53 protein-coding genes and 1 pseudogene (2 of these 54 cut by a window edge) are annotated in these 57424 nt (G+C 60.0%); 24 read left to right on the top strand and 30 right to left on the bottom strand.

The window, feature by feature from the left end; genetic code table 11:
* The 10 genes from ACMXYJ_RS31485 to ACMXYJ_RS31530 all read left to right on the top strand — a co-directional run.
* On the top strand, positions 1–2135 hold the 3' portion of the coding sequence (locus tag ACMXYJ_RS31485; RefSeq protein ID WP_415758258.1) for a primosomal protein N'. 85 nt of this gene lie to the left of the window's left edge; the window shows 2135 of its 2220 coding nt (coding positions 86–2220); its start codon lies beyond the left edge, outside the window; its stop codon occupies positions 2133–2135.
* A gap of 183 nt (positions 2136–2318) precedes the next feature.
* Positions 2319–4055, top strand: a complete 1737-nt coding sequence (gene argS / locus ACMXYJ_RS31490) for an arginine--tRNA ligase (RefSeq protein ID WP_415758259.1) — start codon at positions 2319–2321, stop codon at positions 4053–4055.
* Position 4056: 1 nt separating this feature from the next.
* Positions 4057–4761 (top strand): SPOR domain-containing protein, encoded by a 705-nt coding sequence (locus ACMXYJ_RS31495; RefSeq protein ID WP_109627561.1) that lies wholly within the window; start codon positions 4057–4059, stop codon positions 4759–4761.
* Between the two features lie 231 nt (positions 4762–4992).
* Positions 4993–5523, top strand: a complete 531-nt coding sequence (hslV, locus tag ACMXYJ_RS31500; protein ID WP_007899242.1) for an ATP-dependent protease subunit HslV — start codon at positions 4993–4995, stop codon at positions 5521–5523.
* Positions 5524–5578: 55 nt separating this feature from the next.
* Positions 5579–6919, top strand: a complete 1341-nt coding sequence (gene hslU / locus ACMXYJ_RS31505) for an ATP-dependent protease ATPase subunit HslU (protein ID WP_415758260.1) — start codon at positions 5579–5581, stop codon at positions 6917–6919.
* A gap of 128 nt (positions 6920–7047) precedes the next feature.
* Entirely contained in the window at positions 7048–7425 is a 378-nt protein-coding gene (locus ACMXYJ_RS31510) for a gamma-butyrobetaine hydroxylase-like domain-containing protein (protein WP_008149540.1), read from the top strand.
* A gap of 257 nt (positions 7426–7682) precedes the next feature.
* Entirely contained in the window at positions 7683–9362 is a 1680-nt protein-coding gene (gene phaC, locus ACMXYJ_RS31515; protein ID WP_415758261.1) for a class II poly(R)-hydroxyalkanoic acid synthase, read from the top strand.
* Positions 9363–9500: 138 nt separating this feature from the next.
* The gene (phaZ, locus tag ACMXYJ_RS31520; RefSeq protein WP_415758262.1) at positions 9501–10355 is read left to right on the top strand and encodes a poly(3-hydroxyalkanoate) depolymerase; all 855 of its coding nucleotides are present in this window, start codon (positions 9501–9503) and stop codon (positions 10353–10355) included.
* Between the two features lie 114 nt (positions 10356–10469).
* Positions 10470–12152, top strand: a complete 1683-nt coding sequence (gene phaC, locus ACMXYJ_RS31525; protein ID WP_415758263.1) for a class II poly(R)-hydroxyalkanoic acid synthase — start codon at positions 10470–10472, stop codon at positions 12150–12152.
* A 59-nt stretch (positions 12153–12211) separates the two neighbouring features.
* Complete coding sequence (locus ACMXYJ_RS31530; protein ID WP_415758264.1) at positions 12212–12832, top strand: TetR/AcrR family transcriptional regulator; 621 nt, start codon at positions 12212–12214, stop codon at positions 12830–12832.
* Positions 12833–12926: 94 nt separating this feature from the next.
* Here the strand turns inward: ACMXYJ_RS31530 and ACMXYJ_RS31535 are convergent, their stop codons facing one another.
* The 3 genes from ACMXYJ_RS31535 to ACMXYJ_RS31545 all read right to left on the bottom strand — a co-directional run bounded on the left by ACMXYJ_RS31535 (position 12927) and on the right by ACMXYJ_RS31545 (position 14727).
* Positions 12927–13769, bottom strand: a complete 843-nt coding sequence (locus ACMXYJ_RS31535) for a phasin family protein (protein ID WP_415758265.1) — start codon at positions 13767–13769, stop codon at positions 12927–12929.
* 10 nt (positions 13770–13779) lie between these two features.
* A complete protein-coding gene (locus ACMXYJ_RS31540) occupies positions 13780–14202 on the bottom strand; it encodes a phasin family protein (RefSeq protein ID WP_415758266.1) in 423 nt (140 codons plus the stop codon).
* A 249-nt stretch (positions 14203–14451) separates the two neighbouring features.
* Positions 14452–14727, bottom strand: coding sequence for a polyhydroxyalkanoic acid system family protein (locus ACMXYJ_RS31545; protein WP_415758267.1), 276 nt, complete (start codon positions 14725–14727; stop codon positions 14452–14454).
* Positions 14728–14882: 155 nt separating this feature from the next.
* Between ACMXYJ_RS31545 and ubiE the strand changes: the two genes are divergently transcribed.
* The 11 genes and pseudogenes from ubiE to ACMXYJ_RS31600 all read left to right on the top strand — a co-directional run bounded on the left by ubiE (position 14883) and on the right by ACMXYJ_RS31600 (position 23247).
* Positions 14883–15653, top strand: a complete 771-nt coding sequence (gene ubiE, locus ACMXYJ_RS31550) for a bifunctional demethylmenaquinone methyltransferase/2-methoxy-6-polyprenyl-1,4-benzoquinol methylase UbiE (protein WP_007948968.1) — start codon at positions 14883–14885, stop codon at positions 15651–15653.
* Positions 15653–16276 (top strand): ubiquinone biosynthesis accessory factor UbiJ, encoded by a 624-nt coding sequence (locus tag ACMXYJ_RS31555; protein WP_415758268.1) that lies wholly within the window; start codon positions 15653–15655, stop codon positions 16274–16276. Before ubiE ends, ACMXYJ_RS31555 begins: the two co-directional genes overlap by 1 nt.
* Complete coding sequence (gene ubiB / locus ACMXYJ_RS31560) at positions 16273–17877, top strand: ubiquinone biosynthesis regulatory protein kinase UbiB (protein WP_415758269.1); 1605 nt, start codon at positions 16273–16275, stop codon at positions 17875–17877. The genes ACMXYJ_RS31555 and ubiB overlap by 4 nt, the downstream gene beginning before the upstream one ends.
* 80 nt (positions 17878–17957) lie before the next feature.
* Positions 17958–18359, top strand: a complete 402-nt coding sequence (gene hisI, locus ACMXYJ_RS31565) for a phosphoribosyl-AMP cyclohydrolase (RefSeq protein ID WP_259498502.1) — start codon at positions 17958–17960, stop codon at positions 18357–18359.
* Complete coding sequence (locus tag ACMXYJ_RS31570) at positions 18352–18684, top strand: phosphoribosyl-ATP diphosphatase (protein ID WP_007899279.1); 333 nt, start codon at positions 18352–18354, stop codon at positions 18682–18684. The genes hisI and ACMXYJ_RS31570 overlap by 8 nt, the downstream gene beginning before the upstream one ends.
* A gap of 25 nt (positions 18685–18709) precedes the next feature.
* Positions 18710–18979 carry a twin-arginine translocase TatA/TatE family subunit gene (locus ACMXYJ_RS31575; protein WP_046045601.1) on the top strand — a complete coding sequence of 90 codons (270 nt, stop codon included), beginning with the start codon at positions 18710–18712 and terminating at the stop codon, positions 18977–18979.
* 10 nt (positions 18980–18989) lie between these two features.
* Positions 18990–19451: a Sec-independent protein translocase protein TatB gene (gene tatB, locus ACMXYJ_RS31580; protein ID WP_415758270.1), complete on the top strand. Its 462-nt coding sequence runs from the start codon at positions 18990–18992 to the stop codon at positions 19449–19451.
* A gap of 256 nt (positions 19452–19707) precedes the next feature.
* The gene (gene tatC / locus ACMXYJ_RS31585; protein ID WP_415758271.1) at positions 19708–20508 is read left to right on the top strand and encodes a twin-arginine translocase subunit TatC; all 801 of its coding nucleotides are present in this window, start codon (positions 19708–19710) and stop codon (positions 20506–20508) included.
* Positions 20505–21212, top strand: coding sequence for a 16S rRNA (uracil(1498)-N(3))-methyltransferase (locus tag ACMXYJ_RS31590; protein WP_415758272.1), 708 nt, complete (start codon positions 20505–20507; stop codon positions 21210–21212). Before tatC ends, ACMXYJ_RS31590 begins: the two co-directional genes overlap by 4 nt.
* A gap of 247 nt (positions 21213–21459) precedes the next feature.
* Positions 21460–22341: pseudogene (locus tag ACMXYJ_RS31595) on the top strand (methyl-accepting chemotaxis protein); the annotation flags it as partial.
* 201 nt (positions 22342–22542) lie between these two features.
* Positions 22543–23247 carry a methyl-accepting chemotaxis protein gene (locus ACMXYJ_RS31600; protein WP_415760834.1) on the top strand — a complete coding sequence of 235 codons (705 nt, stop codon included), beginning with the start codon at positions 22543–22545 and terminating at the stop codon, positions 23245–23247.
* A 129-nt stretch (positions 23248–23376) separates the two neighbouring features.
* Here ACMXYJ_RS31600 and ACMXYJ_RS31605 read toward each other — a convergent pair whose 3' ends face one another.
* The 22 genes from ACMXYJ_RS31605 to hutC all read right to left on the bottom strand — a co-directional run bounded on the left by ACMXYJ_RS31605 (position 23377) and on the right by hutC (position 50729).
* Positions 23377–24111 (bottom strand): amino acid ABC transporter ATP-binding protein, encoded by a 735-nt coding sequence (locus ACMXYJ_RS31605; RefSeq protein ID WP_150656742.1) that lies wholly within the window; start codon positions 24109–24111, stop codon positions 23377–23379.
* Positions 24104–25063 (bottom strand): amino acid ABC transporter permease, encoded by a 960-nt coding sequence (locus ACMXYJ_RS31610; protein ID WP_415758273.1) that lies wholly within the window; start codon positions 25061–25063, stop codon positions 24104–24106. Before ACMXYJ_RS31610 ends, ACMXYJ_RS31605 begins: the two co-directional genes overlap by 8 nt.
* Before the next feature lie 161 nt (positions 25064–25224).
* On the bottom strand, positions 25225–26022 hold the full coding sequence (locus ACMXYJ_RS31615; protein ID WP_415758274.1) for a transporter substrate-binding domain-containing protein: 798 nt from the start codon (positions 26020–26022) through the stop codon (positions 25225–25227).
* A gap of 204 nt (positions 26023–26226) precedes the next feature.
* Positions 26227–27558 (bottom strand): IS4 family transposase, encoded by a 1332-nt coding sequence (locus tag ACMXYJ_RS31620; RefSeq protein ID WP_415758275.1) that lies wholly within the window; start codon positions 27556–27558, stop codon positions 26227–26229.
* Between the two features lie 101 nt (positions 27559–27659).
* Complete coding sequence (mdoH, locus tag ACMXYJ_RS31625) at positions 27660–30230, bottom strand: glucans biosynthesis glucosyltransferase MdoH (RefSeq protein WP_415758276.1); 2571 nt, start codon at positions 30228–30230, stop codon at positions 27660–27662.
* Entirely contained in the window at positions 30223–32073 is a 1851-nt protein-coding gene (locus ACMXYJ_RS31630; protein ID WP_415758277.1) for a glucan biosynthesis protein G, read from the bottom strand. The genes mdoH and ACMXYJ_RS31630 overlap by 8 nt, the downstream gene beginning before the upstream one ends.
* Before the next feature lie 321 nt (positions 32074–32394).
* The gene (gene dtd, locus ACMXYJ_RS31635) at positions 32395–32832 is read right to left on the bottom strand and encodes a D-aminoacyl-tRNA deacylase (RefSeq protein ID WP_415758278.1); all 438 of its coding nucleotides are present in this window, start codon (positions 32830–32832) and stop codon (positions 32395–32397) included.
* A complete protein-coding gene (gene pip, locus ACMXYJ_RS31640; RefSeq protein ID WP_415758279.1) occupies positions 32829–33800 on the bottom strand; it encodes a prolyl aminopeptidase in 972 nt (323 codons plus the stop codon). The genes dtd and pip overlap by 4 nt, the downstream gene beginning before the upstream one ends.
* A 113-nt stretch (positions 33801–33913) precedes the next feature.
* Positions 33914–34834, bottom strand: a complete 921-nt coding sequence (locus tag ACMXYJ_RS31645) for an alpha/beta hydrolase (RefSeq protein WP_415758280.1) — start codon at positions 34832–34834, stop codon at positions 33914–33916.
* Complete coding sequence (locus ACMXYJ_RS31650; RefSeq protein ID WP_415758281.1) at positions 34834–35781, bottom strand: choline ABC transporter substrate-binding protein; 948 nt, start codon at positions 35779–35781, stop codon at positions 34834–34836. Before ACMXYJ_RS31650 ends, ACMXYJ_RS31645 begins: the two co-directional genes overlap by 1 nt.
* A 232-nt stretch (positions 35782–36013) precedes the next feature.
* Positions 36014–36817 carry an N-formylglutamate deformylase gene (gene hutG / locus ACMXYJ_RS31655; RefSeq protein ID WP_415758282.1) on the bottom strand — a complete coding sequence of 268 codons (804 nt, stop codon included), beginning with the start codon at positions 36815–36817 and terminating at the stop codon, positions 36014–36016.
* Between the two features lie 10 nt (positions 36818–36827).
* Positions 36828–38033: an imidazolonepropionase gene (hutI, locus tag ACMXYJ_RS31660; RefSeq protein ID WP_415758283.1), complete on the bottom strand. Its 1206-nt coding sequence runs from the start codon at positions 38031–38033 to the stop codon at positions 36828–36830.
* Between the two features lie 17 nt (positions 38034–38050).
* Positions 38051–39460: an amino acid permease gene (locus ACMXYJ_RS31665; RefSeq protein ID WP_415758284.1), complete on the bottom strand. Its 1410-nt coding sequence runs from the start codon at positions 39458–39460 to the stop codon at positions 38051–38053.
* Between the two features lie 125 nt (positions 39461–39585).
* Positions 39586–41118: a histidine ammonia-lyase gene (gene hutH / locus ACMXYJ_RS31670; protein WP_415758285.1), complete on the bottom strand. Its 1533-nt coding sequence runs from the start codon at positions 41116–41118 to the stop codon at positions 39586–39588.
* A gap of 114 nt (positions 41119–41232) precedes the next feature.
* Positions 41233–42756, bottom strand: coding sequence for a histidine ammonia-lyase (gene hutH / locus ACMXYJ_RS31675; RefSeq protein WP_415758286.1), 1524 nt, complete (start codon positions 42754–42756; stop codon positions 41233–41235).
* A 141-nt stretch (positions 42757–42897) separates the two neighbouring features.
* Entirely contained in the window at positions 42898–43728 is an 831-nt protein-coding gene (locus tag ACMXYJ_RS31680) for a quaternary amine ABC transporter ATP-binding protein (protein ID WP_415758287.1), read from the bottom strand.
* Positions 43725–44576 carry an ABC transporter permease gene (locus tag ACMXYJ_RS31685; RefSeq protein ID WP_415758288.1) on the bottom strand — a complete coding sequence of 284 codons (852 nt, stop codon included), beginning with the start codon at positions 44574–44576 and terminating at the stop codon, positions 43725–43727. Before ACMXYJ_RS31685 ends, ACMXYJ_RS31680 begins: the two co-directional genes overlap by 4 nt.
* A gap of 70 nt (positions 44577–44646) precedes the next feature.
* On the bottom strand, positions 44647–45615 hold the full coding sequence (locus ACMXYJ_RS31690; RefSeq protein WP_415758289.1) for an ABC transporter substrate-binding protein: 969 nt from the start codon (positions 45613–45615) through the stop codon (positions 44647–44649).
* Between the two features lie 69 nt (positions 45616–45684).
* Positions 45685–47157, bottom strand: coding sequence for a purine-cytosine permease family protein (locus ACMXYJ_RS31695; RefSeq protein ID WP_415758290.1), 1473 nt, complete (start codon positions 47155–47157; stop codon positions 45685–45687).
* Positions 47158–47319: 162 nt separating this feature from the next.
* Positions 47320–48987: a urocanate hydratase gene (gene hutU / locus ACMXYJ_RS31700; protein ID WP_415760835.1), complete on the bottom strand. Its 1668-nt coding sequence runs from the start codon at positions 48985–48987 to the stop codon at positions 47320–47322.
* Between the two features lie 452 nt (positions 48988–49439).
* Complete coding sequence (locus tag ACMXYJ_RS31705) at positions 49440–50009, bottom strand: HutD/Ves family protein (RefSeq protein WP_415758291.1); 570 nt, start codon at positions 50007–50009, stop codon at positions 49440–49442.
* A gap of 9 nt (positions 50010–50018) precedes the next feature.
* Positions 50019–50729 (bottom strand): histidine utilization repressor, encoded by a 711-nt coding sequence (hutC, locus tag ACMXYJ_RS31710; protein WP_177326944.1) that lies wholly within the window; start codon positions 50727–50729, stop codon positions 50019–50021.
* A gap of 146 nt (positions 50730–50875) precedes the next feature.
* On the opposite strand from hutC, the gene ACMXYJ_RS31715 reads away from it, so the two are divergent.
* Positions 50876–52240 (top strand): formimidoylglutamate deiminase, encoded by a 1365-nt coding sequence (locus ACMXYJ_RS31715; protein ID WP_415758292.1) that lies wholly within the window; start codon positions 50876–50878, stop codon positions 52238–52240.
* A 93-nt stretch (positions 52241–52333) separates the two neighbouring features.
* Here the strand turns inward: ACMXYJ_RS31715 and ACMXYJ_RS31720 are convergent, their stop codons facing one another.
* The gene (locus ACMXYJ_RS31720) at positions 52334–52903 is read right to left on the bottom strand and encodes a lipocalin family protein (protein ID WP_415758293.1); all 570 of its coding nucleotides are present in this window, start codon (positions 52901–52903) and stop codon (positions 52334–52336) included.
* Between the two features lie 31 nt (positions 52904–52934).
* Positions 52935–53189, bottom strand: a complete 255-nt coding sequence (locus tag ACMXYJ_RS31725; protein ID WP_046052167.1) for a lipoprotein — start codon at positions 53187–53189, stop codon at positions 52935–52937.
* A 30-nt stretch (positions 53190–53219) separates the two neighbouring features.
* Between ACMXYJ_RS31725 and ACMXYJ_RS31730 the strand changes: the two genes are divergently transcribed.
* Both ACMXYJ_RS31730 and ACMXYJ_RS31735 read left to right on the top strand, forming a co-directional pair.
* On the top strand, positions 53220–53372 hold the full coding sequence (locus tag ACMXYJ_RS31730) for a hypothetical protein (protein WP_415758294.1): 153 nt from the start codon (positions 53220–53222) through the stop codon (positions 53370–53372).
* A gap of 100 nt (positions 53373–53472) precedes the next feature.
* Positions 53473–55365, top strand: a complete 1893-nt coding sequence (locus ACMXYJ_RS31735; protein WP_415758295.1) for a methyl-accepting chemotaxis protein — start codon at positions 53473–53475, stop codon at positions 55363–55365.
* Positions 55366–55482: 117 nt separating this feature from the next.
* Here ACMXYJ_RS31735 and ACMXYJ_RS31740 read toward each other — a convergent pair whose 3' ends face one another.
* The 3 genes from ACMXYJ_RS31740 to ACMXYJ_RS31750 form a co-directional block, all read right to left on the bottom strand.
* Positions 55483–56085 carry a DUF924 family protein gene (locus ACMXYJ_RS31740; RefSeq protein ID WP_415758296.1) on the bottom strand — a complete coding sequence of 201 codons (603 nt, stop codon included), beginning with the start codon at positions 56083–56085 and terminating at the stop codon, positions 55483–55485.
* A gap of 3 nt (positions 56086–56088) precedes the next feature.
* Entirely contained in the window at positions 56089–57099 is a 1011-nt protein-coding gene (locus tag ACMXYJ_RS31745) for a class 1 fructose-bisphosphatase (protein ID WP_056741101.1), read from the bottom strand.
* Positions 57100–57294: 195 nt separating this feature from the next.
* A protein-coding gene (locus tag ACMXYJ_RS31750) for a DUF3999 domain-containing protein (protein ID WP_415758297.1) crosses the window boundary here: on the bottom strand, positions 57295–57424 show its 3' end. 1244 nt of this gene lie beyond the right edge of the window; 130 of the gene's 1374 nt are visible here — the last part of the coding sequence; the start codon falls outside the window, past its right edge; the stop codon is at positions 57295–57297.

The following is a 57424-nucleotide window of genomic DNA, read 5'->3' on the forward strand; positions in this document are numbered from 1 at the left end:
CCCAGTTGCAGCCGGGCATGCGCCTGCGGGTGCCGTTCGGCCGACGGGAGATGATCGGGATTCTGGTGGAAGTGACCGATCACAGCGAAGTGCCGGTAGAAAAGCTCAAGCCGGCCCTGGCCCTGCTCGATGCCACGCCGCCGCTGCCACCCGCGCTGTTCAAACTGTGCCTGTGGACTTCCCAGTATTACCAGCACAGCCTCGGCGACACGTTGAGCTGGGCGCTGCCGGTACTGTTGCGACAAGGCGAACTGGCCGAAGCACGGCAGGAACGCTTCTGGTCCGCCGCGCCCGGCGCCAGCCTTGATGACCCGCGCATCGCTCGTGCCCCGCGTCAACGGGAGGCCCTGGCGACCCTGGCCCAGCATCCCCACGGCGTCGCCCATCAGTTGTTGAGCAAACTGATGCTGAGCAAGGACAGCCTGGATTTGCTGCTGGCCAAGGATCTGGTGCAAGTCGAAATCCGCAAGCATGCCCCCGACGCCCGCCACGAACACTGGCTGGCGCAGCCGGAACTGCCGCTCAACCCTGAGCAGCGTGCAGCCTATGAGGCGATTCGCGCCGGATTCGACAGTTATCACGCGTTCTTGCTGGCCGGCGTCACCGGCAGCGGCAAGACCGAAGTCTATTTGCAGCTGATCCGCGAAACCCTTCAGGCCGGCAAGCAGGCACTGGTGTTGATCCCGGAGATCAACCTCGGCCCGCAGACCCTGGCGCGCTTCGAGCAGCGCTTCAATGCACGCATCGCGCTGATCCACTCGGCGGTCAACGATCGCGAGCGCCTCGAAGCCTGGCTCGCCGCCCGCGACGGTGACGCCGACATTATTATCGGCACCCGCTCGGCGCTGTTCACGCCGATGAAGAACCCCGGCCTGATCATCATCGATGAAGAGCACGACGGTTCCTATAAACAGCAGGAAGGCCTGCGTTATCACGCCCGCGATCTGGCGCTGGTGCGCGCACGCCAGGAAAACATCCCGATTGTCCTCGGCTCCGCCACGCCTTCGCTGGAAAGTCTGCACAACGCCTACACCGGTCGATACGGGCTCTTACGCCTGAATGAGCGCGCCGGTGGCGCCAAGCAACCGCGCTTCCTGCGCCTGGACGTAAAAAGTCGCCCACTGGACAGCGGCATATCCGGGCCGATGCAGCAGGCCATCGGCCAGACGCTGGCCGCTGGCCAACAAGTTCTGGTGTTCCTCAACCGTCGCGGTTTTGCGCCGACCTTGCTGTGCCACGACTGCGGCTGGATGTCCGAATGCCAGCGCTGCGATGCGCGCATGACCGTACACCAGCGCTCCGGCGAACTGCGTTGCCACCATTGCGGCTACGTCGAACGCGTCCCTCGGCATTGCCCGAAGTGCGGAAAAGTCGATTTAAGGCCAGTCGGCGCTGGCACCGAGCGCGCCGAGGAACGGCTGGGGATTCTATTCCCGGACGTCCCGGTGCTGCGGGTCGACCGCGATAGCACTTCGCGCAAAGATGCCATGAATCAGCTGTTCGCGACCATCCAGAAGGGCCAACCGTGCATTCTGGTGGGCACGCAAATGCTTGCCAAAGGGCATCACTTTCCACGGGTGACCCTGGTGTCGATTCTCGATGCCGATGGCGGGCTGTTCTCCGGCGACTTCCGCGCCAGCGAGCGCATGGCGCAGTTGATCGTCCAGGTTGCCGGGCGCGCGGGCCGGGCTGAAGAGCCGGGCAAAGTGATCATCCAGACGCACCTGGCCGACCATCCGCTGCTGGTGCAATTGACTGAGCAGGGCTATTTCGCCTTTGCCGAACAGGCGTTGAGCGAACGTCGCTCGGCGGGGTTACCGCCGTTTGCACACTTGGCGCTGCTGCGGGCCGAAGCGCACAAACCGGGACAAGCTGAAGGTTTTCTTGATGAGGCGTGCAGCGAGGCCGAGCGTTTGCTGACCGAACAGAACCTGACCGGGATTGAGCTGCTAGGGCCAGTGCCTGCGCCGATGGAACGCCGGGCCGGACGTTATCGTGCGCAGTTGTTGCTACAAGCGACGGCTCGCGCGCCGCTGCATCGACTATTAAGCAGCTGGCTGCTGGTTTTGGAGCAGATGCCGAGTGGGCGGGCGGTACGCTGGTCGCTGGATGTCGATCCGGTCGATTTGTATTGAAAGATCAAGATCAAAAGATCGGAGCCTTCGGCAGCTCCTACCCTGCGATCTTTGCCGCTTTTGTCACCACATATCCATAACCTGCCCGCTATAGTTGGCAAGCCCGTCTTCGCAACGGATAATGCCCAGTTTTTCCACTAGCGCATCCAGGCGCCGCCGCGCTTGCGGTCGAAAGAGAACACCATGAAAGACACCATTCGCCAGCTGATCCAACAAGCCATCACCCAACTCGTCAACGAAGGTGTGTTGCCTGAAGGCCTGTCGCCGGCGATCCAGGTGGAAAACTCCCGTGACAAGACTCACGGCGATTTCGCCAGCAACATCGCGATGATGCTGGCCAAACCGGCCGGCATGAAGCCGCGCGACCTGGCAGAGAAAATCATCGCCGCGCTGCCGGCTGACGAAAACGTCACCAAGACCGAAATCGCCGGCCCCGGCTTCCTGAACTTCTTCCAGAACACCCAGGCCCTGGCCACTCGACTGGACGCCGCACTGGCCGATGCCCACATCGGCGTGCGCAAGGCCGGCCCGGTGCAGCGCACCGTCGTCGACTTGTCGGCACCGAACCTGGCCAAAGAGATGCACGTCGGCCACTTGCGCTCGACCATCATCGGCGACGGCGTGGCGCGCGTACTGGAATTCCTTGGCGACGAAGTGATCCGTCAGAACCACGTCGGCGACTGGGGCACCCAGTTCGGCATGCTGATGGCGTATCTGCAGGAAAACCCGATCACCAGCGACGAGCTGTCGGACCTGGAAAACTTCTACCGCGCAGCCAAACAACGCTTCGACGAATCCGCAGAGTTCGCTGACCGCGCCCGCGGCCTGGTGGTCAAGCTGCAAGCCGGCGACCCGGACTGCCTGGCGCTGTGGACCAAGTTCAAAGACATCTCGCTGTCGCACTGCCAGAAAATCTACGAACTGCTGAACGTCAAACTGACCATGGCCGACGTGATGGGCGAAAGCGCCTACAACGACGACCTGATCAACGTCGTCAACGACCTCAAGGCCGCTGGCCTGCTGGTCGAGAGCAACGGCGCCCAGTGCGTGTTCCTCGACGAATTCAAAAACGCCGACGGCGACCCGCTGCCGGTGATCATCGTCAAGGCTGACGGCGGTTACCTCTACGCCACCACCGACCTGGCGGCAGTGCGTTACCGCAGCGGCAAATTGAAGGCTGATCGCGCGCTGTACTTCGTCGACCAGCGTCAGGCCCTGCACTTCCAGCAAGTATTCCAGGTCGCGCGCCTGGCCGGTTTTGTGACCCATCCGATGGAAATGGAACACATGGGCTTCGGCACCATGAACGGCGCCGATGGCCGTCCGTTCAAGACCCGTGACGGCGGCACCGTGAAGCTGATCGACCTGCTGACCGAAGCTCAGGAACGCGCCTACAACCTGGTGAAAGAAAAGAACCCAACACTTGCCGAAGACGAACTGCGCAACATCGCCAAGGTCGTGGGCATTGGCGCGGTGAAATACGCCGACCTGTCCAAGCACCGCACCAGCGACTACAGCTTCAACTTCGACCTGATGCTGAACTTCGAAGGCAACACCGCGCCGTACCTGCTGTACGCCTACACCCGCGTGGCCGGCGTGTTCCGCAAACTCGGCAAGGACTTCAGCGAAGTCGAAGGCCAGATCGCCCTCGAAGCGCCACAAGAACACGAATTGGCGGCGAAGCTCGCACAGTTCGGCGAAGTGTTGAACAACGTTTCCGACAAAGGCACGCCGCACATCCTGTGCACCTACCTGTACGATGTCGCCGGCCTGTTCTCCAGCTTCTACGAGAACTGCCCGATCCTCAGCGCCGACACCCCGGCGCAAATGCAGAGCCGTCTGCGCCTCGCTGCGCTGACCGGCCGCACTCTCAAGCAAGGCCTGGAACTCTTGGGTCTGGAAACTCTGGAGCGTATGTAAGTTGGCTGCCAAGAAAAAACCTGCACCCAAGCGTGGCGCCAGCCGTTACCAAGCTCCTGCAAAGCAACCGATCCCGGGTTGGCTGTGGATGGCCATCGGCCTGACGGTCGGCGCGTTTATTGTGTTCCTGATGAAACTGGAACCGGGCAAGGGCAGCGAGAGCGTCAAGCGCGAGAAGATCGAGCAGCAGAAAGCCAAGATCGCCGAGGCCAACAAGACCCCGCCGAGCCCGACGCAACCGGTGAAGCCGAAGTACGACTTCTACACGTTGCTGCCGGAATCGGAAGTCATCGTGCCACCGGATGCCGTGCCGGAGAAAACCCTGCCGACGCCACAAGTGCCGGCCATTCCGACGACGCCAGTCACGCCAGAGCAAGCGGCGAAGATCGATACCGCGCGGGCTCAGGCCGCACTGGCCGGGATTACCCCACCGCCAGCGCCACCGGTGTCCAAAGCGGCGCCAGTGACCAAGTTCTTCCTGCAGGCCGGTTCGTTCCGCAAGGAGGCTGATGCGGACAAGGTTCGGGCGCAGATCATTTTGCTCGGTCAGGCTGTGGCGGTTGAATCCGGCACCGTGAAGGATGAAACCTGGTATCGAGTATTGGTCGGACCGTTCAGCAACCGCGAACAGCTGACTACCGCGCAGAAACAACTGTCCGGTGCAGGGTTCAGCAACCTGTTGTTACAACAACGCCAAAACCGCTGACCCTCCACTGATCGTTCCCATGCTCCGCGTGGGAATGCCTCAAGGGACGCTCCGCGTTCCAGCTCTAGAAAGGGACGCAGAGCGTCCAGGGCTGCATTCCCACGCAGAGCGTGGGAACGATCAATACGCGCACCGCTCGTCCCCTCTCCCTCTCCGCAGTTGAAATACGCTCCACCACCCCCATATGAGTTGGCATAAGGCATTTTCGCCCCGCTGCGTGGAGACTCTCCCTTGACCACCATCGTTTCAGTTCGCCGCCACGGCAAAGTCGTCATGGGCGGCGACGGCCAGGTTTCTCTCGGCAATACCGTGATGAAAGGCAATGCGAAGAAAGTTCGCCGCCTGTACCACGGCCAGGTGATCGCCGGTTTTGCCGGGGCCACCGCTGACGCCTTCACCCTCTTCGAGCGTTTCGAAGGCCAGCTTGAGAAACATCAGGGCCACCTGGTTCGCGCCGCTGTCGAACTCGCCAAAGAATGGCGCACTGACCGCTCCCTCAGCCGCCTCGAAGCCATGCTCGCGGTCGCCAACAAAGACGCTTCCCTGATCATCACCGGCAACGGCGATGTGGTTGAGCCCGAAGAAGGTCTGATCGCCATGGGCTCCGGTGGCGGTTACGCCCAGGCCGCCGCCAGCGCGCTGCTGAAGAAAACCGATCTGTCGGCCCGGGAAATCGTCGAAACCGCCCTCGGCATCGCCGGCGACATCTGTGTATTCACCAACCACACCTTCACCATTGAGGAGCAGGACCTCGCTGAGTAAGCCTGTTTTGGCCACCATGCCACGGCTTACTTTTACCTGAGGACCGCCAATTACTATGTCCATGACTCCCCGTGAAATCGTCCACGAACTCAATCGCCATATCATCGGCCAGGACGATGCCAAGCGCGCCGTCGCCATCGCGCTGCGTAACCGCTGGCGCCGGATGCAGCTGCCTGAAGAGCTGCGCGTTGAAGTCACGCCGAAAAACATCCTGATGATCGGCCCGACCGGTGTCGGTAAAACCGAGATTGCTCGTCGCCTGGCGAAACTGGCCAACGCGCCGTTCATCAAGGTCGAAGCGACCAAGTTCACCGAAGTCGGCTATGTCGGCCGCGACGTTGAATCGATCATTCGTGACCTGGCCGACGCGGCGATCAAGCTGCTGCGCGAACAGGAAATGACCAAGGTTCGCCACCGAGCTGAAGACGCCGCCGAAGAACGTATCCTCGACGCCCTGCTGCCGCCGGCACGCATGGGCTTCAGCAACGACGACACTGCACCGTCGGCCGACTCCAACACCCGCCAGCTGTTCCGCAAGCGCCTGCGCGAAGGTCAGCTGGATGACAAAGAGATCGAAATCGAAGTCGCCGAAATGGCCGGCGTCGATATCTCCGCGCCACCGGGCATGGAAGAAATGACCAACCAGTTGCAGAGCCTGTTCGCCAACATGGGCAAGGGCAAAAAGAAAAGCCGCAAGATCAAGGTCAAGGAAGCGCTGAAACTGGTGCGTGACGAAGAAGCCGGTCGCCTGGTCAACGAAGAAGAGTTGAAGGCCAAGGCGCTGGAAGCGGTCGAGCAGCACGGCATCGTGTTCATCGACGAAATCGACAAGGTCGCCAAGCGCGGCAACTCCGGTGGCATCGACGTGTCCCGTGAGGGCGTACAGCGCGACTTGCTGCCGCTGATCGAAGGCTGCACCGTCAACACCAAGCTGGGCATGGTCAAGACCGACCACATCCTGTTCATCGCGTCCGGTGCGTTCCACCTGAGCAAGCCGAGCGATCTGGTGCCTGAGCTGCAAGGTCGCCTGCCGATTCGTGTCGAACTGAAGGCCCTGACGCCTGAAGATTTCGAACGCATTCTCAGCGAGCCGCACGCGTCGCTCACCGAGCAGTATTGCGCCCTGCTGAAAACCGAAGGCCTGGTGATCGAGTTCCAGCCGGACGGCATCAAGCGTATTGCCGAGATCGCCTGGCAGGTCAACGAGAAGACCGAGAATATCGGTGCCCGTCGCCTGCACACGCTGCTTGAGCGTCTGCTTGAAGAGGTGTCGTTCAGCGCCGGTGATCTGGCCAGCGCCCACGACGAAAAGGCGATCCTGATTGACGCCGATTACGTCAACAGCCACTTGGGCGAATTGGCGCAGAACGAAGATCTGTCCCGTTATATCCTGTAGGTCACCCACTCTCCCGTAGGAGCTGCCGCAGGCTGCGATCTTTTGATTTTTGACACTTAAAATCAAGATCAAAAGATCGCAGCCTTCGGCAGCTCCTACAGGGCGCTTCACCAGACGGATGACCTGTCATGACCCAACTCCCCACCGACATCAAACTGCACAAAGCCTCGAAAACCCTGTCGCTGAAATACGCGTCCGGCGAGGAGCATCACCTGCCCGCCGAGTTCCTGCGCGTGCACTCTCCTTCCGCCGAGGTCCAGGGCCACGGCAAACCTATCCTGCAATTTGGCAAGATCGGCGTAGGCCTGACCAAGGTAGAACCGGCCGGTCAGTACGCACTGAAATTGACCTTCGACGACGGCCACGACAGCGGCCTGTTCACTTGGGAATATCTGTACCAGCTGGGCGTGCGCCAAGAGGATCTCTGGAACGATTATCTTGCCGAACTCAAAGCCGCCGGAAAGACCCGCGATCCGAACGAATCCATCGTCAAGCTGATGCTCTAAATCAGGCCTTTCGCTCATTAGAAGGCATTTTCTAATTCCATCTGTTTGAATGCTCCGCTTCCGGGTCGACGATTGGCCTGCTTGCGAAAAAAATTAAACTCGGGTAACCAATGGAGCTGGCAAGGTCCCTGCAGTGCTCTCTGAACTAAAAAGCAGCGATGCAGAATTAACGGTCACCCGAGTAGTAGTACCTGGCATTGGCTGTGGACTGCACAGCTGGACCCAGGTACTCGTCTCAGGACAATGGAGCGTCGTAGATGAGTAACAAGAATAACGATGACTTGAAGTATCAAGCCTCGGAAAATACCTTGGGGCTGAATCCTGTCGTTGGGCTGCGTGGAAAGGATCTACTGGCTTCTGCTCGAATGGTGCTCAGGCAGGCCATCAAACAACCGATTCACAGTGCCAAGCATGTCGCCCATTTCGGCCTTGAATTGAAGAATGTGCTGTTCGGCAAATCCGGGCTCCAACCGACAAGCGATGACCGTCGCTTCCACGACCCGGCCTGGAGTCAGAACCCGCTCTACAAACGTTATTTGCAAACTTACCTGGCGTGGCGCAAGGAGCTCCACGACTGGATCGGCGAAAGCAACCTCTCGCCCAAGGATGTCGCACGCGGGCATTTCGTGATCAACCTCATGACCGAAGCCATGGCCCCGACCAACAGTGCGGCCAACCCGGCGGCGGTCAAACGTTTCTTCGAAACCGGCGGCAAAAGCCTGCTCGACGGCCTCTCCCACCTGGCCAAGGATCTGGTGCACAACGGCGGCATGCCGAGCCAGGTCAACATGGGCGCGTTCGAGGTCGGCAAGAGCCTGGGCGTTACCGAAGGCGCGGTGGTGTTTCGCAATGATGTGCTGGAGCTGATCCAGTACCGGCCGACCACCGAACAGGTGCACGAGCGCCCACTGCTGGTGGTGCCACCGCAGATCAACAAGTTCTATGTTTTCGACCTGAGCCCCGACAAGAGCCTGGCGCGCTTCTGCCTGCGCAACAACATGCAGACGTTCATCGTCAGCTGGCGCAACCCGACCAAGGAGCAGCGCGAGTGGGGTCTGTCGACCTACATCGAAGCGCTCAAGGAAGCGGTCGACGTGGTCACCGCGATCACCGGCAGCAAAGACATCAACATGCTCGGCGCCTGCTCCGGCGGCATCACCTGCACCGCCCTGCTGGGCCACTACGCCGCGATCGGCGAGAACAAGGTCAACGCCCTGACGCTGCTGGTCAGCGTGCTGGACACCACCCTGGACAGCGACGTGGCACTGTTCGTCGACGAGCAAACCCTCGAATCCGCCAAGCGCCACTCCTATCAGGCCGGCGTACTGGAAGGCCGCGACATGGCGAAAGTTTTCGCCTGGATGCGCCCCAACGACCTGATCTGGAACTACTGGGTCAACAACTACCTGCTGGGCAACGAGCCGCCGGTGTTCGACATCCTGTTCTGGAACAACGACACCACACGGTTGCCCGCAGCGTTCCACGGCGACCTGATCGAGATGTTCAAGACCAACCCACTGATCCGTCCTGACGCACTGGAAGTGTGCGGCACACCGATCAATCTGAAGCAGGTCACTGCCGACATCTTCTCCCTGGCCGGTACCAACGACCACATCACTCCGTGGAAGTCCTGCTACAAGTCGGCGCAACTGTTCGGTGGCAAGGTTGAATTCGTGCTGTCCAGCAGCGGGCATATCCAGAGCATTCTGAACCCGCCGGGCAATCCGAAATCGCGCTACATGACCAGCAGCGAGATGCCGGTCAAGGCCGAGGAGTGGCAAGAGAACTCCACCAAGCACACCGATTCCTGGTGGCTGCACTGGCAGGCATGGCAAGCCGAGCGTTCCGGCAAGCTGAAGAAGTCTCCGGGCAGTTTGGGCAACAAGGCTTACCCAGCAGGTGAAGCTGCACCGGGCACTTATGTGCATGAGCGGTAATTGACCCTGTGGGAGCGAGCTTGCTCGCGATAGCGGTCTAACAATCAACATCAATGTTGAATGTGATGGCCTCATCGCGAGCAAGCTCGCTCCCACAGTAAAGATGAGATACCGACCCAACCCCACAGGGCCTGAAGCATGCCGCAACAATTCATATTTCGTACCGTCGACCTGGATGGCCAGACCCTCCGCACGGCAGTACGCCCCGGCAAGCCTCACTTGACGCCCTTGCTGATTTTCAACGGCATCGGCGCCAACCTGGAGCTGGTGTTTCCGTTTGTCGCGGCGCTGGACCCGGACCTGGAAGTCATCGCTTTCGACGTCCCCGGTGTCGGCGGTTCGTCGACGCCAAGGCGACCGTATCGCTTTCCGGGCCTGGCCAAACTCACGGCGCGGATGCTCGACTATCTCGACTACGGGCAAGTCAACGTAATCGGCGTTTCCTGGGGTGGTGCCCTCGCCCAGCAGTTCGCTTACGACTATCCCGAGCGCTGCAAGAAACTCGTTCTGGCGGCCACGGCGGCTGGCACGGTGATGGTGCCAGGCAAGCCGAAAGTCCTGTGGATGATGGCCAGCCCACGACGCTACATCCAGCCGTCTCACGTGATTCGCATTGCGCCGATGATCTATGGCGGTGCGTTCCGTCGCGATCCGACCCTCGCCGCCAGCCATGCCGCCAAGGTCCGCTCGGCAGGCAAACTCGGTTACTACTGGCAGCTGTTCGCCGGCCTCGGCTGGACCAGCATTCACTGGTTGCACAAGATCCACCAGCCAACCCTGGTGCTGGCCGGTGACGACGACCCACTGATCCCGCTAGTCAACATGCGGTTACTGGCCTGGCGGATTCCCAACGCCCAGCTGCACATCATCGATGACGGGCATCTGTTTCTGATCACCCGGGCCGAAGCAGTGGCACCGATCATCATGAAGTTTCTCGAGGAAGAACGTCAGCGTGCCGTGATGCATCCGCATCCGGCGCCATTTGGCGGCTAATCGGCCCATTGTCGGCCGGGAAGACGCAGCGCCGCGCAACAATCCGCAACAGCGTCTATGGTGTTCTGGTTCGGTGTATCTGTATTTGGCCTGAAGACGAAGGAGTGTTCATTCATGCGCGAAAAACCAGCGAGGGAATTTTTGCCCACTCCCGCCGCGTTCATCAACGCACAGAGTGCGATTACCGGCCTGCGTGGCCGGGATCTGTTTTCCACCCTGCGCAGCGTTGCCGCCCATGGTTTGCGCAACCCGGTGCACACCGCCCGACACGCCTTGAAGCTGGGCGGTCAACTGGGCCGCGTATTGCTGGGTGAAACCCTGCACCCGACCAATCCGCAGGACAATCGCTTTGCCGACCCGGCGTGGAGCCTCAACCCTTTTTATCGCCGCAGTTTGCAGGCCTACCTGAGCTGGCAGAAAGAGGTCAAACACTGGATCGACGACAGCAACATGACCCCGGACGATCGCGCCCGCGCGCACTTCGCGTTCGCCTTGCTCAACGACGCCGTGGCACCGTCCAACAGCCTGCTTAATCCGCTGGCGATCAAGGAAATTTTCAACTCCGGCGGTAACAGCCTGGTGCGAGGCATCAGCCACCTGGTCGACGACCTCCTGCACAACGACGGTCTGCCCAGACAAGTCACCAAGCAAGCTTTCGAGGTCGGCAAAACGGTCGCCACCACGACGGGCTCCGTGGTGTTTCGCAATGAGCTGCTGGAGTTGATCCAGTACAAGTCCATGAGCGAAAAGCAATATTCCAAACCGCTGCTGGTGGTGCCGCCACAGATCAACAAGTACTACATTTTCGACCTGAGTCCACACAACAGCTTCGTCCAGTTCGCCCTGAAGAACGGTTTGCAAACCTTCATGATCAGTTGGCGCAATCCGGATGTGCGTCATCGCGAATGGGGGCTGTCGACGTACGTCGAAGCCGTGGAAGAAGCGATGAATGTGTGCCGGACAATCACCGGTGCCCGAGAGGTCAATCTGATGGGCGCCTGCGCGGGCGGGCTGACCATTGCCGCCCTGCAAGGCCATTTGCAGGCCAAGCGACAACTTCGGCGGGTGTCCAGCGCGACCTATCTCGTGAGCCTGCTCGACAGTCAGATGGACTCGCCTGCGACCCTCTTCACCGACGAACAGACGCTTGAAGCGGCCAAGCGTCGCTCCTATCAGAAAGGCGTGCTGGACGGCCGCGACATGGCCAAGGTCTTCGCCTGGATGCGCCCCAACGATTTGATCTGGAGCTATTTCGTTAACAACTACCTGCTGGGCAAGGAGCCGCCGGCGTTCGACATCCTCTACTGGAACAACGACAACACACGTTTGCCGGCAGCGTTGCATGGCGACTTGCTGGACTTCTTCAAACACAACCCGCTGAGCCATCCGGGTGGCCTGGAAGTGTGCGGCACGCCGATCGACTTGCAGAAAGTCAACGTCGACAGCTTCAGCGTCGCGGGCATCAACGACCACATCACCCCGTGGGATGCGGTGTACCGCTCGACCCTGCTGCTGGGTGGCGAGCGACGCTTCGTGTTGTCCAACAGCGGTCATGTACAGAGCATTCTCAACCCACCATCAAACCCGAAAGCCAACTTCGTCGAGAGCACGAAACTGAGTAGCGACCCACGGGCCTGGTATTACGACGCCAAGCAAGTCAACGGCAGTTGGTGGACACAATGGTTGAGCTGGATTCAAGAACGTTCAGGCGCGCTAAAAGAAACCCACATGGCGCTCGGCAACCAGAACTATCCACCGATGGAAGCGGCACCCGGCACTTATGTGCGCGTGCGCTGACTGACAACGAACCACGGCCGGCGCCGGCCGTGGCATGACTTGACCATTAAGAAGACTGGATGAAAACCCGCGACCGGATTCTCGAATGTGCTTTGCAGTTGTTCAATCAGAAGGGCGAGCCGAACGTCTCCACCATGGAAGTGGCCAACGAAATGGGCATCAGCCCGGGCAACCTCTACTACCACTTCCACGGCAAGGAACCGTTGATTCTCGGACTGTTCGAGCGTTTCCAGGCCGAACTGGCGCCCCTGCTCGATCCACCGGCCGATGTGGAACTTGCACCGGAAGATTACTGGCTGTTCCTGCACCTGATCATCGAACGCCTGGCCCATTACCGGTTTCTGTTCCAGGACCTGTCGAACCTCGCCGGGCGCTTGCCGAAACTGGCCAAGGGCATACGCAACCTGCTCAACGCGTTGAAGCGCACGCTGGCTTCATTGCTCGCACGATTAAAGGCTCAGGGGCAATTGGTCAGCGATACCCAGGCGTTGGGGCAACTGGTGGAACAGATCACCATGACGCTGCTGTTCTCACTGGACTATCAGCGGATTCTGGACCGCGAAGGTGAAGTGCGATTGGTGGTGTACCAAATCATGATGCTGGTGGCGCCGCATCTGCTGCCGCCGATCAAGGTCGCGACGGAGCAGCTGGCGCTCCAATACCTCGAAGAACACGACTAACCCTGAACACAGGGGTACAGCGGAGATAACTGAACCGTGCACAAACAAAAACGCCCGACCTTTGCAGGCCGGGCGTTTTCTTGAGCCCTGAAAATCAGGACTGACTGGTTGGCGTCGAAGGAGCTGGCGCGACAGTCGGGGTTACAGCAGGGGTCGGTGCAGCAGCGGAGTTCGATGCGCTGACTGGGGCCGGGGTTGCCGGTTTGGCGGCAGCCACTGCTGGTTTTGGTGCAGCCGCTTTCGGAGCTGCCGGCTTTTTCACCGCTGGCTTCTTCGCTGCGGCAGGTTTGGCCGCTGGCTTGGCTGCGGGTTTGGCCGCTGCAGTTTTGGCAGCCGGTTTAGCGGCTGGTTTGGCTGCTGCTTTGGCCGCTGGCTTGGCTGCTGCAGGTTTCGCTGCGGCAGTTTTGGCTGCTGGTTTGGCTGCTGGTTTGGCAGCCGGTTTAGCGGCAGCTTTAGCCAGTGGTTTGGCAACGGACTTCGCCGCAGGTTTGGCCGCCGCGGTTTTCGCCGCAACAGGCGCGACCTTGGCACCGGTGAGTTTTTCGATTTGCTTGGTCAGGGTATCGACCTTGCTGTGCAGCGCTTTGACTTCATTGCGGCTCGGTACACCCAGGCGCGAAATGGCGCTGTTCAGACGCTTGTCGAAAGCCCCTTCCAGCTCATCCCACTTGCCCAGTGCGCGATCTTTCACGCCGCTGATGCGCGACTTGGCCGACGAAGCAGAGTCCTTGGCAGCATCGACTTTCTTGCCGACAGCGCTCTTGGTGAGCTTCTCGGCTTTCTCGCCGTCTTTCACCAATGTATCGAAGAGTTTGCTGCCGTCAGTGTCGATCTTCGAGTACACGCCTAAACCAGCCAGCCAGATTTTGCGGGAGTAGTCTTCGACTTTCCCGATCCACGAGCTGCCTTCTTTTTCGGTGTTCTTTTTACCAGCCATCCCGTTCTCCTTAAGATTTACGCGCGACGCGTTCGAGCAATGCCGTCAGCTCATCGAGCTTGGCAGAGAGTGTCTCAACGTCATGTTTAGACGGAATGCCGATACGATTCAAGGTACTTGCGACACGCGAGTCAAAAGCCTTCTCGACCTTGTCGAGTTGAAGTTCGACCTTGCCTTTGAAAGTGCTCACTTCACTCTTGGCTTCATCGATCTCGGCATTGGCCGCTTCAAGTTTCTCGGCAACTACTTTTTTGCCTTTCTTTTCAACAGTTTGACCAGCCTTGATCAACTCTTGAAAGTACTCGCTGCCCTCTTGGCCGACCTTGGCGTAGGCACCCAGGCCTGCCAGCCAGATCTTGCGGGCATAAGATTTAACGTCGCCCAGAGCAGTTGTCGAAGCGTCGATTTTTTTCTTAAAAATAACTTTGGCCATGGTGCACCTCACGCGCAGAAGGTTTGAGGAACTGCCCGCGAAAGCGACGGGCTCAGGCACAAAGTAGTGAGAATAATTAGAAACGGCACCCTAACAACTGACACAAACCCTTGGGCACACCACACAAAAACTGTGGGAGCGCGCTTGCTCGCGATGGCGGTGTATCAGACAACATCTATGTTGACTGACATGCCCTCATCGCGAGCAAGCTCGCTCCCACATTTGATCCCATTTCATGCGAAGACCGAATCAAGCCAAGGCTTTATCAAGCGCCTTTTCGATTTCCGATTTGATCGTGCCGCTCATGGCCGACATCAACAGGCCAAGTTCGACATCGACCTTGATCGAATCCTCGCCCACATACACCGCGCCTTTCACACCGGAACGCTTGAGGTTCAGAGTGTCGCCGGACCATTGCGGCTCCAGGCCATATTGTTCGGACAGTTTCTGCGCCAACAGGTCGGCCTTCTCGCGGGCCGCTTCCTTACCCAGGCCGTGGGCACGCTCAACACTAATACGGGCCATCGAATGACTCCTGCTTTATGAATACTTTCCTGAAGCATCTTGACCGCTACTGCGGCAAAACGTCTCGGCGGTTGCCTATCTTACCTGCAGCCTTGCCAAGACAAAGCAGGCCACCGGGATTAGAATGTCCCGCATTCTCTTTTGGTGACAGCGATATGACTGATCAGCGCAAAGGCAGCGATGCCGAACCCACCACTCACTTCGGCTTCAAAAACGTTCCGGAAAGCCAGAAAGCGGAAAAAGTCGCTGAAGTTTTCCACTCGGTAGCCGCCAAGTACGACTTGATGAACGACCTCCTGTCGGGCGGCATGCACCGTCTGTGGAAGCGTTTCGCGATCGAGCTGTCGGGCGTTCGCACCGGTAACCGCGTGCTGGACATCGCCGGTGGCACGGGCGATCTGACCAAGAAGTTCTCGCACCTCGTTGGCCCGACCGGCCAGGTCGTGTTGGCCGACATCAACGAATCCATGCTCAAGGTCGGTCGTGACCGCCTGCTGGATCTGGGTGTGGCCGGCAACGTCGAATTCGTTCAGGCCGACGCTGAAAAGCTGCCGTTCCCGGACAACCATTTCGACTGCGTGACCATCGCTTTCGGCCTGCGCAACGTGACCCATAAAGAAGACGCCCTGCGTTCGATGCTGCGCGTGCTGAAACCGGGCGGCCGTTTGCTGGTGCTGGAATTCTCCAAGCCGACCAATGCGCTGATGTCCAAAGCCTACGACGCCTACTCGTTCGCCTTCATGCCGCTGATGGGCAAGCTGATCACCAACGACTCGGAAAGCTATCGCTACCTGGCCGAATCGATCCGCATGCACCCGAATCAGGAAACCCTGAAGTCGATGATGGTCGAGGCCGGTTTCGACCGCGTGACCTACCACAACATGACCGCAGGCATCGTCGCCCTGCACCGTGGCATCAAACCCTGATGTTGCTCGCCGGCCTGCTCGCCAGCGTTGAACTCGGCCTGAACCGGGTGCTGCGTCTCGACAGCACGGCGTTGCCGCGGCTGGCGCATTTGAGCGGCCGGGTGATTGCCGTCGACTGCCGCAGCCCGGCGCTGCAAGTGTTCATCCTGCCCAGCGACGAAGGCTTGATGCTGGCTTCCCACTGGGAAACCGGCGCCGACTGCACCTTGCGTGCACCGGCCTCCAGCCTGCTGAAACTGGCCATGAGCAAGGACAAGACTTCGGTCCTGCATGCTCCTGAAGTCGAACTCGACGGCGACAGCGGCGTGCTGCTGGAACTGGCGGCGATCCTTCAGGACCTTGAGCTGGACTGGGAGTACGAACTCTCGCGCTGGCTGGGACCGGTCGCCACGCAACTGGTCGGCGGTCACCTGCGCAGTCGCGCACGCTGGTATCAGCAAGGGTTCGCCAGCCTCAATCAGAACCTTGGCGAATACCTGGCCGAAGAATCGCGCACCCTCGTCGGTCAGCGCGAAGCCGAAGCCCGTTTCAGTGAACTGGACCAGATCAAACTCGATCTGGAACGTCTCGAGGCGCGATTCGAGCGCCTTTCCCGATCCCTCGACCCAAGCGATAACGCATGAAGCTGCTTGCCGTCCGCCGTTTGTTGCGCATCCAGCGCGTTGTGATTCGCTACCGCCTCGATGACCTGCTGTTCGCCCTGCCTCTGCCCTGGTTTCTGCTGGCGCTGCGCTACGCGTTGCCGTGGCGCTGGTTCCCGCGCAAGACGCTGGACCTGAGCCGTGGCGCGCGATTGCGTCTGGCGTTGCAGGACCTGGGACCGATTTTCATCAAGTTCGGGCAAATCCTGTCCACCCGCCGCGACTTGCTGCCGGAAGACATCGCCGATGAGCTGATGAAGCTGCAGGACCGCGTGCCGCCGTTCGACTCGCAAGTGTCGGTCAACCTGATCGAAGAACAGCTCGGCAAAAAGATCAGTGAAGTCTTCAGCCGTTTTGACGTCGAACCGCTGGCCTCGGCCTCGGTGGCGCAGGTGCATGCCGCGCAGCTGAAAACCGGTGAAGAAGTGGTGGTCAAGGTCATCCGCCCAGGCCTCAAGCCGATCATTGCGCAGGATCTGGCGTGGCTGTTCATCCTCGCCCGCGCCGCCGAAAAACTCTCGGCCGACGCGCGCCTGCTGCACCCGGCGGACGTGGTCCAGGACTACGAAAAAACCATCTACGACGAACTCGACCTGCTGCGCGAAGCGGCCAACGCCAGCCAGTTGCGGCGTAACTTCGACGGCTCGGAGCTGCTCTACGTGCCGCAAGTCTATTGGGACTGGTGCCGGCCGAAAGTGCTGGTGATGGAGCGCATCTACGGCATTCAGGTGACTGACCTGGCGACCCTGGCCGACCAGCGCACCGACATGAAAATGCTCGCCGAACGTGGCGTCGAGATCTTCTTCACCCAGGTGTTCCGCGACAGCTTCTTCCATGCCGACATGCACCCCGGCAACATCTTCGTCAGCACCGTGAACCCGTGGAGCCCGCAGTACATTGCGATCGACTGCGGCATCGTCGGCAGCCTGACCCCGGAAGACCAGGACTACCTGGCGCGCAACCTGTTCGCGTTCTTCAAGCGTGATTACCGTCGTGTCGCGCAGCTGCACATCGATTCGGGCTGGGTACCGGCGGAAACCAAACTCAATGAATTCGAGGCGGCCATCCGCACCGTGTGCGAGCCGATCTTCGAAAAACCGTTAAAAGATATTTCCTTCGGTCAGGTGCTGATGCGCCTGTTCCAGACCGCTCGACGCTTCAACATGGAAGTGCAGCCGCAGCTCGTGCTGCTGCAAAAAACCTTGTTGAACATCGAAGGCCTGGGTCGTCAGTTGTACCCGGACCTCGATTTGTGGAACACCGCCCAGCCGTTCCTCGAACGCTGGATGCGTGAGCGCGTCAGCCCCAAAGCCTTGATCGGCAACGTGCAGAGCCAGTTCGAACAGCTGCCGCACCTGGCCAACATGGCCCGCGACCTGCTCGAACGCATGTCCCAGCCCCACGCCTACGACCCGCCGCCACCGTGGCACCGTCGCAAGGACGATTGGCTGCTGCGACTGCTCGGCTGTGCGCACCTGGCCGGCGGCACCATACTCGCTGCCGGTGGGCCGCTGAACGAACTGGGTCATTGGCCGGCCGGCATCATGGTGGCGGTCGGTTTGTATCTGGTCGTTCGCCGATAGCCAGCGCCCCCGCACGCTGGCACACTGTTTCAACGCTTGGGTTCTACTCATGAAGTGTGGAACCGCTGTCGGAGTCGAAGATGAAAAACTGGCTGGACGAGATCAAGTGGGACGCCGATGGCCTTGTGCCGGCGATTGCCCAGGATCACAAGACCGGGCGCGTCCTGATGATGGCCTGGATGAACCGTGAAGCGCTGGAACTGAGCGCTGCCGAGAACCGCGCCATTTACTGGTCACGTTCCCGCGGCAAGCTGTGGCGCAAGGGCGAAGAGTCCGGCCACGTGCAAACCCTGCATGAGATGCGCCTGGACTGCGACGCCGACGTGATCATCCTGATGGTCGAGCAGATCGGCGACATCGCTTGCCATACCGGCCGTCAGAGCTGCTTCTACCGCGTCTTCGAGAACGGCGACTGGAAAACCGTCGACCCGGTACTCAAGGACCCGCACGCCATCTATTCCGCAGGACACAGCCATGAGTGACACTCTGACCCGTCTGGCCCAAGTGCTGGAAGAGCGCAAAGGCGCCGCCGCCGACAGCTCGTATGTCGCCAGCCTGTACCACAAGGGCTTGAACAAGATTCTGGAAAAAGTCGGCGAAGAGTCGGTCGAAACCATCATCGCCGCCAAGGATGCCGCCATCAGCGGTGACTGCAGCGATGTGATCTACGAAACCGCCGATTTGTGGTTCCACAGCATGGTCATGCTCGCCCAACTGGGGCAGCATCCACAGGCTGTACTCGATGAACTGGACCGTCGTTTCGGTCTGTCCGGACACGCCGAGAAGGCCTCGCGTCCGTCCGCCTGAACAATTATTAGAGAGGAGCAGCGACATGGGCATTTTTGACTGGAAACACTGGATCGTCATCCTGGTTGTTGTCGTGCTGGTGTTCGGCACCAAGAAACTGAAAAACCTCGGCACTGACGTGGGCGAGTCGATCAAGGGCTTCAAAAAAGCCATGAACGACGACGAAAAACCGGCCGACCCGGCAGCGACCCCGGTTCCGCCTGTTCAGCCACAGACCACTCAGTCCGTGAACCAGCCGCACACCATCGACGTGCAGGCGCAAAAAGTCGAAGAGCCGATCCGCAAAGACGTGTGAGCACTGACTAATGTTTGGTATCAGCTTCTCTGAACTGCTGCTCGTCGGCCTCGTGGCCCTGCTGGTGCTGGGCCCCGAGCGGTTGCCGGGTGCTGCGCGCACTGCCGGCCTGTGGGTCGGCCGTCTGAAGCGCAGCTTCAACGCGATCAAACAGGAAGTTGAACGTGAAATCGGTGCCGACGAGATTCGTCGGCAACTGCACAACGAGCACATTCTGTCGCTGGAGCAGGAGGCGCGGAAGATTTTCACGCCGACTCAGCAAGAGGCCACACCGGTTCAGCCGGTTGAACCTGTGGCGGAGCAGACGATTCATGCTCCGACTGCAGAAGCTGCACCTGCCGCTGCACCGACGGAAACGGTGAAAGCTGTTGAACCGGCGCCGGTTGTCGCGTCCGTAGAACCTGTTGCTCCTGCCGCCGCGCCGACAACGCCGGCCCCTCACGACACCACTTTGCCGCCGCGAGTCTCATGACAAGGGCCTGTCATCGGTCATTTCCTGTGTCGCGTTGTTGCCTGAAAGCGGGCCAGGCAAGGCGTAGACCGCAGGGAATGGTTGTTCCCTTTCCAAGGCCTACAACGCAGCCTGGCCCGCTTTCAGGCACAACCCGGAGGGCCGGCCTGTATTTGCGCAGGGCTGCGTTACTCGTCGCTTATTTGAAACGCCAAACTACGCTCCTCGCGCCTTGCCCTGCGCAAATACAGGCTCGGCGCGACACAGGAAATGACCGATGACAGGCCCTACTCTCCCCGAAAACGACCAGCACATGCCGCTGGTTTCGCACCTCACCGAGTTGCGTACCCGCCTGCTGCGTTGTGTAGCGGCGATCTTCATCATCTTCGCCGGGTTGTTTGCCTTCACCCAGCAGATCTACACCTTCGTCTCCACGCCGTTGCGCCAGTACCTGCCCGTGGGCGCGACGATGATCGCCACCGACGTGTCGTCGCCATTCCTGACGCCACTCAAGCTGACGATGATGGTGTCGCTGTTCCTGGCGATCCCGGTGATCCTGCACCAGATCTGGGGCTTCATTGCGCCAGGCCTGTACAAGCATGAAAAACGCATCGCCGTGCCCTTGCTGGTATCGAGCATCATGCTGTTCTATACCGGCATGGCGTTCGCCTATTACCTGGTGTTCCCGCTGATCTTCAAGTTCTTCGCCGCCGCCACCCCGGCCGGCGTGGAGATGATGACCGACATCAGCAGCTACCTCGACTTCGTCATGACGCTGTTCTTCGCCTTCGGCGTAGCGTTCGAGATTCCGGTGGCCGTGGTGCTGCTGGTGTGGATCGGCGTGGTCAACGTCGCTTACCTGAGGAAAATCCGCCCGTACGTGATCATCGGCTGCTTCGTAGTCGGCATGATCCTGACGCCACCGGACATTTTTTCGCAGACGCTGCTGGCCGTACCGATGTGGCTGCTGTTTGAAATCGGCATCCTGTTCGGCGGCCTGATCAGCAAGCGCGGCGAGCACCCGGACGACCAGCCGGCCGACGATCACAACGACCAGCCGCCAGCGACTCAACCGTGAACCTGCTGCTTCTCGAAGAGGCCGATTTCATTGCGGCCGACCGGGCGATCCTGCGTGATCGCCGGTTGACGCACATGCAGGAAGTCCACCGCGCCGTTGTCGGCGACAGCCTGCGAGTCGGGCGTATCGGCGGGCTGATGGGCTCGGCCGAACTGCTGCGTCTGGACGCCGATGAAGCCGAGTTGCGCGTCACCCTCGACCAGCCACCCCCAGCCAAGCTGCCGCTGACCCTGGTGCTGGCCCTGCCACGGCCGAAAATGCTCCGTAGGGTGTTTCAGACCGTAGCGGCCATGGGTGTGCCACGAATCATTCTGGTGAACAGCTATCGCGTCGAGAAGAGCTTCTGGCAAACCCCGTTCCTGGAGCCCGAGGCGATTCGCGAGCAGCTGATCCTCGGCCTCGAACAGGCCCGGGACAGCGTGCTGCCGGAAATCGTCATCGAGAAACGCTTCAAGCCGTTCGTCGAAGACCGTCTGCCGGCGATTACCGAAGGCACCCTTGGCCTCGTCGGCCACCCCGGAAATTACCCGCCCTGCCCTCGTGGCCTGGACGAAGCGGTGACCCTGGCCATCGGCCCCGAAGGTGGCTGGATCCCTTACGAAATCGACCTGCTCGGCAAGGCCGGCCTGCAACCGGTGCAACTTGGCGACCGCATCCTGCGGGTCGAAACCGCCGTCACAGCGCTGCTCGCACGCCTTTTCTAAGGTCAAACACGCTCCACAAGTATTTACTCCCCTGAACATCTTGCTGCACCTACAGATCCCCGCCCTCCAGCCGATACAGCTCCCATAAAACCAACAAATGGTTCCAGGGAGTTGCAGCATGTACCGATGGCTAGCCGAGAAACTGGGGAACGTCAGCGTCAATCGCAAACTGGGTGTCGGCTTCGGTCTGGTGCTGCTGCTTACCTTGTTGATCACCTTCACTGGCTGGACCGGCCTGAGTGGCGTGATGAGTCGCGGCGATAAGCTGGGGTTTATTGCCAGCCTCAATGACCTGACCAAAGACTTGCGCCTGGCCCGCCTGGATTACGAAATGCGTCGCGGCGACCAAGGCCCCGGTGCGGTCAACGACCTGCTCGGCCAACTCGATACCGGCCTGAAAACCGCGCGCACGCTGATCGAACAACCGGCCGACGTGGCCATGATCGACCAGCAACTGGCCGCCGCCAGTGAGTACAAGCAAGCCTTCACCGCCATGACCCAGGCCGGCGCCACCCGCGAAGACGCCCGCAGCAAACTCGGCGCCACCGCCGACAACGCTGTGGCCCGTGTCGCCGAAGTCGAAAAATCCATGCTGCAAGGTGACAGCGTCGCCGATTTCAACAGCGTGATCGACCTGAGCAAACTGATCCAGCAAGCGCGCTTTCAGGTTCGAGGTTACACCTACAGCGGTAAAACCGAGGCCGAGCAACCGGCGCTGGCCGCCATCGACAACGCGTTGAAAAACCTCGAAAGCCTGCCCTCCAAACTGCCGGAACAGCACATCGCCAACCTGCAGCAGGCCACTGACTCGCTCAAGGCCTATCGCGCCGCCGTCAGCCAGTTCCGCGACTCCCAGGTTGCCAGCGCTGCCGCGCTCAAACGCATGGCCGCGCAAGGCGACATCCTGCTCGACGTCAGCAAAAAACTCACCGTGTCGCAAACCATCGTCCGAGACACCGATGCCGCGCACGCCAAAAACCTGCTGCTACTGGCCACCGTCCTGGCGCTTGCCTTCGGTATTCTTGCCGCGTGGGCCATCACTCGCCAGATCGTCATTCCCCTGAGCCAGACCCTCAAGGTGGCAGAGCGTGTTGCTGCCGGCGACCTGACCCAAAACCTTATCTCTGAACGTCAGGACGAACTCGGTCAGCTACAGCGTGCCATGCAAAGCATGACCCTGGGCCTTCGCGAGTTGATCGGCGGCATCGGAGACGGCGTGACGCAAATCGCCAATGCTGCCGAAGAACTGTCTGCAGTCACTGAGCAGACTCGCGCCGGGGTCAACAGCCAGAAGGTCGAGACCGACCAGGTGGCCACCGCCATGAACGAAATGACCGCCACCGTGCAGGAAGTCGCGCGCAACGCCGAAGAAGCCTCCGAAGCCGCCGTCGCCGCTGACCAGCAGGCCCGCGAAGGTGACAAAGTAGTCGGCGAAGCCATCGCCCAGATCGAGCGCCTGGCCAAGGAAGTCGGCAACTCCACCGAGGCCATGGGTCATCTCAAACGCGAAAGCGACAAGATCGGCAGCGTGCTCGACGTAATCAAGTCCGTGGCCCAGCAAACCAATCTGCTGGCCCTCAACGCGGCGATTGAGGCCGCCCGTGCCGGTGAGGCCGGACGTGGTTTTGCGGTGGTCGCCGACGAAGTCCGCAGCCTGGCCCAGCGAACCCAGAAGTCCACCGAAGAAATTGAAGAGCTGATCGTCGGCCTGCAAACCGGTACCCAGCAAGTGGCGACCATCATGGACAACAGCCGCAGCCTGACCGACAGCAGCGTCGAACTGACCCGCCGCGCCGGTGGCTCGCTGGAAAGCATTACCCGCACCGTCTCGGCGATTCAGTCGATGAACCAGCAGATCGCCGCCGCGGCCGAACAGCAAAGCGCGGTGGCCGAAGAGATCAATCGTAGCGTGCTGAACGTGCGCGACGTGTCCGAGCAGACCTCGGCCGCCAGTGAAGAAACCGCGGCGTCCAGCGTTGAGCTGGCACGGTTGGGGACGCATCTGCAGATGCTGGTGGGCAGGTTCAAGGTTTGAGGTGATGGTTGTACCTCAGTTCATTCAGGACCGAGGTGATGCCATCGCGAGCAGGCTCACTCCCACAGGAGCACGCGGTCAACTGTGGGAGCGAGCTTGCTCGCGATGGCGGCCGAGAGGGCGCTGAAGTTACAACACCTGCCGCAAGAAGGCCTGTGCCCGCGGGTCCTTCGGCGCATCGAAGAATTCGGCCGGTGAGGCGTCTTCCAGCAATTTGCCGTGATCGAAGAACAGCACCCTATCCGCCACTTCCCGGGCGAAGCCCATTTCGTGGGTGACGCAAACCATGGTCATGCCTTCCACCGCCAGGGTTTTCATCACGTCCAGCACTTCGCCGACCATTTCCGGGTCGAGCGCCGAGGTCGGCTCATCGAACAGCATGACCTTCGGTTCCATGGCCAATGCCCGGGCAATGGCCACGCGCTGCTGCTGACCGCCGGACAGGCGCGACGGAAACTCGTTGGCCTTCTGCGCAATACCCACCTTTTCCAGCAACGCCAAAGCCTTGGCCTCACGCTCCTTCTTGCCGCGCTTGCGCACGACTTTCTGGGCCAGGCAAAGGTTTTCCAGCACGGTCATGTGCGGGAACAGGTTGAAATGCTGGAACACCATGCCGACTTCGCGGCGGTAGGCATTCACGTCGGTTTTCGGGTCGGCCAGTTGCAAGCCGTCGATGCTCACCGAGCCAGAATCAAACTCTTCCAGGCCGTTGAGGCAGCGCAGGAAAGTCGACTTGCCGGAACCGGACGGGCCGATCACCACCAGCACTTCGCCCTTGGCCACGTGCGTCGAAACGTTATCCACCGCGCGAACCACGTGGCCGCGGGCGTCGAAAACTTTTACCAGATCGCGGACTTCAATCACTTTGCGCGAGCCTCCGCTCAAGCCGGCTGGCGATTTTCGACAGCGGCAGGTTGATCAACAGGTACAGACCGGCCACGCAGAACAGGATTTCGAACGGCGAGAACGAGGTGGTGATGACTTCGCGACCGCTTTTGAGCAGCTCGGTAATGGCGATCACCGACACCAGCGAGGTGTCCTTGACCAGACTGATGAACTGGCCGGCCAGCGGAGGCAGCACCCGTTTGAAGGCTTGCGGCAGGACCACGTGGCGCATCGACTGACCAGCGCTCAAGCCCAACGAGCGCGCGGCTTCGCTCTGGCCACGGGCGATGGATTGCACGCCGGAACGGATGATTTCCGCCACATAAGCGCCGGTGAACAGCGACAGCGCGGCGATCCCGGCGAACTCCCGGGAGAGGTTCATCACGGTGCCGATGAAGAAGTAGAAGATGAAGATTTGCACCAGCAGCGGCGTTCCCCGGACCAGTTCGACGTAGATCGTCGAGAGATCGCGCAGGGTCGGGTTGCTCGACAGTCGGCACAGGCCCGTGGCGAGGCCGATCAGCAGGCCGAGCACACCTGAAACCACGGACAACCACAAGGTGGTCCAGAGCCCCCACATCAGCGGTCCGGCGGCCCAATGACGGGTTACGCCGATCACGTCGCCTTCGGCCACGTCATCACCTTGAGCGACTTGCAGACTGTTGTCGTCGACGGTCAGGTGTTGCTCGACGCCGGCATCATTGCGCAGGGTGACTTCCGCCTTGTCGGCCTTGCGCACCAGTTCGCTGACGGTGGAGATATCGGCGGCACGCTGGGATTCTTCGGCGTGGTAGGCGAAGTATTGCGGCACGCGGTTCCAGCGCCATTCATAGGACATCAGCGAGGTGGCGTAATACAACGCGCCGGCCAGGCCGATCAGCAGCAGCACGGTTAACACGTGCCACGGCCATAGGGCTTTTTTCTGTTTCATCTGTAAGCAGATTCCGAAATTTGTGTTGCCAAGGAGGGCCCCATCGCGAGCAGGCTCGCTCCCACAGAGACTGTGCCGGACACAATGATTGTGTTCACACTGATCAACTGTGGGAGCGAGCCTGCTCGCGATTGGGGCGACGCGGTCTAACTGACCGGGCCTTATTCCATGTCCTTGAGCCAAGCGGTGTCTTTGAACCACTTGTCATGGATGCGATCGTAGGTGCCGTCTTCGTGGATCTGGCGCAGGAAGTTGTTGATGAAGTTGATGCTGTCGTAGTCACCCTTCTTCAGACCGAAGGCCAGCGGTTCGTAGGTGAACGGCTTGTCGAGGAATACCAGTTTGCCGGCACCGACCTTGTTCACGGCCACGACGTTGTAAGGCGCGTCATAGATGAAGGCGTCAGCCTTGCCGTTGACCACGTCGAGCACGGCTTCCTGCTCATTGTCGTAGCCGTGGTAGCTGGCTTTGGAGATGAGCTTTCTGGCCACCATTTCGCCGGTAGTGCCGAGTTTGGAAGTGATGCGGTAGTCGGCGGTGTTCAGGTCTTTATAGGATTTGATGGTGCCTTCCAGTTCCTTGTGGATCAGCAGGGTCTGGCCCACCACGATGAACGGGTCGCTGAAGTTCAGGCGCAAGTTGCGTTCCTGGGTCAGGGTCATGCCGCTGCCGATCATGTCGAACTTATCGGTGAGCAGGGCCGGGATGATGCCGTCGTAGCCGGTGGAAACCATCTCCAGCTTGACGCCCATGGCCTTGGTCATGGCTTTGAGGAGGTCGACTTCGAAGCCGATGATCTCGCCGCGCTTGTTGGTCATTTCGAACGGCATGTAGGTCGGGTCCATGCCGACTTTCAGCGTGCCGCGCTTGACCGCGTCATCGATGGCACCGGCCTGCGCCGCGTTGACTGCAACCAATGCCGTGACGCCGACCAGCAGCATCGAGAGATACTTCTTCATCATCAAGTCCCCAAAACCATCGCGTTGTGAGGCGCGCAAACTGCGGGTTTCCCTTGGAAAACCGGCAGATACGAACAGAAAGTTGTCCGGGCGCACCAATTCGGGGACGGATGCTAACGCACTCGTTCGTTTGCACAAGGGTTTAAGCAGGATTTGTTGCTCGACGCAGCGCAAAAAAAAACCCCGCTTTCGCGGTAATGCTGTTCACTTAAGCGGAGCAGCCTTACGGTCCACCGGAAATCGGGTTTTTGAAATTTTCACCGTCCTTGGCCTTGAAGGCCTTGGGCGGTGATCCAGAAACAGCCCGGCAACGCCTTTTCTTAGTTCTGCTAACCGTCTACCCGTCGCCGAAACGGGATTGGCCGCAGCCATCACGATCAACTGCACGGCGATGTACTGGCAAGCCGGCTTGAATCGGATGTCCGACGGCGCTCGGCCAAACGCCACTGCTGCCTGACTCGCCTCCCGACGAATCACGTTGTAAGCCAGCAACAGCCCCCATACTTCCTGGTAGATCAGGTCGACTTTTTTGCTGCGCAAGGTCACTGCGTTCTGTTGCATTGAGCTTTTGATATCCCTGAAGCCCAATTCGATTTCCCAGCGTTCTTGATACAACGCGGCAACGGCCTTTGTGCTGTAGGTCTTGGCCGGCAACGATGTCATGACTGTTTTTACTTTACCTTGAATTTCATAACTGATTTCACGCGCCTCCCAGTGTGTAGGAAGAGTCGGATTTCGCTTTCTGGCTTGCGGCGACACTTTCATACGCACCAAACGATCGTTGTGGTTGTAACGGGCTACCTCCTCGCAAACCAATCCCTTTTTTGCCGGAATCAGCCAGTGGCGGTGATTGCCGTCGCCGCTCAGGCTGAGCATGAGATCGGCGCTCCAGAATCCCTTATCGAACAGCGTCACGGAGTGGTCGGGAATCTTCTGCAAAAACTCATCGGCCAGACGCATTTCGCTGCGTCGGTAAGGGCTAAGTTGTGCATCCAGGATCAGGTGCGAACGCACATTCATCAGCGCCACCAGGCGCAGCATGGGAAAGGGAGTCTGGCGGTCGGTCGAGGTGTTTCCAGAACCGAAATGGTCTCGCAACTCAGGTGTATCCGGCGTGCGCAGAAGCGCACCATCGACCGCAAATACTTGCAAGTCCTGCCAGGCATCATCGGGATAGCGCTGCGCGCCCCATTGAGTGCCAGTTTTGCGAAACAACCACTCAACCGGGTCGGCCCCAAGCCGCTTGCGGGCCTCGGTCACACCGCTACGGGCCAACAGATGGTCAGAAGCCAGACCTTGGGCGCAGATGTTCAAACGCCGGGCGACTTCATGAACAGGTTCGTCGCGAAACAATGCCATTCCGAGCACCAGCCAGAGCACTTGGTCGGCAGGCAAGCGACGCCGCCGGATAGTGGCCTGGCTGGACAAATCCAGCGCAGATGCGACCCACTCGATGGGAATATTTTGAGTGAAAGTGCTCAAGTCACAGAAGTTAAAAAGGTCGCCGAGGTCGAGCAAGTCCTGTTGAACAGACATAAAAAATCCGATGCCAGAGGTCTGGCATCGGATTTTCGAAGAAGCCCGGCGAGGATTCAAATGCTTAAGTGAACAGCATTACGCTTTCGCGGGGTTTTTTGTCAGGCCAACTGAGGCTGCACACTCAGCGGCTTGAGCGGCAACAGCGGCGCATGGGGGTCGGCCTTCACCGATTTACGCCACGCTTCCAGCCACTCGGGGTGAGCTTCGTTCCAGATCTGCTCATGCAGACGACCCAGTGCTACCGGATCACTGAGCAGTTGCACGCGCTCATCGTTGTTCAGACCCTCAGGCCCGACTTTCAGCGCATGACGCACCCGTTCGATCCGCAACCATTCGATCGGCTCGGCCTCACGGTGGCGTGAAGTCGCCAGCGAGCACGCCAAGGCGTTCTGCTGTGGATCGACCACTGCCCGGACGAAGCCGTCGTTCAGCGCATGCCAACGGTTTTCGTGGGTGTACTGGTCGGTTGCAACCAACGCCTGTGGCGGATTGTATTCCTCAGGGATCAGGAACAGGCTCTCGTCACGGGACTTGAGGCCCAGGCCGACTCGACTGGAGATCACCGACACCGGAATCGACAGCATCAACGAACCGACGATCGGCACCAGCCACCAGAGGAAGCTCGGGTTCAGCCAGATCACCAGCAGGGCCCAGAAGAAGCCCAGCAAGGTTTGCGGACCGTGGCGTTTGACCGCTTCGCTCCATGGCGTGGAGTCGTCGTCACGTTGTGGCGAGTTCCAGGTCGCGGCCCAGCCGAGGAACGCGGCGAGCACGAAGCGGGTGTGGAAAATCATCCGTACCGGCGCCAGCAGCATGGAGAACAGCATCTCCAGCAGCATCGACATCGTCACCTTGAACTTGCCACCGAACTCTTTCGCGCCCTTGGCCCAGATCAGGATGATGCTCAACAGTTTCGGCAGGAACAGCAGCACGACGGTGGTCGAGAACAGCGCGATCGCCTTGTCCGGGTGCCATTGTGGCCACAACGGATAGAGCTGACGTGGCTCAAGGAAGTACTGCGGCTCCATCAGCGTGTTGACCGCCAGCAGCGCCGTCGACAGCACGAGGAAGAAGAACCATAACGGCGCCGACAAGTAAGACATCACGCCCGTCAGGAACACCGCACGGTGCACCGGGTGCATGCCTTTTACCAGGAACAGCCGGAAGTTCATCAGGTTGCCGTGGCACCAGCGACGGTCACGCTTGAGTTCGTCCAGCAGGTTCGGCGGCAATTCTTCGTAGCTGCCCGGCAAGTCGTAGGCAATCCACACGCCCCAGCCGGCACGGCGCATCAGCGCCGCTTCAACGAAGTCGTGGGACAGAATCGCACCGGCAAACGCGCCTTTACCGGGCAACGGCGCCAGGGCGCAGTGCTCGATGAACGGCTTCATGCGGATGATCGCGTTGTGGCCCCAGTAGTGGGATTCGCCCAACTGCCAGAAGTGCAGACCGGCGGTAAACAGCGGACCGTACACGCGGGTGGCGAACTGCTGCATGCGTGCATACAGCGTGTCCATGCCCGACGCGCGCGGCGCGGTCTGGATGATCCCGGCGTCCGGGGTGGCTTCCATCAGGCGCACCAGACTGGTCAGGCAATCGCCGCTCATCACGGAGTCCGCGTCGAGCACGACCATGTACTTGTAATCACCGCCCCAACGACGGCAGAAGTCGTCGAGGTTACCGCTTTTACGCTTGACGCGACGGCGACGGCGACGATAGAAGATCTTGCCGAAGCCCTTGGCTTCACGGCAGACGTCCAGCCAGGCTTGCTGTTCGGCGACGCAGATATCGGCGTCGTTACTGTCGCTGAGGACAAAGAAGTCGAAGCGATCCAGGTTGCCGGTGGCCGCAACCGACTCGAAAGTCGCCCGCAAACCGGCAAACACCCGTGGCACGTCTTCGTTGCAGATCGGCATCACCAGTGCGGTGCGAGCGTCCTTGGGGATCGGCTCGTTACCGGCGCTTTTACCGGAAATGCGGTATTTGTCGTGACCGGTGAGCAACTCGAGGAAGCCCATCAGTGCGGTCCAGAAACCGGCCGACACCCAGCAGAACAGAATCCCGAACAAGATCAGGATGCTGGTTTGCAGTGCATACGGCAGCACTTGCGTAGCCGTTTGCGACAGCGGTTGATGCAGCACTTCGTTCAGGTCGACGAACGACCAGCCCTGGTACGGCATGATGCCTTTCATGTACCAGCCGGCGACGATGGTCTGGCCGAGCATCAGTACCAGCAGAATGTAGCGGCGGATCGAACCGACGGTGCGCCAGCGAGCAGCCGGCAGCACACGCTCATCCTTCGGCGGGGCCGGCGGATTGGTGCGACCGGTCAGACGACGCCAGCCACGCACCAGAATGTTGGTGCGCCATGGCTCCGGCACGACTTTGGTCCGACGAATCGGCGGGGTTGCCCGCAGGCAAACCCGGCCGCTGGCGTCGAGCACCAGCATTTCAGCGTCGGCCAGTTCTTCGGCGGTGTTCAGGGTCAGGCGACGACCGACTGAAGCTTGAGCAGCCTCGGTCGGCGCGTCGAACGTCGAGGACGAAAGGCGCTCATGCAACTCGCTGAAAGACTGGCAGCCCGCGAGTTCCGCGCGCTGCTCGTCGGTCATCGGCAGATGCGCCAGATACTCGGCAAGAGTCTCTGGCTGTACTTGAGAATTACTCATCGGCAGGCAACTGGTAGCTCCAGGTCTCGGTCAGGACTTCTTCAGTCGGTACCGATTCCGGTGTGGCTGGGACCGCCTCGGCAGCGACTGGCTGCTTGGCGTCTTTGTTGTCCTTGTCCTTGGAATCTGCAGCTGGCTTGGCTTCGGCCGGCTTGGCTTCAACCTGTTTGGTTTCAGACTGCTTGGCCACAGCTTGCTTGGTTTCCTTGGCTTCCTTGTCCAGCTTCTCCTGCTGCCGAGCGGCAATCTTGTCAGCCTTGGCGACGGAAGAATTGGATGTCGGCAGCGAAGTTTTGGCCAGGTCAGCAGTCACGATGTTCTTGACCAGCGCAGCACGCATCTCGGTTGGCTTGCCCGGATCCTTGATTTTCATCCGCAGCGTCAGGCGCCAGCCCTTGGTTTCAGGGTTGTAACGCACGCTGTTCTCGACCAGCTCGGCATTCTCGCCAACACTGACCTGGCTACGAACTTCCGTAGCTTCCGGCAATGCCGCAAGGGACGGGCCTTCGAAGTCCACCAGATAAGCAACGCTACCGTCCGGCTGACGAATCAGGTTGGACTGTTTCACGTCACCCGTGGAACGCAGGGTCTGTTGGACCCAAGCGCTGTCCGGTGCGTGAAGCGCGGCTTCGTCGATGGTCCAGTGCATGCGATAAGCGACGTCCAGCGGCTGGCCAGGCTCAGGCAGTTTTTCCGGACTCCAGAACGCAACGATATTGTCGTTGGTTTCGTCGGCCGTCGGAATCTCTACCAGATCGACGGAGCCTTTGCCCCAATCGCCTTTTGGTTCGATCCAGGCACTTGGGCGCTTGTCGTAGCGGTCGTCGAGGTCTTCGTAGTGGCTGAAGTCGCGGCCACGTTGCAGCAGGCCGAAACCGCGCGGGTTCTCGATCGCGAAGTTGCTCACCGACAAATGTTTCGGATTGTTCAGTGGGCGCCAGATCCACTCGCCGTTACCGGCATGGATGGACAGACCGCTGGAGTCATGCAGTTCGCGACGGTAGTTCAGCACTTTCGATGGCTGATTTGCGCCGAACAGGAACATGCTGGTCAGCGGCGCAACGCCAAGCTTGGTGACCTTGTCACGCAGGAACATCTTGGCTTTGACGTCGACAACGGTGTCGCTGCCCGGACGCAGGGTCAGGCGATAGGCACCGGTAGCGCGTGGCGAATCCAGCAGGGCAAAGATCACCAGGTGCTTGTCACCCGGTTTCGGCTGTTGAATCCAGAACTCGGTGAAACGCGGGAATTCTTCGCCGGACGGCAAAGCGGTATCGATGGCCATGCCGCGAGCGGACAAGCCATAGGTGTGACCCTTGCCGACAACGCGGAAGTAACTCGCGCCGAGCATGGTCATGATTTCGTCTTGCTTGTCAGCCTTGTTGATCGGGTACAGCACACGGAAACCGGCATAACCCAGTTGTTCAGTGGCTTTAGGATCGAACTTCACGTCGCCGAAATCGAAACGACTTGGGTCGTATTTGATCTCTTCGACAGTGTTAGCTGTGATTTCGTTGATTTTCACCGGCGTATCGAAATGCATACCCTGGTGATAGAACGACAGCTTGAACGGGGTCTTCTGATCGGCCCACTCGGCTTTTTCAGTCAGGAAGCGAATTTTTTGATAGTCCGCGAATTTCATCTCGCGGAACTCGTTCGGCAGGTTACTGCGCGGAGCTTCGTATTTCTGCCCGGCCAGCTCTTTTGCCTTGACCGATACATCATCCAGATTGAATGCCCAAAGCTGACCGGCGCTGAGCAGGCAGAGCAGTGCAGAGCCCGCTACCAGAGCGCTTCGTAACCGTTTGGCAGACAATTTTGCATTACAGGGACTAACAATCACGAGCAACCCTCGCCGAAAACAGATCAAAAAACCAACGGCCAGTTAAAGGGCCTGTGAGGTGTGCGGCATGAAAAAACCGCCCCTACGGACCACTCTTGCCAAGTTGGCGAGCATTGTTCCGACTCCTATGGGGCTAAATGATTCCCCAAGAGGTCCAGGACAAGTCTCTACCTAAGTCAAAATGGACCAACGAACGCTGATCCCCGTAGCGCGCGATTATCTAGTAGGCCGCGTTACAACGCATCAGGGGTAACAAAGTATTTATCGCGAAAAACCCCTGTTTTCAGTCGAAAAGCCCTTAAAAACATGTTTCAAGCGCTTTCAGGTCTGTAACAGGAAGGTTACCGGGCCGTCGTTGACCAGGTGCACATGCATATCCGCGCCGAATCTACCTGATGCCACAGTGCCATGCACCTGTTTCGCTTTGCTTAATAGATAGTCGAAAAGTTCCTCGCCAAGGGCCGGAGGGGCAGCGGTCGAAAAACTCGGGCGCAACCCACTCTTGGTATCGGCGGCCAGGGTGAACTGTGAGACCAGCAGCAACCCACCGCCTACATCCGCCAGGGACAGATTCATCTTGCCCTCGGCGTCACTGAACACACGATAGTTAAGCAGTTTCTGCAGAAGTTTGTCGGCGCTGGCCCGAGTATCCTCGGGCTCGACCGCCACCAGCACCAGCAATCCCTGATCAACGGCGCCAACCACCTCCCCCGCTACCTCGACTCGCGCGCCACGCACGCGTTGCAGCAGGCCCTTCATGCTTCTTCAGGGGCCAGGTCGAGCAGACGACGGGCCATCTGATCGGCGGCGCGAACCAGTGCGTCGGTAATGCCAGGTTCGGAGGCGGCATGGCCGGCGTCACGGATCACCTGCAATTCACTGTTCGGCCAGTTCTGATGCAGTTCCCAGGCGTTGTCCAGCGGGCAGATCACGTCGTAGCGACCGTGGACGATCACACCAGGCAAATGGGCGATCTTGCCCATGTCGCGGATCAGCTGGTTGGGCTCAAGGAACGCATTGTTAGTGAAGTAGTGACATTCGATGCGGGCGATGGACAACGCGCGCTGCGGCTCGGAGAAGCGATCGACCACCATCGGGTTCGGGCGCAGGGTGGCGGTCCGGCCTTCCCAGGTGGACCAGGCCTTGGCCGCGTGCATCTGGGCAATCTGATCGTTGCCGATCAGGCGCTTGTGGAAAGCCGAGAGCAAGTCTTCGCGCTCGTCCAACGGGATCGGCGCGATGTAGTCCTGCCAGTAATCGGGGAACAGACGACTGGCGCCACACTGGTAGAACCACTCGATTTCCTGCGGGCGGCAGAGAAAAATCCCGCGCAGAATCAGACCGTGCACGCGCTCCGGGTGGGTTTGCGCATAGGCAAGTGCCAAAGTCGAACCCCACGAACCGCCGAACAACACCCATTTATCAATGCCAAGGTGCTGGCGAATCCGCTCCAGGTCGGCGACCAGATCCCAAGTGGTGTTGTTTTCCAGGCTGGCGTGGGGTGTGGAGCGACCGCAACCGCGCTGGTCGAAGGTCACAATGCGATAGAGGTTTGGATCGAAAAACCGACGACTCTGGGCATCACACCCGGCGCCGGGGCCGCCGTGGATGAATACAACCGGCAAACCTTCCGGCGAACCGCTTTCGTCGACATACAGCGTGTGGGTTTCATCGACGGCCAGATCGTGCCGGGCGTGGGGTTTGATCTGCGGGTACAAAGTCTGCATTGCGCGCTCCGTAAGGGGTCGAGGTCATCCCTGGGGGGACTTCTATTATTCTGCCGTCCGGCATCATAAACCCGAATTACGCCAATGAGCATGCCTTGCAGAGTCAGAGTTTTTCAGCCGGTTTTTTCAGACAAATAGCCAAGCAGCGTTTCATAGAGTGCGTCGACCTCGGCGACCTGCCCACGAGCCCGCAAACAGCCGTGAACCAACCCCTCCCCGTAATAAAGCGTCGCGGCCACACCTGCTGCGTTCAGTCGGTCGGCGTAGAGCATGCCGTCATCGCGCAACGGATCGAATTGCGCCACGGCGATCAAGGCCGGCGGCAACCCACTGAAATCCTCGGCGAGCAACGGCATCGCATAGGCACTTGGCTTTCCGGTGCCGCGCAAGTACAGGGCGTGATAACAATCCAGATCACTGCTGCTGAGCAGCGGGGCGTCGACGCATTCACTGCGCGACGGCAATCGGTGATCACCGCCCAGCCCCGGATAAATCAGCACCTGCGCCGCCGGCAATGGCTCGCCCGCATCGCGCAACGCCAGACACAACGCCGCCGCAAGGTTGCCACCGGCGCTGTCCCCGGCCACCAGCGTTCGTTCAGGATCGAGCCGGAATGGCCCGGTCCGTAGCGCGCGCCAGACACCCAGGCAGTCCTCGAACGCCGCCGGAAACGGATGTTCCGGCGCCAACCGATAATCGACGGCGATCACCAGCACACCGAGCATCGACGCCAGTTCGGCGCAGATGAAGTCGTGGGAGTCCAGATCCCCCACCACCCACCCACCGCCATGCAGATACACAATGCACGGGCAACCGCTGGTCGGCGGCGAAACCGGTGGTTGATAAGACCGCACCGGCACGCCGGCCAATTCAAAGTCGACCACATAAAGCCCGGCGGAACGCGGCGGGGTAAACGCCCGGCACATCCCGCTGTAGGCCTGACGCAAACCACCGAGGCTGCTGTCGGTGCTGTTGAAGCTGACGGTTTTCTCGACGAAAGCCGCCATTTGTTCGGATAACGGATAGGAACTCATCAAAGTTTCAAACTGCTCTGAACGGTCGCCACGCCATCCTTGCCATCGAAACTGCTGACACCGGCGAGCCAGCGTTGCAGATCCTCGGGATGATCACGCAGCCATTGTCTGGCAACGTCCTGCGGCGTCTTGCGCTCCATGATCGGCACCATCAACTGGCTTTCCTGGGCCGCGGTAAAGGTCAGGTTTTCCAGCAGGCGATTCACGTTCGGGCAGCGCTGGGCGTAGTCCGGGGCGGTCACGGTGGAAACGGTGGCGGCGCCCTCGTTCGGGCCGTAAACGTCTTCGCTGCCGGTCAGGTAGGCGATTTTCATGTTGATGTTCATCGGGTGCGGGGTCCAGCCGACGAACACCACGAATTCCTTGCGATTCACCGCCCGCTGAACAGCGGCAAGCATGCCGGCCTCACCCGACTCGATCAGCTTGAAATCCTTCAAGCCAAATTGATTGGTCTCGATCATGGTTTTGATGGTGGTGTTGGCGCCGCTGCCCGGCTCGATGCCGTAGATCTTGCCGCCGAGTTGATCCTTGAATTTGGCGATATCGGCGAAAGTTTTCAGGCCCGCCTCGGCGACGTACTCAGGTACGGCCAGCGTTGCCTGTGCGTCGGCCAGGCTCGGTTTGGCCATGACTTTCACTTGATTGGCAGCCAGGAACGGCGCGATGTTTTTGTCCATCGCCGGTTTCCAGTACCCGAGGTAGATGTCCAGACGCTTGTCGCGGATGCCGGCGAAGATGATTTGCTGCACGGCGCTGGTTTGCTTGCTTTCGTAACCGAGGCCGTTGAGCAACACATCGGCCATGCCGCTGGTGGCAATCACGTCGGTCCAGTTGACCACGCCCATGCGCACGGCCTTGCAGGAAGCGTCGTCACTGGCCAGGACGCTGGTGCTCAGGAGAGCAGTGCCGCAGAGGATTGAGAGACAGCGGGTGAACAGTCTTTTCATCGGGATGATCTCGTGCGGCAGATTATTGTGAGGGCCGGTGTCTTCATGCACCGTGCCCAGCACATTACGCAGCGTCGAGAGGGTAAAAGCGAACTGTAGCGACCGAGATTTGCACGGTGGCGACAGCACCAAAAAGATCGCAGCCTTCGGCAGCTCCTACAGGATCGGGTTTTCACACGGCCAATGTAGGAGCTGCCGAAGGTTCGGGCCGCGTTCGGACGATCTTTTGATCTTATGCGCCGTAGTGTTTCTCGCCCCAGGCCAGCAGCCCTTGCAGCAATTCCTTGAGCACCACCTGCGTCGGAGCCGCCAGGTCCGGGCGATAGCGGAACGGCTCGAACTCTTCCATGTACGTGCACTGGCCCAACTCCAGTTGCACCGCATGGATGTTCTCGGTCGGATTGCCGTAATGCCGGGTGATGTGGCCGCCCTTGAAGCGACCGTTCAGCACATGGCTGTAATCGCCGTGCCGCGCGCAGATGGCTTCCAGCTGAGTGGCCAACTGTGGATCGCAACTGGCGCCGTTGAAGGTGCCGAGGTTGAAGTCCGGCAGCTTGCCGTCGAACAGGTGCGGGATCACCGAGCGGATCGAGTGCGCATCGAACAGCAGCGCGTAGCCGAACTCAGCCTTCAGTCGCGCCAGCTCGTTCTGCAAGGTGCTGTGATACGGCGTCCAGATCTGCTCCAGATAGGTCGCGCGTTCTGCGGCCGATGGCTCATGCCCTTCGCGGAACAACGGAATGCCGTCGAACAGCGTCGCCGGGTACAGACCGGTGGTCGCACCGACATACATAGGTTTGTCGTCAGACGGTCGATTCAGGTCGATGACGAAACGCGAGTACTCGGCGGCCAAGGTGCTGGCGCCCAGCTCGGCCGCAAACTCGTAAAGCTGCGGGATATGCCAGTCAGTGTCCGGCAGGCTTTTCGCGTCGGGGATCAACCCGGCTTCGACCGTCGGGGTCAGGCGCAGGCCGGCGTGGGGCATGCTGATCAGCAGCGGCACGCGGCCTTGTTTGAAGTTCAGAACCTTATCCACAACTGTTCTCCTAAATGCTCACTTCAACGCCGTGACGCACGACGCGTTTTTCCAGGTCACCGCCCAGCCAGTACGACAGGTCGGCCGGACGATCGATTTGCCAGGCGACGAAATCTGCACACTTGCCGACTTCCAGCGAACCGTGGGTTTCAGCGATGCCCAGCGCGGTGGCGGCATGAATCGTTGCACCCGCCAAGGCTTCTTCCGGGGTCATGCGGAAACAGGTGCATGCCATGTTCAGCATCAAACGCAACGACAGCGCCGGTGAGGTGCCTGGGTTGAGGTCGGTGGCGATGGCGATTTTCACGCCGTGTTTGCGCAAAGCCTCCATCGGCGGCAACTGGGTTTCCCGCAGGAAGTAAAAGGCGCCGGGCAGCAACACCGCGACGGTGCCAGATTCCGCCATGGCGATGGCGTCGTCTTCGGTCATGAATTCCAGGTGGTCGGCCGACAGTGCGTGGTAACGCGCCGCCAGACTCGAACCATGCAACGACGACAATTGTTCGGCGTGCAGCTTCACCGGCAAGCCGAGTGTCTGCGCGGTGATGAACACCCGCTCGACCTGCGCCGGCGAAAACGCCAGGTATTCACAGAACGCGTCCACCGCATCCACCAGCCCTTCGGCGGCCAGGGCCGGGAGCATCTCGGCGCAGATGTGATCGATGTAGTCGTCGGCACGGTCCGCGTATTCCGGCGGCAAGGCGTGAGCGGCCAGGCAGGTGCTGCGCACGCTGACCGGGAGCTCGGCGCCGAGACGGCGGATGACCCGCAGGATCTTGCGTTCGCTGGCCAGGTCCAGGCCGTAGCCGGATTTCATTTCGACCGTGGTCACGCCGTCGCGCATCAGGCTCTTCAGACGCTTGGCGGCGCTGGCGAACAGTTCATCTTCAGTGGCCGCGCGAGTGGCGCGCACGGTGCTGGCGATGCCACCCCCGGCCGCTGCGATTTCTGCATAGCTGACGCCTTGCAGACGCTGTTCGAATTCACCGCTGCGGTTACCGCCGAACACCGTGTGGGTGTGGCAGTCGATCAGGCCCGGCGTCACCCAGGCCCCGTTAAGATCATTGACTGCCGGGTACTCGCCCGACGGCAGTTCAGCGCGTGGGCCGATCCACTCAATGTGCGCTCCTGACGTCACGATGGCCGCATCCTCGATGATCGAGTAGGCGCCTTGCGCCATGGTTGCGACGTGGCAGTGTTGCCAGAGAGTTTTCATCCGTGGCCTCCGTTAGGTTATCGATGAGAAAAAGAAGGTTCACGCTCCACCGGTACTGCCTTGCCTGCCGCCGGTTTCACCCACGTCAGGTAGGCCAGCACCAGCAATACAATCCAGACCACGCCGACGATCAGAGCCGCCTGGGTGTCCGGGAAATAGCCCAGCACGCCAAAGATGAACAGCATGAAGGCAATCGCCGCCATTGGCGCATAGGGCCAGAACGGCACCGGGAATTTCAGTTCGGCGACCTGCTCGGCGCTCATGGAACGACGCATGGCCACTTGAGTGAACAGAATCATCAACCAGACCCATACCGTCGCAAAGGTCGCGATGGAGGCGATCAACAAAAATACGTTTTCCGGAATCAGGTAGTTCAGCAACACGCCCAACAGCAACGCGACACTCATTACCACCACGGTCATCCATGGCACGCCATTGCGCGACAAGCGGGCGAAGCCCTTGGGCGCATGCCCTTGCTGGGCCAGACCGTACATCATGCGGCCAGCGCCGAAGATGTCACTGTTGATCGCCGACACCGCTGCCGAGATCACCACGATATTGAGAATGGTCGCCGCCGAGCTGATTCCCAGGTTGTCGAAAATCTGCACGAATGGGCTGCCTTGGCTGCCGATCTGCTGCCATGGAAAGATCGACATCAGTACGAACATCGTCAGCACGTAGAACAGCAGGATACGCAACGGTACGGCATTGATCGCCCGGGGCAGTACGCGCTGCGGGTCTTTGGCTTCGCCGGCGGTCACGCCGATGATTTCAATGCCGCCGAACGCAAACATCACCACCGCAAACGAAGCGATCAGGCCGCCCACGCCATTGGGCATGAAGCCGCCATGGCTCCAGAGATTGCTGATGTCGGTCGCCTGGGCGCCAGGCGCCGTGCTGATGCCGAACAGCATGATGCCGAAGCCTCCGAGGATCATCGCGACGATGGCCGCGACCTTGAGCAGCGACAGCCAGAACTCCATTTCACCGAAGACTTTGACGTTGCACAGGTTCAAGCCGCCGACCACCGAAACGATGCCCAGTACCCAGATCCAGCGGGCGACTTCCGGAAACCAGAAGCCCATGTAAATACCGAATGCGGTGACGTCGGCCATACCGACGATGACCATCTCAAACGCGTAGGTCCAACCGAGGATGAAGCCCGCCATCGGCCCAAGATAAGTGCTGGCATAGTGACCGAAAGAGCCCGCCACCGGGTTGTGCACCGCCATCTCACCGAGGGCGCGCATGACCATGAACACCGCTGCGCCACCGATCAGGTAAGCGAGCAGGACCGCGGGCCCGGCCATTTGAATGGCCGAGGCAGAACCGTAAAACAGCCCGGTGCCGATTGCCGACCCCAGCGCCATGAAGCGAATATGTCGGGCAGAGAGCCCGCGTTTCAAACCTTTTTCTGACTGCTGCATTGCTCGTCCTTATTTATTCTTATTCGACGCAAAATCGAATCGCGAGCAAGTCGAATCGTCGCACCGTCGCTCCCACAGGTTCAGCGCAATCCAATGTGGGAGCGGGCTTGCTCGCGAAGAGGCCGTTACAGGCTAGGCAGCAACTTCGCCGGTACCAGCGCGTTCAGGCAACGGGACGCCAACAACTCGCTCGCCGCGTTGATGTCCGGCGCAAAGAAACGATCCTTCTCATAGAAAGGCACTTGCGCACGCAGAATCCCGCGAGCCTCTTCCAGCTTCGAAGAAGTCTTCAGACCATCGCGCAGATCCAGACCCTGGACCGCAGCCAACCATTCCACCGCGAGAACGCCGCGAGTGTTTTCGGCCATTTCCCACAGGCGCTTGCCGGCAGCCGGCGCCATGGAAACGTGATCTTCCTGGTTCGCCGAAGTCGGCAGGCTGTCCACCGAATGCGGATGGGACAGCGCCTTGTTCTCGCTGGCCAGTGCCGCAGCGGTCACTTGGGCAATCATGAAGCCGGAGTTCACGCCGCCATTGGCCACCAGGAACGGCGGCAGTTGCGACATGTGCTTGTCCATCATCAGCGAGATGCGACGTTCGCTCAGGGAACCGATTTCAGCGATGGCCAACGCCATGTTGTCGGCGGCCATGGCAACCGGTTCGGCGTGGAAGTTACCGCCGGAGATCACGTCACCTTCAGCGGCGAATACCAGCGGGTTGTCCGAAACGGCGTTGGCCTCGATGGCGAGCACTTCGGCGGCCTGACGGAACTGGGTCAGGCAGGCGCCCATGACTTGCGGCTGGCAGCGCAGGGAGTAAGGGTCCTGGACCTTTTCGCAGTTCTGGTGCGAGTCGGACACTTCGCTGCGCTCGCCCAGCAGATCGCGGTAAGCGGCAGCGGCGTCGATCTGGCCTTTCTGGCCACGAGCGGCGTGGATACGCGCGTCGAACGGCGAACGCGAGCCCAGCACGGCTTCAACGGTCAGTGCGCCCAGCGCCACAGCGCCAGCGAACAGGTCTTCGCCTTCGAACAGACCACGTAGAGCGTAAGCGGTGGACACCTGAGTGCCGTTGAGCAGCGCCAGACCTTCCTTCGCGGCCAGGGTCAGCGGGGTCAGACCGGCGACTTTCAGCGCTTCGGTTGCTTCCATCCACTCGCCTTTGTAGCGAGCTTTACCTTCGCCCAGCAGCACCAGCGACATGTGGGCCAAAGGCGCCAGGTCGCCGGATGCACCCACCGAACCTTTCAATGGAATGTGCGGGTAAACCTCGGCGTTGATCAGGGCGATCAGCGCGTCGATGACCTTACGACGAATGCCGGAGAAACCACGGCTCAGGCTGTTGACCTTAAGCACCATGACCAGTCGAACCAGCGCGTCGCTGATCGGTTCGCCAACACCGGCGGCGTGGGACAGCACCAGCGAGCGCTGCAGGTTTTCCAGGTCTTCGCTGGCGATACGGGTCGAAGCCAGCAGGCCGAAACCGGTGTTGATGCCATAAGCGGTGCGGTTCTCGACGAGGATCTGTTCCACGCAGGCAACGCTGGCTTCAATCTGGGCCGAGGCACTGTTGTCGAGGGTGATTTTGACCGGTTGCTGATAAACATCACGCAGTTGGGCAAGGCTCAGTTGGCCGGGAATCAAATTAAGCGCAGTCACATCATTCTCCTTTTGAGAGTTTTTATTAACTAACCAGACGCTCCGGAGATTTCCGTTGTCCGTCGCGTCTCGCCTTCTGGGGAGCCGCGCCTTGGCACGCTGGTGTGGTGGAAATCAGTTCAGGTTCGGTAACACTTTGTGCAGCGAAATCGGGTCTTTCAAAACGGCAGCGGCACTGGCGATGTCCGGTGCCAGCCAGCGGTCCTGGTCGTAGGCCGGGACCCGCTCGCGCAGCAGACGCCAGGCGGCATCGGTGCCGGCGCCGAAGCGTTGCTCTTTCAAGAATTCAAACGCCTGAGACGCCAGCAGGTACTCGATGGCGAGGATCTGCGTGCAGTTTTCCAGGGCACGATGCAGCTTCAGCGCGGCGTTGGTGCCCAGGCTCAGGTGGTCTTCCTGCAGGCCCGAGGTGACGTAGTTGTCGAGTACCGCCGGTTGCGCCAACTGACGGTTTTCCGCACACAGCGACGCGGCGACGTACTGGACGATCATCATCCCGGAGTTCACCCCCGGATTGGCCACCAGGAATGCCGGCAAACCGCTGACGTGCGGGTTGATCAGGCGGTCCAGACGACGTTCGGCGATGGAACCGATTTCGGCCATGGCGATGGCCAGCAAATCCGCCGCCAACGCCACTGACTGACCGTGCGGATTGGCCTGGGACACCACCCGGAAGTCGTCCGGCGTACCCAGCAGCATCGGGTTGTCGGTGACCGAGTTGAATTCGGTTTCGATCTGCTTTTTCGCGTGCTCAAGCTGATCGCGAGCGGCGCCGTGGACTTGCGGGATCGAGCGGATGCTCAGCGCATCCTGGGTACGAATGCCTTTGCTGCTGGCGATCACTTCACTGCCATCGAGCAACGCACGCAGGTTGATGCCGACTTGCTGCATGCCTGGATGCGGTTTGAGCGCGATGATCTCGGCATCGAACGCGGCAATCTGACCGCGCTGGGCCTCGAAGCTCATGGCACCGATCACGTCGGCCCATTGCAGCAGACGCGTGGCGTCGGCGATTGCCAGGCAGCTGAGGCCGGACATGCACGGCGTGCCGTTGACCAGGCACAGGCCATCTTTGGCGCCCAGCTGAACCGGCTGCAGACCTTCTTCGGCCAGGGCTTGCTGCGCGGAAACGATCTGCCCGCGATAGCTGACATTGCCGACCCCCAGCAGCGCAATGCTGATGTGGGCCATGTGGGTCAGGTAACCCACCGAACCCTGGGACGGCACTTGCGGGGTGATGCCGCGGTTGAGCAGCGCCAGAAGACCCTCGACGACCCGGCGATGAATACCGGATTTGCCATGGCTGTAGTTGCGAATGGCGGCGCAGATGATTGCGCGGGTCTGTTCATCGGCCAGTGGTGCGCCAACGCCACAGGCGTGACTGAGCAGGGTGTTGCGCGACAACTGGCTGAGTTGCTCGTCTTTGAGCGAAACATTGCACAGCGCGCCGAGGCCGGTGTTGACGCCATAGGCGCGTTCGCCGCTGACGACGATGCGCTGGACGATCGCCTGGGCATTTTCGATCCGCGCCCAGACCTGTGGCGACAGCTCAAGTTGTGCGCCATGGCGGGCTACGGCGACCACATCCTGCCAACGCAACGGGGCGTCGGCGATAACGATTTTTTCAGCCTGGGACATCATTAACCTCGTGCGTACAACTTGAATATTGATGCAGCTTCACTGACGCCTTCGCGAGCAAGCCCGCTCCCACAGGGGTACGCATTCCAATGTGGGAGCGGGCTTGCTCGCGAAGAGGCCGGCTCGATCACTGCAAATCTCTCAAACCACCGCCGCCCGACGCTGTACGAACCGATCCACATACTCATCCGCCGGCGAATGCAGGATCTCTCTTGGCGTGCCGACCTGAATCAGGCGGCCATCCTTGAGGATCGCAATGCGGTTGCCGATGCGCACGGCCTCGTCGAGGTCGTGGGTGATGAAGACGATGGTCTTGTGCAGGGTCTTTTGCAGTTCCAGCAACTGGTCCTGCATCTCGGCGCGAATCAACGGGTCGAGGGCACTGAAGGCTTCGTCCATCAGGATGATGTCGGTGTCTGCGGCCAAGGCGCGAGCCAGGCCCACACGCTGACGCATGCCGCCCGAGAGCTGATGCGGGTATTTGTTTTCGTAGCCCTTGAGGCCCACGGTGTTGATCCAGTGCAGCGCGCGCTCGGAGCACATTTGCTTGCTCTCGCCGCGCACTTTCAGACCGTAGGCGACGTTATCCACCACGGTCTTGTGCGGCAGCAGGCCGAAGCTCTGGAACACCATGCTGATCTTGTGCCGGCGAAATTCTCGCAGGGCTTCCATGTCGTATTGCAGGATGTCCACGCCGTCCACCAGGATCGCGCCGCTGGTCGGGTCGATCAGGCGGTTGAAGTGGCGCACCAGCGTCGATTTGCCGGAACCCGACAGGCCCATGATCACGAAGATCTCGCCGGTGCCGATGCTCAGGGACAAGTCGTTCACGCCGACCACGCAGCCGGTTTCGGACAGCACCTGATCCTTGGTTTTGCCCTGACCAATCATGGCCAGCGCATCCTTGGAACGGTTGCCGAAAATCTTGAAGACGTTTTTGACTTCGATCTTGCTGATGGCTTCGTTGTTCATTTGCTCACCTCATGCCGTGCCCGACCATACGCCTGAGTAATACGGTCGATAACCACTGCCAGAATCACGATCGCCAGACCCGCCTCAAGACCACGTCCGACGTTGAGGGTCTGAATCCCCACCAACACGTCTTCGCCCAAGCCACGGGCACCGATCATCGAGGCAATCACTACCATCGACAGGGCCATCATGGTGGTCTGGTTGATCCCGGCCATGATGCTCGGCAGGGCCAGCGGAAGTTGCACGCCAAACAGTTGCTGCCAGCGGTTGGCACCGAAGGCGTTGATCGCTTCCATCACTTCGCCGTCGACCTGGCGAATGCCCAGATCAGTCAGGCGGATCAGCGGTGGTGCGGCGTAGATCACGGTGGCGAAAATCGCCGGGACTTTGCCCAGGCCGAACAGCATCAGCACCGGGATCAGGTACACGAAACTCGGCATGGTCTGCATGATGTCCAGCAGCGGCATCAAGATCGAACGCAGACGATTGCTGCGTGCCGAGAGAATGCCCAGTGGAATGCCGATCAGCACCGAAATGATGGTCGCCACCATCATCAGCGCCAGGGTTTGCATCAGCTTGTCCCAGAGGCCGACCGCACCCACCAGGAACAACAAGCCGACAATCACGGCCGTGGTCACGACCTTGCGGGTCGCGTGCCAGGCAACGCCCGCGACGATGGCGAGCATCAACCACCAGGGTGCCGCACGCAGCAGGCCTTCAAGGTTGACGATGGCCCACAGCAGCGTGTCAGAGATCTGCCGGAACACATCGCCGTAGTTGGTAACCAGCGAATCGACCCAACTGTTGACCCAGTCGGCGATGGAAAAGGTAAAGCTTTCGGGAAACATAAGAGACTCTCAATCAAGGGGTTGCGATCAAGCACCCGACTGCCGCTCTGGGCAGTCGGAGAGGCTCAACCTACAAGGCCGCGTCGATCTTTTTGGCTGCGTCTTCGCTCACCCATGCGTGCCAGACTTCAGGATGTTCCTTGAGGAAGATTTTCGCCAGTTTTGGTGACTCGATCCGCTCTTTGGCCATACGCCCGAGGTTCTGGTTAAGCAGGTCGATTGGCAGGTTGACCTTCTCCAGCACAGCCACCAGTTCCGGGGCTTGCTCGTGGAAGGTCTTGGACACGCCGACCTTGATGGTCACTTCCTTGTTCACGCCTGGTTTCTCTTCGAGTTTGACCAGGTCGACCTGACCCATCAGCGGGGTTGGCGACCAGTAGTAGAACAGGATCGGCTCGCCACGCTTGTAGCTCGACAACACCGCGGCATCCAGTGCCGGACCGGTGCCCGGACGGAAGTTGGTGTAGGTGCTTTCCAGGCCGTAGCTTTTCAGCATTTCGCTGTTGTCCAGCTCACAGGTCCAGCCGGCCGGGCAGTTATAGAAACGGCCCTTGGATGGCTCTTCCTGATCCTTGAACACTGCAGCGTATTTACCCAGATCAGCGATCGCTTTCAGGTCCGGAGCTTTAGGCTCCAGCTTGCGCTTGGCGTCGCCTTCGATCACATAACGCGGGACGTACCAGCCTTCGACAGCACCCACGACCGGAGCGCCGATACCGACAACCTTGCCGGCCTTCTCGGCCTTGTTCCAGACTTCGCTACGACCCACCCACTCTTCGGCGAAGATTTGAATATCGTTGCTGCTCAGGGCGTTTTCCATGGTGATGGAGTTGCCCGGCAGGCTGTCGGTCTTGCAGTCGTAGCCTTTCTCCAACACGACTTGCAGCACGTCGGTCAGCAGCATGGCGCTTTCCCAGTTCAGGCCGGCAAATTTCACCGGTTTGCCCGACTCGCACCAACCCGCCGCCTGAGTGACGCCGGCGCTGGCCAGCAGGCCCATGGAAAGCAATGTGGTCAGCAGGGTCTTGTTCGATTTCATTGTTGTGACGCTCCTAATCATGAGTTGGCTTACGGCAGTCAAGAGGCATCCAGCCCTGTCCACGTCCAATCAGGCCCGCGCCGCAGCGCGACTGGCCCCGCTTGTTATAGGTGCTGCATCGCTGTCCTGCTCGACTGGCAGGATCAGGTGATCGGGTACTGCGCTGTGCCATTTTTTTGCGCACACGTAATACAGGGCTGCTGGAAGCACCAGACCGATGATCCAGGAAATATCCACACCACCCAGAGCGTCCACCAGCGGACCGGTATAAAACTTGGTGGAAATGAACGGCAGTTGCACCAGCACACCGAAGACATAGACGCTGATGCCGAGGGGGTTCCAGCGGCCGTAGCGACCGTTCGGATCGGCCAGCGCCGGCACGTCATAGCGCTCGCGAGTGATGCAGTAGTAGTCCACCAGGTTGATCGCGCTCCATGGCGTAAAGAACGCCAGCAAAAACAGGATGAAGGACTTGAACGCACCGAGGAACGAGTGCTGACCGAGCAACGCGATCAGGGTCGCAGTGCCGACGATGACCAGCACGAAGACCAGACGCTGCAAGCGCGTTACTTTCAGGTCACCACGGAAACCACTGATGACGGTCGCAATGCACATGAAGCTGCCGTAGGAGTTCAGCGTGGAGATGGTGACCTTGCCGAACGCGATGCTGAAGTACAGCAGCGCAGCGGTGGCACCGGTACCGCCCAGACCCACAATGTAGGCCACTTCGTGGCCGGCGAACTGCCCGTTGGCCGAGGCGGCGGCAAGCACGCCGAGGATCATCGCCACCTGTGCGCCAATGACCGAACCCGCGCCTGCGGCGAAGAAGGTCTTCACCGAGGAAGTCTTGCTCGGCAGGTAGCGTGAATAGTCAGCCACGTAGGGGCCGAAGGCGATCTGCCAAGACGCCGCGAGCGACACCGCGAGCAGAAAGCTGGTCCAGCTGAAGTGGCGGATTTGCAGGAGTGCGCCCACGTCCGTTTGGCTCATCAGGCGACTGAACAGGTAAACAAAAGCAATCACGCCAATGACACTGGCAACACGGCCGATCCAATGGATCACCCGATAACCGAGCACCGTCACCAGCACGATGACACTGGCGAAGATAAGGATACCGACGCTGTCGCTGACGCCAAACAACTGGCCCAGCGCCTGGCCGGAAAGGACGGTGCCCGTAGCGGTGAAACCGAGGTACATCAGACAGACCAGCACGATCGGAATGGCCGCGCCATACACGCCGAACTGCACCCGGCTGGAGATCATCTGCGGCAGGCCAAGCTTGGGCCCTTGCGCCGCATGCAGCGCCATTACGCCACCGCCGAGCAGTTGACCGATCAACAGACCGATCAACGACCAGAACACGTCACCGCCCAGCACCACGGCCAGGGCCCCGGTGACAATCGCGGTGATTTGCAGGTTGGCACCCATCCATAGGGTGAACTGGCTCAACAGACGACCGTGTCTTTCCGCTTCCGGGATGTAGTCGATCGAACGTTTCTCGATCAACGGTTTGTTGCCTGCACGATCGCTGTTAACAGCCATGATTCAACCTCTGTGGATTGTTATTCGGTGTTGGTTGTTTCTCTGTAGGAGCTGTGTAGGAGCTGTCGAGTGAAACGAGGCTGCGATCTTTTGATCTTGATCTCCGGCGTCAGTGACGACGCCAAAAGATCGCAGCCTTCGGCAGCTCCTACAGGGCAAGCATTACTTGCCGGTAATCATCGGCAGGTTCAGACCCTGTTCCTTGGCGCAGTCGATCGCGATCTGGTAACCCGCATCGGCGTGACGCATGACACCGGTAGCCGGGTCGTTGTGCAGGACACGAGCGATACGCTCGGCCGCTTCGTCAGTACCGTCGCAGACAATCACCATGCCCGAGTGCTGGGAGAAGCCCATGCCGACGCCGCCGCCGTGGTGCAGGGAAACCCAGGTCGCGCCGCTCGCGGTGTTGAGCAGAGCGTTGAGCAGTGGCCAGTCGGACACGGCATCGGAACCGTCCTGCATGGATTCGGTTTCGCGGTTCGGGCTGGCGACCGAACCGGAGTCCAAGTGGTCACGACCGATCACGATTGGCGCAGACAATTCACCGCTGCGAACCATTTCGTTGAACGCCAGGCCAAGCTTGGCGCGCAGGCCCAAGCCAACCCAGCAGATACGTGCCGGCAGACCCTGGAAGCTGATGCGCTCGCGCGCCATGTCCAGCCAGTTGTGCAGGTGGGCGTCGTCCGGGATCAGTTCTTTTACTTTGGCGTCGGTTTTGTAGATGTCTTGCGGATCGCCCGACAGAGCAGCCCAACGGAACGGGCCGATACCGCGGCAGAACAGCGGACGGATGTAAGCGGGTACGAAACCCGGGAAGTCGAATGCGTTCTCGACGCCTTCTTCCTGGGCCATCTGACGGATGTTGTTGCCGTAGTCGAAGGTCGGAATGCCCATTTTCTGGAAGTCCAACATCGCTTTAACGTGCACAGCCATCGATTGCTTGGCGGCTTTGACCACAGCGGCTGGCTCGGTCTTGGCGCGAGCGCGGTACTCTTCCCAGGTCCAGCCGGCTGGCAGGTAACCGTTGAGCGGATCGTGGGCGCTGGTCTGGTCGGTGACCATGTCCGGGCGCACGCCGCGCTTGACCAGTTCTGGAAGAATTTCAGCTGCGTTGCCGAGCAGGGCGATGGAAATCGCTTTGCCTTCCTTGGTGTATTTGGCGATACGCGCCAGTGCGTCGTCGAGGTCGGTGGCTTGCTCATCGACATAACGGCTGTTCAGGCGGAAATCGATGCTGACCTGCTGGCATTCGATGTTCAGCGAGCAAGCGCCGGCCAGGGTCGCGGCCAGAGGTTGAGCGCCGCCCATACCGCCGAGGCCTGCGGTCAGGACCCAACGACCTTTCAGGTCATCGTTGTAGTGTTGGCGACCGGCTTCGACGAAGGTTTCGTAGGTGCCTTGAACGATGCCCTGGCTGCCGATGTAGATCCAGCTGCCGGCAGTCATCTGGCCGTACATGGCCAGGCCTTTGGCGTCGAGTTCGTTGAAGTGTTCCCAGCTCGCCCAGTGTGGCACCAGGTTGGAGTTGGCGATCAGCACGCGCGGTGCATTGGTGTGGGTCTTGAACACGCCGACCGGCTTGCCGGATTGCACCAGCAGGGTCTCGTCGTCATTCAGGTTGGTCAGGCTTTCGACGATCTTGTCGTAGCATTCCCAGTTACGCGCCGCACGACCGATACCACCGTAAACCACCAGTTCTTTAGGGTTCTCGGCGACTTCCGGGTCGAGGTTGTTCATCAGCATGCGCAGCGGCGCTTCAGTCAGCCAGCTCTTGGCGGTCAGCTTGTTACCGCGGGCAGCGCGGATTTCAACGTCACGAAACTTGGTCATTTTATTGTCAGTCACGAAAGAGACTCCTCAGCGATCAATCCAAACCTGAATCAGTGGACGTTGCGAGGAGTCTCGATCGACTCATACGCATACGTCTTTACTTGTACATACAAGCATATGCAATCAAGCGGCCAACTTGCTGGGTGAGTGTTCAAGAAAAGTTTTGAAAGGGCTGGAAAGCGCCTGGATCAAGGGTTCTGGCAAAGATGAAATTTTTCGGGGGGATTTTGCGAGGGGGATGACGGCTGTTACTTGGGCGTGGTTTTGCGCCACGCTGGGGCGTTCGGTAACAAGTTGGTGCGCAGTTTCGAATCAGATGATCGTTCCCACGCTCTGCGTGGTAACGCCGCCAGGGACGCTCCGCGTCCGCTGTTGCGACGGTGACGCGGAGCGTCACGGGATGCATTCCCACGCGGGAGCGTGGGAACGATCAGTCTTTTGGGGATTTTGAATCAGCGTGCGATCAGCTCGATCACACAGCACGGGCCATTGCTGGAGACTTCCAGCAGGCCAACGTTACCGTCGAATTGCAGGCAATCATGGCGACCGAGTTGGGAGGCGCTGTTACCGACCTTCACTTCAAGCTCGTCGGTGACGCTGAACACCAGCACAGTGCCTGCCGAGCTGAAAAACCGCTGCTCGCCGTCCAGCCACTGTAATCGCGCGCTATAACGCTGCGGTGCATAAATCAGGTTGAAGTCGCGGATCGGCCCACCGAGCAATGTGCAGGAGACCTGGCTCTCGCCGCTGAAAGCAAATGGGTCCAGCGGTAACAGTGGCTGCGTGTCCTGGCCATCTACCCGCAAGGTCATGCCGTCGCCTTGCAGCACAGTGATCACCCGCTCATAGCCGGCGAATGTCGAGAAGCCGCCCGACTCACCGATGTCGGCAATCGACAGGCGCCAGCCGAAACCATCAAGACCGGTGCCCGCATCACGGGTGATTTCTTCAGTGCTGCCGCCGCCGTTTTTCCATGGCATGCGTGGGTAATCTTTTGCGCGTAGAACCTTCATCTCACTCATTTATGCACTCTATTTATGAAAGCGACCTTCCAGACGATGACGGGAACCAGGGTGGATCAAACGGGCGGCGGTCACTGGCTGACGGCCGGACCAGGTGCGGCGACGAATCAGCAGGCACGGCTCGCCCTTTTCAATCTGCAGCAACTTGCACTCGCTGGCTTCGGCCAGAATCGCCTCGACCACGTGCTCGCCTTCCGTCAGCGGCGCGACCTGGTTCAGATAGGCGTATGGCGTTTGCAGGGTGAAGTCCTGCTTGAGGTAGTCCGGCGCCACGAGTGCGTTGACGAACCGGTCTTCGATTTGCACCGGGATATCGTTTTCGAAATGCACGATCAGCGAGTGAAAGACTTTCTGGCCTTCGCGCATGTCCAGCGCCAGTGCCCGCTCGGAACCGGCGGCCTCTTCCTCGAGGGTGATGACCTTGCAGGTATGGCGATGGCCACGGGAGGCGATTTCGTCGGCGATGTTGTGGACTTCAAACAGCGCGGACTGACTTTTCGGCTCGGCGACGAACGTGCCAACACCCTGCATGCGCACCAGCAAACCGTCGGCGGTCATCTCCCGCAGGGCGCGGTTGATGGTCATGCGGCTGAAACCCAGCTGGTTGACCAGCTCGCTTTCCGACGGAACGCGGTAGTGCGGCGGCCAGTTTCCACTGTCGATTTGCTGGGTGATCATCTGTTTGACGCGGGCGTACAAGGGCGCCGGACTGTCGCCCATGTTCGCGGCCAACGGTGACACTTGGGGCGGAGTCGGCACGGTTAATCCTTGGTCGTTTAGTAAAGGTTGCTAGCTTGCCGGAGTTTACCGAGCAGGCAAACGTCTGTATATGTATATACAAATAACACACGATGGGGTGCTGAACCATGTCCGCCTTCTTTGCCGAACGCGCGCTGCTGCCTAGTGGATGGGCCAACAATGTACGTCTTGAGGTCAGCGCCGATGGCGTGTTGACCCATATCCAGGCCGATTCCAACGCAGATGGCGCCGAACGGCTAAGCGGTCCGCTGCTGCCGGGAATGCCGAATCTACACTCCCACGCCTTCCAGCGGGCCATGGCCGGGCTGGCGGAAGTGGCGGGTAATCCGAATGACAGTTTCTGGACCTGGCGCGACTTGATGTATCGCCTCGTCGGAAAAATCAGCCCGGATCAACTCGGCGTAATCGCCCGTCAGCTGTACATCGAAATGCTCAAGGCCGGTTACACCTCGGTCGCGGAATTTCATTACGTACACCACGACACCAACGGCCAGCCTTACGCTGACCCGGCCGAACTGGCGCTACGCATCAGTCAGGCCGCCAGCTCCGCCGGTATCGGCCTGACCCTGCTGCCGGTGCTCTACAGCCATTCCGGTTTCGGCGGCCAGGCCCCGAACGAAGGCCAGCGCCGCTTTATCAACAGCACCGAAAACTACCTCAAGCTTCAATCGCGCTTGCAGCCGATCCTGGCGCAGCAGCCAGCGCAGTCGCTGGGTTTGTGTTTCCACTCGTTGCGAGCGGTAACACCGCAGCAAATCAGCGAAGTGCTGGCCGCCAGCGACCAGCAATGCCCGGTACACATTCACATCGCCGAACAGCAGAAGGAAGTCGACGACTGCCTGAGCTGGAGCGGTCGTCGTCCGCTCCAATGGCTGTACGAAAACACCGAGGTCGATCAGCGCTGGTGCCTGGTTCACGCGACCCACGCCAACCCGGAAGAAGTCACGCTGATGGCCAAGAGTCGCGCCATCGCCGGCTTGTGCCTGACGACCGAAGCCAACCTCGGCGACGGGATCTTCCCGGCGGTGGATTTCCTCGCTCAGGGCGGGCGCATGGGCATCGGTTCCGACAGCCATGTGTCTTTGAGCGTGGTGGAAGAATTGCGCTGGCTGGAATACGGCCAGCGCCTACGCGACCAACGCCGTAATCGTTTGTATGGCGCGGATCAGCCGATGGTTGGCCGCACGCTGTACGACGCGGCGCTGGATGGTGGGGCTCAAGCGCTGGGTCAGTCGATTGGTGCGCTGGAAGTTGGCAAACGTGCGGATTGGCTGGTGCTGGATGGCAACGATCCGTACCTGGCGACGGCCAGCGGCGACGGGATTCTCAATCGTTGGTTGTTTGCCGGTGGCGATCGCCAGGTGCGCGATGTGCTGGTCAATGGCCAGTGGGTTGTGCGCGACGGGCGTCATGCGGGCGAAGAAGAAAGTAATCGCGCGTTCACCCAAGTCCTGCGCGACTTGCTCGGTTAAAAGCAAAAGATCGCAGCCTCCGGCAGCTCCTACAGAATCACTCGATCCCTGTAGGAGCTGCCGGAGGCTGTGATCTTTTTTTCAGCCGCACCGTTAGTTCGAAATCTTGGCCATCTGCGTATCGGTCGCGCGCCAGATCAGCCGCGTAGTGTCGTAACCCTGCTGACGCGCCTTGCTCAGCAGTTCCTCACGCACTACACCATTGACCGTCGGGGTCCGTGACAGCAGCCACAGATACTTGCGGCTTGGATCGCCAACAATGGCGGTCTTGTAGTCATCGCTGACGTACAACACCCAGTACTCACCCTTCGCCACACCCGGAATCAACCGCGAAAACCAGGTATCGAACTCGACCCACAGCTTGTCGGTTTTGCCCGACTCCTGTGGCCAGGCCACGCCTTTGGCCTCTTCCCATTGCCAGTCTGCCGTCAGGCAGCGATTGAGCACCAACACTTTGCCGTCAGGCTTGAGCGTGTAATGGGCTTCGGATTGTGCGCAGTTGCGTTGGAAATACATCGGCAGACGAGCCAACTCGTACCAGGTCCCTTGGTACTTCTTGAGATTGACGCTATTGGCGGTTTTCGGTGCCAACGGATCTACGCCAGACGTGGCGCAGCCGGCCAATACCAGGCCGGCTAAAAGAACTATCAATAACCGCTTCATTGTTTTTCTCCCGTGGGCGTATAACCCCGGTTTACTTCAGGCCTTGGCCGGAAAACATCAGCACTTTGTCACCGGCGTACTGCACGCTGATAAAGCTGTTCTTGTCGCCCCAAGTACAACTGGACATACCGAGCGCGCCCGAGCAATCGGCGGGTTTGCCCAGCAAGGTTTCTACTTCGGCCTTGGGCATGCCTGACGACAGCTTCGAGTAGTTTTCCTGATTAACCTTGCTGCACGCGGCCAACAACACGCAGAACGAAAGCAGGGCAATAGAACGCAGCGACATGGTGTAGCTCCTGGGGCGAAGGGGAATGGCATGACTGCCAAGCAGAAGCTTAGAAGAGAAAACCCCTGTCTGGTTCCCTGGCCGACCGGCTATTTATCAGGCCGCTCGTCTGCCTTGTTTCGAAAAATCAGCAACTTTCTTTCGCTATTAAGTATTTCGTCGGTTTTCGCAAAAGCCGCCTAATCTTTGACGCCGGTCAGTCGACATAAAAGCAGCGCAATGCCCATGACTGTGGCAAATTGACGCCCCTTTGTTGACCAGCCTCTCCGCGGTAGCTCATTTAATGACCAGAAACATGAAGTTCAGCCACAAGATCTTGTTGGCTGCCGCCCTCGTGGTGGCCGTCGCATTCGCTTGTTTCATCCTCTTCAACGACTACCGTCAGCGGCAAACCCTGCGCAGCAGTACCGAATCCTCGATGCAGGAACTCGGCAGCCTGACCACCAGCAACATTCAGACCTGGCTGGAAAGTCGCATCCAGTTGCTGCAATCGCTGTCCCAGCAGATCGCCGTGGACGGCAGCGCCCAGGCCAACCTCAAGCGCGCCATCGACCTGCCCGCCTACACCAGTAATTTCCAGTTGAGCTACTTCGGTGGCACCGACGGCGTGATGTTCTCGGTCCCGGCCGGCAATCGCGCAGCGGATTACGATCCCCGCGCCCGTGGCTGGTACAAGGCGGCCAACGGTGCGCAACAGACCATCGTCACCGAACCCTACATCGCCGCGTCGTCGGGCAAACTGGTGATCACCGTCGCCACGCCGGTGAAACATCAGAATCAAATGATCGGCGTCGCTGGCGCTGACATCGACTTGTCCAGCGTCAGCGCGATCATCAACTCGCTGAACTTCGGCGGCCACGGCCACGCGTTTATCGTTAGCGCCGACGGCAAAATCCTGATCCACCCGGACAGCAAACTGGTGCTCAAGAGCCTGACCGACGCCTACCCGAACGGTGCGCCGAACGTCAGCCCGGGCATGAAAGAAGTCGAGATCGACGGCAAGACCCAATTCATCTCCTTTACCCACGTCAACGGTGTGCCCTCGGCAGACTGGTACGTGGCGCTGGTGCTGGATCAGGACACCGCGTTCTCGATGCTCAGCGAGTTCCGCACCTCGGCGATCATCGCCATGGTCATTGCCGTGGTGATCATCATCGCGTTTCTGGGCATGTTGATCAGCTTCCTGATGCAGCCGCTGCTGACCATGGGCCGCACCATGCATGACATCGCCGAAGGCGAAGGTGACCTGACCAAACGCCTGACCATTCACGGCCACGATGAATTCGGTGCCCTGGGCACCTCGTTCAACCGTTTTGTGGAGCGCATTCACACCTCGATTCGCGAAGTGTCCTCGGCCACCGGCCAAGTCAATGAAGTCGCCTTGCGTGTGGTGGCCGCGTCGAACTCGTCGATGTTCAACTCCGACCAGCAAGCCTCGCGCACCAGCAGCGTCGCCGCCGCCATCAACGAACTGGGCGCCGCCGCCCAGGAAATCGCCCAGAACGCCGCCCTCGCCTCTCAACATTCGAGCGATGCTCGCGCATTGGCCGAGGACGGCCAGCAGGTCGTGGATAAAACCATCGCGGCGATGCAGCAGCTCTCGGCGAAGATCAGCGATTCGTGCGGCAACATCGAAACGCTCAATAGCAACACCGTGAACATCGGGCAGATTCTGGAAGTGATCACCAGCATCTCCCAGCAGACCAACCTGCTGGCACTCAACGCCGCCATCGAAGCGGCCCGTGCCGGTGAAGCCGGTCGTGGTTTTGCCGTGGTGGCAGACGAAGTGCGTAACCTCGCGCACCGTACTCAGGATTCGGCGCAGCAAGTGCAGAAGATGATCGAGAAACTGCAAGTCGGCGCCCGGGAAGCCGTGATCACCATGACCGACAGCCAGCGCCAGAGCGAAAGCAGCGTCGGCATCGCCAACCAGGCGGGCGAACGTCTGGGCAGCGTGACCCAGCGTATCGGTGAGATCGACGGGATGAACCAGTCGGTGGCCACTGCGACGGAAGAGCAAACGGCGGTGGTGGAGTCGATCAACGTCGACATTACCGAGATCAACATGCTGAACCAGGAAGGCGTGGAGAACTTGCAGTCGACGTTGCGCGCGTGTTCGGATCTTGAGCAGCAGGCGGCGCGGTTGAAGCAGTTGGTTGGCAGCTTCCGGATTTAAGCTGCTTTCACTGGCCCCATCGCCAGCAGGCTGGCTCCCACAGGGGATGTGTGAACGACACAAACCCAATGTGGGAGCCAGCCTGCTGGCGATGACGGCATCAGCCGCAAGGAAAATCTAAAACCTGGACCCAGGCCCCGAAAGAAACGCCAACTCCTCAGCCGTAGACTCCCGCCCCAACACCGCATTGCGATGCGGAAACCGTCCAAACCGCGCAATCACTTTCTGATGCCGTTCGGCATAATCCAGGTTATCGGCAAACACCGCCCGATCAGCCTCAGGCTGCTGCGCCACCAACTCGATAAATCGCGAAACCGCTTCGTTCTGCACCGCCAGATTTTCGCAATGCTCGAACACCAGGTAGATGAACACTCGCTGGATGGGCTGCAACTGCCGATCGAAATCCGCAGCAATGCCTTGCGCCACCAGTGCCTGAGCCCTGAGATCGCCTGAAAAGGATTTGGGAGTGTCGCGAAAGATCATTCGCGGGAGTTGATCGAGCAATAGCACCAGAGCCAGCCAACCTTCGGGGCGTTGCGCCCACTCGGTCAATCCGCCGGCCAGTGCCTGCTCGACCCAGTCCCCGAAACGCGTGCGCGCTTCGAGGTCCTGGCTGTCGCGCTTGCCAAACCATAACTTGCCCTTGTCAGCCGCTATTTCGTTGGGGGATTCGAGGGTTCCGAACCACCATTCGAGCAACGGCTGCCAGGGCGCGGTCATGGTTTATTCCTTGTGGTAAGCCGTGACGCGTTCGACTTCTTCTTTCGAACCGAGGAACACCGCTACGCGCTGGTGCAAGCCGTCAGGCTTGATGTCGAGGATGCGCTGATGGCCATCGGTGGAAGCGCCGCCAGCCTGTTCCACCAGGAACGACATCGGGTTGGCTTCGTACATCAGACGCAGCTTGCCCGGCTTGGACGGCTCGCGACTGTCGCGTGGGTACATGAACAGACCGCCACGGGTCAGGATACGGTGCACGTCCGCGACCATCGCGGCGACCCAGCGCATGTTGTAGTTCTTTTTCAGCGGGCCTTCTTCGCCGGCCAGCAATTCGCCGACGTAGCGTTGTACCGGCGCTTCCCAGTGACGCTGGTTGGACGCGTTGATCGCGAATTCCTGAGTAGATTCCGGAATCTTGATGTCTTCATGGGTCAGCACGAAGCTGCCCATTTCGCGGTCCAGGGTGAAACCTTTTACGCCGTCGCCCAGGGTCAGGATCAGCATGGTCTGTGGACCGTAGATCGCGTAACCGGCAGCCACTTGCTCGGTGCCTGGCTGCAGGAAAGCCTTTTCGTTCAAAGGCTCGTTTTGGCTCAGGTATTCGTTCGGGCAACGCAGCACCGAGAAGATAGTACCGACCGGCGCGTTGATATCGATGTTCGACGAGCCGTCCAGTGGGTCGAATACCAGCAAGTACGCGCCTTTCGGGTATTTGCCCGGGATCTGGTAGGCGTTGTCCATTTCTTCGGACGCCATGCCGGCCAGGTGACCGCCCCATTCGTTGGCTTCGAGCAGGATCTCGTTGGAGATCACGTCGAGTTTCTTCTGCACTTCACCTTGGACGTTTTCAGTGCCCATGCTGCCCAGAACACCACCGAGGGCGCCTTTGGACACGGCGTGGTTGATCTCTTTGCAAGCACGCGCCACCACTTCGATCAGAAAACGCAGATCGGCAGGGGTGTTGTTGCTACGGGTCTGCTCAATCAAATAGCGACTCAGGGTAACGCGGGACATGGAAGGCTCCGGTGGAATGGGGGGCTAAAAACCCGCGCAGTTTAACGCGAGTCGGGGCGCATTTCCTCCTATCAGACGTGTTACACCCAATAGAGTTCATGCGCCCGGTTGAGCGTAGTTCGAATCCGGGTTCTTTACCGACCGAGAAACCGCCTTCGCTAGCTTGCTCGCGATCGGGGTGCGCAGCATCCGCCGTCAGGGCTTGACTGGCGGCTTACGCAACAGACTGAACGCCATCGAGGCCAGAAACAAAACGCTGAGCAGCAACACCGCCCACAACCCGAATTTCTTCCAGTTGGTGTCCGTCGGCGCAGCCGTTGTCACG

This window comes from Pseudomonas arabinosi (genome assembly GCF_047758675.1).
GTDB classification, from domain to species: domain Bacteria; phylum Pseudomonadota; class Gammaproteobacteria; order Pseudomonadales; family Pseudomonadaceae; genus Aquipseudomonas; species Aquipseudomonas arabinosi.

What these genes read in the sequence shown, in the direction of transcription:
- tatB (WP_415758270.1), top strand. Translation starts at nt 18,990, where the DNA reads ATGTTTGGTATCAGCTTCTCTGAACTGCTGCTCGTCGGCCTCGTGGCC.
- dtd (WP_415758278.1), bottom strand. Translation starts at nt 32,832, where the DNA reads ATGAAGGGCCTGCTGCAACGCGTGCGTGGCGCGCGAGTCGAGGTAGCG.
- ACMXYJ_RS31725 (WP_046052167.1), bottom strand. Translation starts at nt 53,189, where the DNA reads ATGTCGCTGCGTTCTATTGCCCTGCTTTCGTTCTGCGTGTTGTTGGCC.
- ACMXYJ_RS31530 (WP_415758264.1), top strand. Translation starts at nt 12,212, where the DNA reads ATGAAAACCCGCGACCGGATTCTCGAATGTGCTTTGCAGTTGTTCAAT.
- ACMXYJ_RS31715 (WP_415758292.1), top strand. Translation starts at nt 50,876, where the DNA reads ATGTCCGCCTTCTTTGCCGAACGCGCGCTGCTGCCTAGTGGATGGGCC.
- ACMXYJ_RS31620 (WP_415758275.1), bottom strand. Translation starts at nt 27,558, where the DNA reads ATGTCTGTTCAACAGGACTTGCTCGACCTCGGCGACCTTTTTAACTTC.
- phaC (WP_415758261.1), top strand. Translation starts at nt 7,683, where the DNA reads ATGAGTAACAAGAATAACGATGACTTGAAGTATCAAGCCTCGGAAAAT.
- ACMXYJ_RS31705 (WP_415758291.1), bottom strand. Translation starts at nt 50,009, where the DNA reads ATGAGTGAGATGAAGGTTCTACGCGCAAAAGATTACCCACGCATGCCA.
- ACMXYJ_RS31600 (WP_415760834.1), top strand. Translation starts at nt 22,543, where the DNA reads ATGACCGCCACCGTGCAGGAAGTCGCGCGCAACGCCGAAGAAGCCTCC.
- phaZ (WP_415758262.1), top strand. Translation starts at nt 9,501, where the DNA reads ATGCCGCAACAATTCATATTTCGTACCGTCGACCTGGATGGCCAGACC.
- hslU (WP_415758260.1), top strand. Translation starts at nt 5,579, where the DNA reads ATGTCCATGACTCCCCGTGAAATCGTCCACGAACTCAATCGCCATATC.
- ACMXYJ_RS31665 (WP_415758284.1), bottom strand. Translation starts at nt 39,460, where the DNA reads ATGCAGCAGTCAGAAAAAGGTTTGAAACGCGGGCTCTCTGCCCGACAT.
- hutH (WP_415758286.1), bottom strand. Translation starts at nt 42,756, where the DNA reads ATGTCCCAGGCTGAAAAAATCGTTATCGCCGACGCCCCGTTGCGTTGG.
- ACMXYJ_RS31695 (WP_415758290.1), bottom strand. Translation starts at nt 47,157, where the DNA reads ATGGCTGTTAACAGCGATCGTGCAGGCAACAAACCGTTGATCGAGAAA.
- ubiE (WP_007948968.1), top strand. Translation starts at nt 14,883, where the DNA reads ATGACTGATCAGCGCAAAGGCAGCGATGCCGAACCCACCACTCACTTC.
- ACMXYJ_RS31545 (WP_415758267.1), bottom strand. Translation starts at nt 14,727, where the DNA reads ATGGCCCGTATTAGTGTTGAGCGTGCCCACGGCCTGGGTAAGGAAGCG.
- ACMXYJ_RS31555 (WP_415758268.1), top strand. Translation starts at nt 15,653, where the DNA reads ATGTTGCTCGCCGGCCTGCTCGCCAGCGTTGAACTCGGCCTGAACCGG.
- ACMXYJ_RS31680 (WP_415758287.1), bottom strand. Translation starts at nt 43,728, where the DNA reads ATGAACAACGAAGCCATCAGCAAGATCGAAGTCAAAAACGTCTTCAAG.
- ACMXYJ_RS31540 (WP_415758266.1), bottom strand. Translation starts at nt 14,202, where the DNA reads ATGGCCAAAGTTATTTTTAAGAAAAAAATCGACGCTTCGACAACTGCT.
- ACMXYJ_RS31615 (WP_415758274.1), bottom strand. Translation starts at nt 26,022, where the DNA reads ATGAAGAAGTATCTCTCGATGCTGCTGGTCGGCGTCACGGCATTGGTT.
- ACMXYJ_RS31535 (WP_415758265.1), bottom strand. Translation starts at nt 13,769, where the DNA reads ATGGCTGGTAAAAAGAACACCGAAAAAGAAGGCAGCTCGTGGATCGGG.
- argS (WP_415758259.1), top strand. Translation starts at nt 2,319, where the DNA reads ATGAAAGACACCATTCGCCAGCTGATCCAACAAGCCATCACCCAACTC.
- ubiB (WP_415758269.1), top strand. Translation starts at nt 16,273, where the DNA reads ATGAAGCTGCTTGCCGTCCGCCGTTTGTTGCGCATCCAGCGCGTTGTG.
- pip (WP_415758279.1), bottom strand. Translation starts at nt 33,800, where the DNA reads ATGCAGACTTTGTACCCGCAGATCAAACCCCACGCCCGGCACGATCTG.
- hutU (WP_415760835.1), bottom strand. Translation starts at nt 48,987, where the DNA reads ATGACCAAGTTTCGTGACGTTGAAATCCGCGCTGCCCGCGGTAACAAG.
- ACMXYJ_RS31570 (WP_007899279.1), top strand. Translation starts at nt 18,352, where the DNA reads ATGAGTGACACTCTGACCCGTCTGGCCCAAGTGCTGGAAGAGCGCAAA.
- hisI (WP_259498502.1), top strand. Translation starts at nt 17,958, where the DNA reads ATGAAAAACTGGCTGGACGAGATCAAGTGGGACGCCGATGGCCTTGTG.
- ACMXYJ_RS31735 (WP_415758295.1), top strand. Translation starts at nt 53,473, where the DNA reads ATGACCAGAAACATGAAGTTCAGCCACAAGATCTTGTTGGCTGCCGCC.
- hutI (WP_415758283.1), bottom strand. Translation starts at nt 38,033, where the DNA reads ATGAAAACTCTCTGGCAACACTGCCACGTCGCAACCATGGCGCAAGGC.
- ACMXYJ_RS31610 (WP_415758273.1), bottom strand. Translation starts at nt 25,063, where the DNA reads ATGAAACAGAAAAAAGCCCTATGGCCGTGGCACGTGTTAACCGTGCTG.
- ACMXYJ_RS31575 (WP_046045601.1), top strand. Translation starts at nt 18,710, where the DNA reads ATGGGCATTTTTGACTGGAAACACTGGATCGTCATCCTGGTTGTTGTC.
- tatC (WP_415758271.1), top strand. Translation starts at nt 19,708, where the DNA reads ATGACAGGCCCTACTCTCCCCGAAAACGACCAGCACATGCCGCTGGTT.
- ACMXYJ_RS31650 (WP_415758281.1), bottom strand. Translation starts at nt 35,781, where the DNA reads ATGAAAAGACTGTTCACCCGCTGTCTCTCAATCCTCTGCGGCACTGCT.
- ACMXYJ_RS31745 (WP_056741101.1), bottom strand. Translation starts at nt 57,099, where the DNA reads ATGTCCCGCGTTACCCTGAGTCGCTATTTGATTGAGCAGACCCGTAGC.
- ACMXYJ_RS31685 (WP_415758288.1), bottom strand. Translation starts at nt 44,576, where the DNA reads ATGTTTCCCGAAAGCTTTACCTTTTCCATCGCCGACTGGGTCAACAGT.
- ACMXYJ_RS31740 (WP_415758296.1), bottom strand. Translation starts at nt 56,085, where the DNA reads ATGACCGCGCCCTGGCAGCCGTTGCTCGAATGGTGGTTCGGAACCCTC.
- hutC (WP_177326944.1), bottom strand. Translation starts at nt 50,729, where the DNA reads ATGGGCGACAGTCCGGCGCCCTTGTACGCCCGCGTCAAACAGATGATC.
- ACMXYJ_RS31730 (WP_415758294.1), top strand. Translation starts at nt 53,220, where the DNA reads ATGACTGCCAAGCAGAAGCTTAGAAGAGAAAACCCCTGTCTGGTTCCC.
- phaC (WP_415758263.1), top strand. Translation starts at nt 10,470, where the DNA reads ATGCGCGAAAAACCAGCGAGGGAATTTTTGCCCACTCCCGCCGCGTTC.
- mdoH (WP_415758276.1), bottom strand. Translation starts at nt 30,230, where the DNA reads ATGAGTAATTCTCAAGTACAGCCAGAGACTCTTGCCGAGTATCTGGCG.
- ACMXYJ_RS31690 (WP_415758289.1), bottom strand. Translation starts at nt 45,615, where the DNA reads ATGAAATCGAACAAGACCCTGCTGACCACATTGCTTTCCATGGGCCTG.
- ACMXYJ_RS31510 (WP_008149540.1), top strand. Translation starts at nt 7,048, where the DNA reads ATGACCCAACTCCCCACCGACATCAAACTGCACAAAGCCTCGAAAACC.
- ACMXYJ_RS31720 (WP_415758293.1), bottom strand. Translation starts at nt 52,903, where the DNA reads ATGAAGCGGTTATTGATAGTTCTTTTAGCCGGCCTGGTATTGGCCGGC.
- ACMXYJ_RS31645 (WP_415758280.1), bottom strand. Translation starts at nt 34,834, where the DNA reads ATGAGTTCCTATCCGTTATCCGAACAAATGGCGGCTTTCGTCGAGAAA.